Genomic DNA, 55,822 nt, shown 5'->3' on the forward strand with positions numbered 1-55,822 from the left:
CCCACCACTTGCGCCGGGCCCAGCCGGTGAGTGACCGGCGCGGTGTCGGCCCGACCCCTGTACGGGTCGACACCGCGCCGGGGCGGGAGACGAGGATGTCCTCGAGGGTGTAGCGGGCCCGGTCGGAGAGTTCGGCGGGGAGGTCGGGCGCTGGGTCGTTCGGTTGCATCAGCGCGCGGACGTCGTCCGTCAGACGCATCGCTCCTCCAACCCCACTCGCACGGGCACCTTCGGGTCGTCCCGAGGGTCCTCGTTGTCCACGTCCTGCCGGTCAAGCGCGTTGCGGAGGCGGCGTTTAGCGCGGTAGAGGCGCGCGGTGAAGGCGGGTACGGAGCAGCCCATCACCTTGGCCGCCGACGATATGTCGAGGGCCTCCCAGCCGACGAGCGCGAGGACCTCGCGGTCGGTTTCGCCCAGGCTCTGCCAGGCGGTGACGACGGTGTCCCGTTCGGCGGCCTGTTCGGCCAGGTCGCGGCCCGGCTGGTCGCGTTCGACCATGAGCCGGGCCTCGAGCTGCTGCCCCCGGTTCTCCGAGCGCAGGAAGTTCTGCACGACGCCGCGGCCGACTCCGTAGAGCCACGGCAGAGGGTCCAGCCGCGGCACGGTCTCCCAGCGCCGCCACGCAATCAGGAAGACCTCGGCCGCGACGTCGTGTGCGGTGTCGGGACCGACACGGCGCCAGGCGTAACGGAACACGGCGTTGTAATGCTCCCGGTATAGATCCCGGAACGCCTCGTCCCGCCCCACCTGCACCCCCTGCCCCTTCACCGTCGCCTGTCTATGTCCGGGTGCCCCCGGTTCCTTGCAGGGTCGGCGGAACTTTTTTGGAAAGTTCCTCGAGGTGCGGGGACGAAGCGGACAGATGCCCGCCAATTGGTGTGACGGTACGTCAGAAACACGGCCGGGGCGAGCGGAAATCCGCGCGCCCCGCCCGGTGGTGCGGCTCCGCGTCAGGCGAAGACGATCATCGACCCCTGTCCGACGCTCAGCTGCGCAGCCCGGTACAGGACCGCCCACACGTGCCGCTCGCGGGCGTACGGCGAGGCGTCGTACGTCGGCGCGGGGCGCGGCGGGTCGAGCAGGTCCACGCCGATGTACGGCGCCAGGTCCTCCAGTTCACGGAGCATGCCGAGGCTGGACCCGAGCGGCCCGCCGTCCTCCGGCAGCGGCTCGTCGATCAGCGGCCGCGGGAAGTCGACGGGCAGGTAGGCCCCGGCGTGGTCGTAGTGCCACACCAGGTGGGAGTGCTGCGCGGCGGCCTCGAAGGTCTCCAGGAGCTGGTCGTAGTCCGCGCCGAGGCTGTCGACGGGGGTGACGGGGAACCCGGTGCGGTGCAGCAGGTAGGCGCGCCGGAGGTAGTGCAGGGAGTCGTGGTCGAAGGCGCCGACCGCCCACACGCCCTTCTCGAGGCCTTCGGACCAGCTGCGCACCGGGATGACGGGCAGGCCACTGGCCGTCAGGACGGCGTCGTAGGCCGCCAGTTCGTCCTTGAAGGGGTTTTCCGGGCTGTGGCACAGCGCCTCGACGAGCGGTACGAGCCAGACGTCACAGTCCACAGCGGAGCTCCCAGGGCGATACGGGCGGGCGCGGTGGACAAACGCTAGCCGAGGTCGCCGGGTCCGTCTCCGACGAGGCGGCGTGCGAAGTCGCGCTGTCCGGCCAGGCAGTCGCGCATGATCGCCTGCGCGGCGTCGGGGTCGTGCGCGGCGAGCCGGTCGACCAGCTCGCGGTGCCGCCGCCACGCGCCGGCAGGGCCGGTCGCGGCACGCAGGTGCGGGCCGAGGTACATCCAGGCCTGGACACGCAGCAGGCGCAGCATGCCGACCAGCCGTTCGTTGCCGCACAGCCGGCCGATCTCGGCGAAGAAGCGCCGGTCGACGAGGGCGGTCTCGTTGGTGTCGCCGTACCAGCGCGCGGCGTCGAGCCGGTCGGCGAGCAGCGCGAGGCCGGGCACGGCCTCGTCGGGCACGGTGCGCGCGACGCGGCCGATGAGCGGGACGGCGATGAGCTTGCGGGCCTCGACTATCTCGGTGAAGTCGACCCAGGTGTAGCGCGGCACCTGGAAGCCTCGGTGGTGGCCGCCGGTGAAGAGGCCGTGGGCGGCCAGGTGGATGAGCGCTTCGCGGACGGGGGTGGCGGACACCCCGAAGCGGCGCGCGGCGTCGTTGACGGTCAGCGAGGCGCCCGCTGGGAGGCGTCCGCTGACCAGGTCGTCGCTGAGCGCCTCGGCGATCTCTTCGCGCAGGCTGATGCGGCGTACCGCGCCCGCGAACGAGATGCCGGTGAACACGTCGGTCTCGGCCGGCTGCACGTAGGTCTCTTCTCACCCCGGCCGTCGGCGCCCCCGCGCCGACGGATATCCCCCATCGAGATCCGCTCGATCATATGGAATGAATGTCCGGATTGGGCAAGTAATGTTCTGGCAAAGCCGCGAGGGCCGCACCCACTCGGTCGAGCGGGCACGGCCCTCGGCACTGCTTCTGACGCGTCGTCAGCGGTGCGGCCTACGCCGGAATCACTCGCAGAACGCGTCCGCGACGGTGAGCGCCTCGTCGAGGATCGCCAGGCCCTCCTTGGCGTCCGCCTCGGTCGTCGTGCACGGCGGCACCACGTGCGTGCGGTTCATGTTGACGAACGGCCACAGGCCGCGCGCCTTGCACGCCGCCGCGAAGTCGTTCATCGCCTTCGCGTCCGCGCCCGCCGCGTTGTACGGCACCAGCGGCTCGCGGGTCTCCTTGTTCTTGACCAGCTCGACGGCCCAGAACACGCCCAGGCCGCGCACCTCGCCGACCGACGGGTGGCGCTCGGCCATCGCGCGCAGCTCGGGGCCGATCACCGACTCGCCGAGCCACTTGGCGTTCTCGACGATCTTCTCCTCGCGCATCGCGGTGATCGTCGCGACGGCGGCGGCGCACGCCAGCGGGTGGCCCGAGTAGGTCAGACCGCCCGGGAAGGGGCGCTCGCGGAACGTCTCGTAGATGGCGTCGGAGATGACCACGCCGCCCAGCGGCACGTAGCCGGAGTTCACGCCCTTGGCGAAGGTGATCAGGTCCGGGGTGACGCCCCAGTTGTCCACCGCGAACCAGGCGCCGGTGCGACCGAAGCCGGCCATGACCTCGTCGGCGATGAAGACGATGCCGTACTTGTCGCACAGCGCGCGCACGCCGGCCAGGTAGCCGGGCGGCGGGACCAGGATGCCGGCGGTGCCGACCACGGTCTCGAGCACGATCGCGGCGACCGTCGACGCGCCCTCGAACACGATGGTGTTCTCCAGGTGCGCGAGCGCGCGCTCGGTCTCCTGCGCCTCGTCCGCCGAGTAGAACGGCGAGCGGTAGGCGTACGGGCCGAAGAAGTGCACGATGCCGGACACACCGGTCTCGTTCGGCCAGCGGCGTGGGTCGCCGGTCAGGGCGATCGCGTTGGCGGTGGCGCCGTGGTACGAGCGGTAGGTCGACAGCACCTTCTGGCGGCCGGTGTGCAGGCGCGCCATGCGGATGGCGTTCTCGTTCGCCTCTGCGCCGCCGTTGGTGAAGAAGATCCGGTTCAGGTCGCCCGGCGCCAGCTCGGCGATGAGGCGGGCGGCCTCGCTGCGCGCGTCGTTGGCGAACGCGGGCTGGATCATGCAGAGCTTGTCGGCCTGCTCCTTGATCGCCGCGACGACCTTGGGGTGCTGGTGGCCGATGTTGGTGTTCACCAGCTGCGACGCGAAGTCGAGGTAGCGGTTGCCCTCGTAGTCCCAGAAGTAGGAACCTTCCGCTCCGGCGACCGGCAGGGGCGCGATGAGTCCCTGCGCGGACCAGGAATGGAAGACGTGCGCACGGTCTGCTTCGTACACGGCCTTTCCGGCCGCCGGGTCCACGATGGTCATGGGGCACAGCCTAAGCACCGCAAAACGTCCCGGACACCGGCACAGTGACAGCCGTTGCCCCCCGGGGCCGACATGGTGTCAGCCCCGGGGGTTCCGCTATGCGGAACAGCTCCGGACTAGTCCAGGAAGGACCGGATCGCGATCGTCTGGTCGCGGCCCGGGCCGACACCGATCGCCGAGATCGGCGCGCCCGACATCTCCTCCAGCGCCTTGACGTACGCCTGCGCGTTCTTCGGCAGGTCGTCGAACGTCTTGGCCTCGGTCAGGTCCTCCTGCCAGCCCGGCAGCATCTCGTAGACCGGCTTGGCGTGGTGGAAGTCCGACTGCGACATCGGCATCTCGTCGTGCCGCACGCCGTCGATCTCGTACGCGACGCAGACCGGGATCTGCTCCCAGCCGGTGAGCACGTCCAGCTTGGTGAGGAAGAAGTCGGTCAGGCCGTTCACCCGGGTCGCGTAACGCGCGATCACCGCGTCGAACCAGCCGCAGCGCCGGTCGCGCCCGGTGGTGACGCCGCGCTCGTGGCCGATGGTGCGCAGCTTGTCGCCGTCCTCGTCGAGCAGCTCGGTCGGGAACGGGCCCGATCCGACGCGTGTCGTGTACGCCTTGAGGATGCCGATGACCCGGCTGATCTTCGTGGGACCGATGCCGGAGCCCGCGCACGCACCGCCCGAGGTCGGGTTCGACGACGTCACGAACGGATAGGTGCCGTGGTCGACGTCGAGCAGCGTGCCCTGGCCGCCTTCGAGCAGCACGACCTTGCCGTCGTCGAGCGCCTTGTTGAGGATGTACGTCGTGTCGGCGACGTAGTCCTTGATCGCGTCGGCGTACTCCAGGTACTCCTCGACCACGGCCTGCACCGACAGCTCGCGCCGGTTGAACATCTTGACCAGCATCTGGTTCTTGTCGCGCAGCGCGGACTCGACCTTCTGCTGCAGGATGCCGGGGTCGAACAGGTCCTGGACGCGCAGCCCGACGCGGTTGATCTTGTCGGCGTACGCGGGACCGATGCCACGTCCGGTGGTACCGATCTTCCGGTTGCCGAGGAACCGTTCCGTCACCTTGTCGAGGGTGCGGTGGTAGGGCGTGATGAGATGCGCGTTGCCGGAGATCAGCAGCTTGGACGTGTCCACGTCCCGCTCCTGGAGCGTGCGGATCTCCTGGAGCAGCACACCGGGGTCGACGACGACTCCGTTGCCGATGACCGGGGTGCACCCCGGCGTGAGGATGCCGGAGGGCAGAAGGTGCAGCGCGTACTTCTGGTCCCCGATGACAACCGTGTGGCCGGCGTTGTTGCCGCCCTGGTATCGGACCACGTAGTCGACGGAACCGCCGAGCAGGTCGGTGGCCTTCCCCTTGCCCTCGTCTCCCCATTGGGCACCGACGAGCACGAGTGCGGGCATGAGGCGTACACCCCTTCCAGGCGGGGCATGTTTGTTCACGGGAGCCCCGGAAAGTCCAAGCCCCTTGACGCCTGCGCGCAAGGGGCTCTTGCGGGGAGAGGTTACCTGAGGAAGGACGACCGGTGTCGGCCGAGCGCGCGCTGCTCGTGATCACAGACCCCGCGGCACGCTCGGCGGACGGCGAGTCGGTACGGGTCGCGCTCGACGTTTTGCGGGCCGCGGCCCCCGCGAAGATCGTCGTTCCCACCGATTCGGCCGATCTCGAACGGGCGCTCGCGCGTCGCGGCCGTCGGCGTGTCGTGGTCGTCGCCGGCGACGGCGGACTGCACACCGTCGTGCGCCTCCTCGACCGCGCCGGCGAGCTAGCCGGGACGCCGCTCGGCGTCGTCCCGGTCGACACCCGCGCACTCCCGGCCGCCGCCGACGACGCGCACGCGATGGCCCACGCGCTGGGCCTGCCAAGCGAACCCGCGAAGGCGGCGCGCGTCGCGCTCGGCGAGCACGAGCGCCCGCACGACCTGTTGTGCGACGACCTCGGCGGGGTCGCGCTGCGCTCGGTGCGGATCGGGAACGGGGTGCGCGCGGCGCGTCCGGCGGCCGCGGCGGGGCTGGTCGGGCGGCGTGGCTGGCGGTCGATCTGGGACCGCGCGGCGCACACCGTGACGGCGGCGGTCGGGCCCGCGGGGCACCGGCTGCGCGTCGAGGCGGACGGCCGCGTCATCGCCGACGTCGACCAGCCGGTGCTCTCGGTGCATGTGGGATGTGACGATCGTGACATCTGCCCGGCAGTGTCCGTGAACGGGTCCGGCTCGCCGTCCGTAATCATGCAGGAACGGTCCGCCAACATCGCGGAGCCCGCTGTCGGCACCGCGACGGTGCTGGTGACGGCCTATCCCTCGGCGGGCCGCTTCGGTCTGCCGGCCCAGACGCGCGGGACCGCCGCCCGTCCCGCTCCGGGCGACGACGGCGACCCCGACGCCGGGCCGCCGCCCGCCGCGCACCTCGAGGTGCGGGCGCGCGAGATCACGGTGTGCGGACCGGACTTCACGTACGAGGCCGACAACCAGGCCACCGGGCCGGTACGGCTGCGGACGTGGACGCTGCGGCCGGGGGCGTGGCGGCTGTACGTGCCCGCGTCGAGCTGACGCCGGGCGGCGGAAGCCGGAAGCCGGGAGCGGCACGCAACAGGACGGCCCGCGGCGGCCGCGAGGCCGAACCGCGGGCCGTGCCCGACGGGTTGGCGTCAGCCCTCGAAGACGTCCGCGGCCGTCTTGCTGCTGTCGCGCAGGAACAGCGTGCAGCGCACCTGCTCCTCCTCCTCGCCGATCGCGCCGGCCGCGCGCGCGAGCGCGTGCAGGGCGGTCAGGAACCCGCGGTTCGGCTCGTGCTCCCACGGCACCGGGCCGTGGCCGCGCCAGCCCGCACGGCGCAGCGCGTCGAGGCCGCGGTGGTAGCCGGTACGGGCGTACGCGTAGGACTCCACGACGCTGTCCGCGGCGAACGCGCGGTCGGCCAGCGCCGCCCACGCCGCCGACGAGGTCGGGTACTTCGCGGCCACCTCGGCCGGGTCGGCGCCGGAGGCGAGCAGCGCGCGGCCGGGCTCGTCGGGCAGCAGGGTCGGGTCGGGCCCGCCGAACAGGTTCTGGTCCATCGTCGTCATGTGCCCATCCTGCACCGCCGCGCGAGCGTCGCCCCGCAGGAGGCCACCGGTGCCGCTATCGTCACAGGGCGAACGGTCGACCGGCCGTTCGAGGGGGCGTCGCAGGGATTCAGGATCATGGACACGCGGCAGCGCCGCACCCGGGTCGCGGCCGCGCTCGTCGCACTGGCCGCGGCGGTCACGCTTTCCGCGTGCGCGGAGAGCGGCGGCGCGGACCACGGCAAGGACAAGCGGCACCCTGGCGCGGGTCGGCCGGCGGACCGGGACGGGGCGGCCACCGCCTCGCCGGCGTCCGCGGCCAAGAAGGACCGGCACGGGCTGACCAGCTACCTGCCGGGCGCACCGCAGCACCTGCCGCTGCCGCCCTGGCACCGCTGAGCACGGCTGAGCCCGGCTGACCACGGCTGACCACGGCCGAACGCTGCTGGGCGCCCCCTGCCGAAAACGCGTACGGCCGCGGTCCGGCACCCCCCGAGGGTGTCGGACCGCGGCCGTTCCGTGCGCCGCGCCGAGGCGGCGCGTACGCGCCTTACTTGAGGCGGGTGCCCGCGGAACGCAGGTCCTGGCACGCCACGACGACGCGCTCGGCCATCGAGGTCTCGGCGGCCTTGCCGTACGAACGCGGGTCGTAGTGCTTCTTGTTGCCGACCTCGCCGTCGATCTTCAGCACGCCGTCGTAGTTGCGGAGCATGTGGTCCGCGATCGGGCGGGTGAAGGCGTACTGGGTGTCGGTGTCGACGTTCATCTTCACGACGCCGTAGTCGACGGCCTCGCGGATCTCCTCGAGCAGCGAGCCGGAGCCGCCGTGGAAGACCAGGTCGAACGCGCGCTCCTTGCCGTACTTGGCCTCGACCGCGTCCTGCAGCTCCTTGAGGATGCCGGGGCGCAGCTGGACGTTGCCGGGCTTGTAGACGCCGTGCACGTTGCCGAAGGTCGCAGCGAGCATGTAGCGGCCCTTGTCGCCCAGGCCGATCGCCTCGACGGTCTTCAGCGCGTCCTCGGCGGTCGTGTAGAGCTTGTCGTTGATCTCGTTGTCGACGCCGTCCTCCTCGCCGCCGACGACGCCGATCTCGAGCTCCATGATGATGCGCGCGGCGGCGCACTTGGCGAGGAGCTCCTGGGCGATGACCAGGTTCTCGTCCAGCGGCACGGCCGAGCCGTCCCACATGTGCGACTGGAAGAGCGGGTCGAGGCCCTTCTTGACGCGCTCGATCGAGATGTCGATCAGCGGACGCATGAAGCCGTCCAGCTTGTCCTTCGGGCAGTGGTCGGTGTGCAGGGCGACGTTGACCGAGTACTTCTCGGCGACGACCTTGGCGAACTCGGCGAACGCGACCGACCCGGTCACCATGTCCTTGACGGTGGTGCCGGACAGGAACTCCGCGCCACCGGTCGACACCTGGACGATGCCGTCGCTCTCCGCCTCGGCGAAGCCGCGGAGCGCGGCGTGCAGGGTCTGGGACGAGGTCACGTTGATCGCCGGGTAGGCGAAGCGACCGGCCTTCGCCCGGTCGAGCATCTCGGCGTAGACCTCGGGAGTTGCGATGGGCATGCGTATAGCTCCTCGTCAGACGAGACTGCGGCGATATGAGGGTTCGGCGCTCTGCGGCCGTATCCCCGCGTACCGGCCATCTTTCCAGACGGGGTATAGCGGCACAGCATCCCGGATGTCGCCCGTCGCGGAGCGCTCCGCACCTTCCGGGGATCAGCCGCGTTCGACGAGCTGCGCGGCCTTCCGCGCGGCGACCAGGATCGGGTCCCACACCGGGGAGAACGGCGGCGCGTAGCCGAGGTCGAGGGCCGTGAGGTCCTCGACGGTCATGTGCGCGGTCAGGGCCACGGCCGCCGTGTCGATCCGCTTCGCGGCGCCGTCGCGGCCGACGATCTGCACGCCGAGGAGGCGGCCGCTCTTGCGTTCGGCGAGCATCTTGACGGTCATCTTGTCGGCGCCCGGGTAGTAGCCGGCGCGGCCGGTCGACTCGATGACGGCGGTCACGTAGTGGAAGCCGGCGTGGTCGGCGTCCTTCTCGCGCAGGCCGGTGCGGGCGATCTCCAGGTCGCACACCTTGCTGACCGCGGTGCCGACGACGCCGGGGAACGTCGCGTAGTCGCCGCCGATGTTCATGCCGACCACCCGGCCCTGCTTGTTCGCGTGCGTCCCCAGTGCGATGTGCTGGAAGCGCCCGGAGACCAGGTTCAGCACCTCGACGCAGTCGCCGGCCGCCCAGACGCCCTCGTGCCGCGGGTCGCCGCCCCATACGTGCATGCGCAGGTCGGTGCGCAGCCCGCCGCTGTCGCCGAGCGGCAGGCCGGCGTCCCGGGCGAGGTCGGTGTTGGGGCGGACGCCCATGCCGAGCACGACGATGTCGGCCGGGTGCCGGCCGTTCGCGGTGCGGACCGCGGCGACCCGGCCGTCGGCGCCGGTCTCGACGGCCTGCACGTCGGCCTCGGTGACGACGTCGATCCCCATGGCCTCCATCTGCTCGTGCACCAGCACCCCCATGTCGGGGTCGAGCGTGGACATCGGCTGGCCGGCGCGGTCGAGCACGGTGACCTCGAGGCCGTGCCGCTTCATGGCCTCGGCCATCTCGACGCCGATGTAGCCGCCGCCGATGACGACCGCGCGGGCGCATTCCGGACCGAGGTCGGCGATCAGCGCGGCGCCGTCGTCGAGGGTCTGCACGCCGTGCACCCCCGGCGCGTCGATCCCGGGGATGCGCGGACGCAGCGGCGTCGCGCCGGTCGCCACGACGAGCTGGTCGAACCCGATGCGGTCGGCTTTCCCGGTCTCGACGTCGCGCACCGCCACCTCGCGCCGGTCGAGGTCGATCCCCTCGGCCTCGGTGCCTACGCGCACGTCGAGGCCGCGCTTGCGGTGCTCCTCCGGCGAGCGGACGATCAGCGCGTCCGGCCCGGCGACCGCGCCGCCGACCCAGTACGGGATGCCGCACGCCGAGTACGACGTGTAGCGGCCGCGCTCCAGGACGACGATGTCCAGGTCGTCGGGGCCGCGCCGCCTGCGGGCCTGTGCCGCCGCGCTGCCGCCCGCCGCGTCGCCGCCGATGACCACGAGTCGTTCCACGTTCCGCTCCTTACGTCCCCGGTGTCCCGGCCGTCCCGGATACCCCTCGGGTGCCCCCGTTGCACTGGGGCTGTCCCGACAACCAAGGCTGGGGTGCACCGGCTTCCCCGGAGACCGCGCAACGCGGATACCCTTCCGGAGTGGAAACCCTTGCTGTGAACCTGCTCGACGCCTCCTCGCTCATCACGACGTTCGGCCTCATCGGCATCTTCGTGATCATCTTCGCCGAGACGGGCCTGCTCGTCGGGTTCTTCTTCCCCGGCGACTCCATGCTGTTCCTGGCCGGCGTCGCCGCGTCCAGCTCCGCCGAAAAGGTGGTCGGCGCCAGCCTGTCGCTGCCGGGACTGCTGATCGGCGCACCGCTGTGCGCGATCGCGGGCGCGCAGCTGGGCCACCTGATCGGCGCCAAGGCCGGGCCGAAGATGTTCAGCAAGCCGAACTCCAAGCTGTTCAAGCAGGAGTACGTCGACAAGGCCGAGCACTACTTCGAGAAGTTCGGCCCGGCGAAGGCCGTGGTGCTGGCGCGGTTCATCCCGATCGTCCGCACGTTCCTGAACCCGGTCGCCGGCGTGCTCGAGATGCCCGCGCGGAAGTTCTTCGTCTGGAACGTCGTCGGCGGCGTGATCTGGACGATCGGCATCATCATGGCCGGCTACTGGCTCGGTGACGCGATCGGCGAGAGCATCGACAAGTACCTGCTGCCGGGCATCGCGGTGATCGTCCTGGTGTCGCTGCTGCCGATCTTCATCGAGGTGTTCCGCGAGCGCCGCGCGAAGAAGAACGCGCCGAGCACGGACGGCACCGCCGAGCAGGCCCGCCCGGTGAGCCACCGCCGCTGAGCCCGCCCGGCTTCTCCCCCTGTTCTCCCCCTGACGTGCGAAGCGCCCCCGGCCGATCCGGCCGGGGGCGCTTCGTCTGTCGGGGTCGCGGCGCGCGGGCTCAGCCGAGTCCGAGGTCGTCCAGCGTGTAGGCGGTGACGTAAGGCAGCCCGGCCTCGGCGATCGCGGGGGCGGCGCCGCGCTCGACGATCACCGCGACGCCGACCACGTCGGCCCCGGCCTCGCGCAGCGCCTCGACGGCTGCGAGCACCGACCCGCCGGTGGTGGAGGTGTCCTCGACGGCCAGCACGCGGCGGCCCGCGACGTCCGGGCCCTCGATGCGGCGCTGCAGGCCGTGCGCCTTGCCGGTCTTGCGGACGACGAACGCGTCGAGCTTGCGTCCCGCGGCGGCCGCGGCGTGCAGCATCGCGGCGGCGACCGGGTCGGCACCGAGCGTCAGGCCGCCGACCGCCTCGTAGTCCAGGTCCGCCGTCGCGTCGAGCATGACGCGGCCGACCAGCGGCGCGGCCTCCGCGTCGAGCGTGACGCGGCGCAGGTCGACGTAGTAGTCGGCCTCCTTGCCGGAGGACAGCGTGACCCGGCCGTGCACGACGGCCTTGTCCTTGATCTGGGCGAGCAGGGCATCGCGGTCGGCACTCATGGCGGAAAGCCTAGGGCCTGGTCGGGAGGCCTCCGGACAGGCCCTGACCCGCGGTGTGTGGCGCCGTCCCCCGCGGACGGGCGCGGGCTCCCGTCAGGAGTCCTTCTTCTCCGCGCGCTTGCGGCGGCGCCGGCTGCGGAGTGCGCGGCCGGTCAGCAGCGCGCCGACCAGCATCGCGGCCGGGGGGCCGAGGCGTCGGAGGACGCCGCGGTCGCGGGCCGGCTCCGGCTCGGCGGCGGGGACGACGACCACGGCCCGCGGGCGGGGCTCGGGGGCGGAGACGCGCGGTGTGGACGTGGTGGCCGGGCGTACCGGAACGACGTCGGGGACCTCCTGGTCGCGGACCGGGGCGAGTTCCTCGGTGAGCGCGGAGGCGAAGCGCTCGGCGAGCCGGTGCCAGGCGGCGGCCAGCTGCTCGGCCGGGAGGTCGGCGGTGCGGCCCTGGGCGGTGAGCGAGCCGTCGAACACCAGCTTGGTGTCGGTGCCCTCGTCGTCGAGCCGGATGGTCAGGACGGCCTTGACCGGCGCCTCGCCGCGGGCCTCGACGCCGTCGGCGGTGACGACGACCGCGAGCGGCAGGTCGTCGGCCTCGGCCACGGACGCGGTACCGCGGTAGGTGACGGTCGTGCCGCCGGCGCGCAGCCGCAGCCGCCCGGTGAGCAGGACGCCGTCGCCGCCGGTGCGCGGCGGTTCGTCGTTGGACAGCCCGGGCACGCACTCGGCGAGCCGCGCCGGATCGTGGAGGACGCCCCACACCAGCCGGACCGGAATCGGCACCACGACCTCGTACGCCATGGGTTCGTCCTCCTCCGCGCGGGCCCGGCGGCACGATTGCGCGCCTGTGCGACACCAAGGGGAAGCCTACGCACCGGTACTACATGTGTACGAGCACTTCGATCCGTCGTGTTCGCGCGTCGCCGCCGGAGGAGTAGGGCCGAACGCCGCAACTCCGGCCAGCAGCACGAGCGCCGCGGCGACGAGCGCGCAGACCCGCACGCGGCCGCGCCGGTCGAGGTCCGCGCGGAACAGCCACAGCACGACGCAGGTGCCGACGAGCGCGTTGACGGCGCCGACGAGGGCGACGGTGCCGGCCTGTCCGAGCGCGGGCAGCAGGAGGAACGGGAACAGGAGTCCGCCGGCGAGCGCGCCCACGTAGTCGGCGGCGAACAGGTCGGCGACGGCGTGCCCGGCGTCCTGGCGGCGGATGCGCTGGACGAGGGTCATCAGCAGCGGGATCTCCGCGCCGACGAGGATGCCGGTCGCGACGCACACGGCGAGCATGGTCGGCCGGTACAGGCCGAGCGAGTGCGCGCCGACGTAGACGACGGTGACGGAGGTGCCGCCGACGGCCGCGAGCGCACTCTCGACGACGGCGAACGCCTCGGCGGGCCGGTCGCCGAACGGCTTGGCGGCGAGCGCCCCCAGGCCCATCGCGAACACCATGACGGACAGCACGACCGAGGTCTCGGTGACCGGGTCGGGCCCGAGCAGGCCGCCGAGCGCGACCAGCGCGAGCTCGTACACGAGCCCGCACGCTGAGCACACCAGCACCGCGGCGAGCACGACCCCGCGCGCGACGCCCACGCCGAGCGGGAGGCCGCGGCGGGCGGCGCGGGGCGGGGCACCCGGCGCCGGCACCGCGAGCAGCCGGCCGGGCGTCGGACCCGGGCCGTACACCCTGCGGTGCCGGCCCTGTCCGCGGCGGCCGGCGACGGCGAACCCGCCGACCCCGCCGCTGTGGAAGAGGCCGGGGCAGGGCACCTGGTCCTCGGGGGTCACGCGGCCCGGCTGCGGGTGCTGACGATGCGCCGCTCCTGCGGGTAGGTGTGCCAGGTCGACCAGCTCAGGACGCCGTCGCGGTACTCGGCCGCTATCGCGGTGACCGCGTCGGGATGGCCCGGGTAGGCGCCGATGATGCCGCCGGGGTGCGCCTCGACGTCGGCGACCATCGCACGGACGCGCGAGGCGAACAGGTCGCGGGGCAGGTACTCGACGAGCGAGGTGAACTCGTAGTCCCAGCCGTCGACGCGCTGCGCGGCGCGCGCGGGCAGGGGCGTGCGCTGGGCGCCGAGGCACGCGACGGTCTCGGAGCAGACCCCGTGCGGGGCGTGCACGAGCACTTGGTGGGAGGCGCCGAGCAGGCGCAGTTCGAGCCGCAGGCCGCCGAGCGTCAGCGAGCGCGACGCGAGGGGCGCGAGCGGGCGCAGCCCGAGGTACCACCCGAGGGCGTCGGCACGGGTGTCGGAGTACGCGGTCCTCAGTTCGGCATGCATCACGTAGGCAGGAGGGGGTGGAGGAAGGAGGCGGTGGAGGGGCCGCAAACGGGGGTGCGCGGCCGGATTCACGGTAGGGGTTGGCCCGTTTCCCGTCGTCACCCTTGACGGTGAAAGATGTTCACTCATATGGGTGAATGTCGCTGTGGATGCGGCAGGCTGGTCGAGGATCGCCGGAGATCCCGGCATACGCCGAACAGCGTCAATCAACGCCGACCACACACGATCACAACAGGAAGTGGGACCACCGTGGGCCGACCGCTGCTCAACCGTCGCCTGGACGGCCTCGGGACGACGATCTTCGCCGAGATGTCCGCGCTCGCGACGCGCACCGGCGCGATCAACCTCGGCCAGGGCTTCCCCGACACCGACGGTCCGGACGAGATCCGCGAGGCGGTCGTCGACGCGCTGCGCGGCGGCTTCAACCAGTACCCGCCCGGCCCCGGCCACGCCGACCTGCGCGAGGCGATCGCCGAGCACCGGCAGCGCTTCTACGGCCACCTCGGCGGGCAGACGTACGACCCCGACACCGAGGTGCTGGTGACCACCGGCGCCACCGAGGCGATCGCGTCCGCGCTGCTCGCGCTCGTCGAACCGGGCGACGAGGTCATCGCGCTGGAGCCCTACTACGACTCGTACGCGGCGTGCATCGCGATGGCCGGCGGCGTCCGCGTCGGCGTGCCGCTGCGCCCGCCGACGTTCGGCCTCGACGTCGCGGCGCTGCGCGCGGCGATCACCCCGCGCACCCGGCTGATCATGCTGAACACCCCGCACAACCCGACCGGTTCGGTGCTCGGCCGGGACGAACTCGCCGAGGTCGCACGGCTCGCGGTCGAACACGATCTGCTGGTCGTCACCGACGAGGTGTACGAGCACCTGGTGTTCGAGGGATCGCACATCCCGCTCGCCTCGTTCCCGGGGATGCGCGAGCGGACGGTGACGATCAGCTCGTCCGGCAAGACGTTCTCGTTCACCGGCTGGAAGATCGGCTGGGTGTGCGCGAGCCCGGAGCTGGTCGCGGCGGTGCGCACCACCAAGCAGTTCCTCACCTACGTCTCCGGCGGCCCGTTCCAGCCCGCGATCGCCCGCGCGCTGCGGCTGCCGGACGAGTACTACGCCGGCTTCCTCGCCGACATGCGCCGCAAGCGGGACATCCTGGCCGACGGCCTGGAGGCGGCCGGGCTGACCGTGTACCGGCCGAGCGGCACGTACTTCATCACCACCGACATCACGCCGCTGGGCTTCACCGACGGCCTCGACTTCTGCCGCCGGCTGCCCGAGCTGTGCGGCGTGGTCGCGGTCCCGGAGAAGGTCTTCTTCGACGACACCCCCGAGGCCCAGGAGATCGGCCGGCCGCTGGTGCGGTTCGCGTTCTGCAAGAAGGAGAGCGTGCTCACCGAGGCCGCCGAGCGGCTGGCGACGCTGCGCGTCTGACCACCGGGGGCGGGAACGGCGACGGCCCCGGCGCGGGATGCGTCGGGGCCGTGCGCTGTGTGTGCTGTGTCTGCGGTGCCGCAGGACCGGTCAGTCCTCGGACGGCTTCTCCTCGGCCGGCGGCAGCTGCTCGGTCAGCCAGTTGGAGAACGAGATGCAGGTGCTGATCCACGCGCGGGTGGTGAACACGAACAGCTCGCGGTTGATGCCCGGCTCCAGGTCGAGCTGGGCCTCGGCGATGATCCGCAGCCGGCCGTCGTCGTGCACGTGGGTGTAGGCCTTGGGCCAGAAGTACTGGCGGTGCCAGTCGTCCAGCAGCTCCAGGACGTGGGGCTTGTCCGTGACGTCGAACTCACGGTCGAGGAACATCCTGACCGTGTAGATCTCGGAGGCGTCGCCCTTCAGCATGAAGTAGATGCGGAAGCCCTCCCACGGAGCGCCGATGTCACCCTCGTCGTCGACGAAGTGGTTGACCTGGAGCTCGGTGAGGACCTGCTGGATCAGCTCCTGCGTCGGCTTGATGACCGGCGAGGCGGGAACGAAGTTCGGCCTCGGGATCGAGGACGGGTCGATGCTCATGGGATTCCTCTCCTGACGTCTCGTGGCCATCCTCCCCCATGTCCGGACCGTGCGGTGACTCCTGTCACAGCTCGTCACCGGGCGTTTCCCGGACGTAAGGGAAATGTCACCGGGGGCTCTCTACGGGGGCTCACTCATACTCCGTACCGCCCTTCCTGGTGAGGTACGCGTCCGAGACGAGCTTGCCGACCGCGCGGCCGCGGGTGACCTCGCTGCGCCGCTCGCGGGCGGTCCGGACGACCACGCCCTCGCGCAGGTGCGCCCCCGTGCCGGAGACCGTTTCGCGGCCCTCGGCGAGCGCCACGAGCGCGGCCTCGTCGTACGGGCCCTCGTACAGCGTCGGGACGACGGGCAGGCGTACGGACAGCCCGGCGAGGACGCCGGCCAGCTCGGCGGCGTCGACCCAGCGGACGGCTCCCGACGCGTCCGAGAAGGACACGTCGAAGACGGCGTAGCCGGGCAGCTCGGCGGTCGCCTTGGCGCCGTACCCGAGGTCCTGGACGCCCTGCCCGTAGACCTCGCCGAAGACGCCCACCCGCTCGGCGCCGAAGATGGCGGCGAGCTTGGCGGCGGCCTCGGGGACGCGGTGTCCGAGGACCGCACGCCAGTACAGGTTCTTCTCGTCGCGGGCCAGCCCGAGGCCCTTGCCGCCGAAGCCCTTGGACGAGACGTACTCGCCGTCGGGGGTGAGCGTGTAGAGGCACGCCGTGCCGTGGATCTTCTCGGTGGCGACGACGGGCTCGCCGGGGGTGAACAGGTCGGGGTAGCGCTTGATGTTCTCGATGTCGATCCAGGGCAGCAGGTCGCCGGCCGCCACGACGTCGCCGCTCATGTGGACGGGGATCGGCGGCACCCATTTGACGATGCCGAGGTCGGGGGCGAAGTCGCGGCCTTCCGCGTGCGCGGCGGCCAGGTCGACGCCGGCGAGCGCGTTCGGCACGCACACGATGCCCTGGGAGAGTTCGCCGCGCAGCCGGATGGCCTTGACGCGGTTGTGGTCGGCGCCGGCGAGCCGGCCGGTGAGGCCGAGTTCGTCGACGAGGTCCGGTGGCAGGACCGCTTGTTCAGGTATGTAGACCGCCCAGTCGCCGTCCTTGTACCGCCCCTTGGCGACGACGGCCCGGTACAGCCCGACCTGGGCGAGTTCGAGCGCGTCCGCGTTGGGGTGGGTGTGGACGGCGAGTTGTTCTGCGGTGACCCGAAGTGTGGACATTCCCGCAGGGTGACACCCCGCCGGAGCGGCCATCCAACGGTTTTCGGCGGCCTGCGTGATGATGATCGCCATGCCGAACTTCATCGAGAGGCCGACCGTCGTCGAGGCGGCCGGGAACATCCCCAAGATCATTCGCGAGTACGTCGGCCGGGTGAACACCGGCGAGTCGGGACTCAGCATCGCCCACATGAGCTCGCCCGGCGGCTGGGAGGAGCCCGGCCAGACACCGGAGTTCGACGAGTACACCGTGGTGCTGCGCGGCGTGCTGACGGTCGAGTACCAGGGCGGCGTGCAGGAGGTCGCGGCCGGGCAGGGCATCCACACCAGGGCCGGCGAGTGGGTGCGGTACAGCACGCGCGGCGCGGACGGCGCGGACTATGTGGCCGTGTGCCTGCCGGGGTTCGCGCCGGAGACGGTGCACCGGGACGGCGACGGCTGAGGTCGCACGGATCCCGCCGGGCCGGGTGTCCCGGCCCGGCGGACCGGTACTAGAGCGTCGCCCAGCGGGGGTCGAGCGCGATCGTCTTGAGCTGGTCGAGCGAGAGCAGCGGCTCGGGGCGGGAGACCGGCGCGGCCTGGCCGGGCGCGTTGACGGCCGAGACCACGACGCGGAACCCGGCGGTCGTCACCATGTCGGCCGTCCAGACCACCGCCTTGCCGCCCTTCTCGTTCAGCTGCTTGATCAGCACCAGCGTGCTGCCGTCCGGCAGCGTGGTGACCGTGCAGGCCTTGGCGTCCAGGCCGCGCGTCGCGCAGCTCGTGAGGTCGCCTGCCACGTTCCCCATGCCGTTCTGGACATTGATCTCGACGTCCGACTCGCCGCGGCCGTCGTCCGCGATGAACGACCCGAAGCCCGGCTGGCTGACCGGGCTGGTGATGCGGGTGTTCGGGGGCAGCATCGACTTCAGCAGTTCGAGGATCTTCACACCGTCGACCTGCTTGTGAGACGGCGTCCTGGGCGTGGCCGTGACGCGCGGCACCGCGTCGATGACGGGCTGCCACGTCGGGCTCTGCGCGATCGCGGTGAGCTGGTCGAGCGTGAGTCCGGGATCGACGGACTTCGTGGTGGCCTTCTCGCCCCCGCCGCCGTAGGCGTCCACGCTGATCTGGGTGTCGTCCGGGCGCATGATGCTGACGGTCCACTCCTTCTGCCCGGTGTTCGCGTTCGGGTACGTGTACCCCTTGGTGCGCGCGATCTTCGTGCCGTCGCTGAGCGTGGTCGCCGTGCAGTCGCTGTAGGGCGAGTACTGCTTGGGCGCGCAGGTGCCGTAGTTCGTGCGGTTCTGCGGGTCGACGAATCCGATCTCGATGTTGACGCCTGTACGTGTGCCCTTGGCGTCGGTGTAGACGACGCCGGCGAACGCCGGGACGGTGAGCTTGGTACCGGGCGGCACCTTGCCGCTGGGTGGCTGCACGTCGGTCCCGCCGCTGTGCGGTTCCGCGACGCTGCCGCCGGCCGGGAGCAACGCCGTGAAGATCCGCAGGACTTCGTCGGCGCTGACGTCAGGTGCCTTGGGCGCCGCGGGTGCGGTGGTCGCGGCCGCCGGCGACGCCGAGGTGCCGACCGGGGTGTTCGCGGCGTGGCTGGTGTCCGAGTCGCCGCCGAGGCGTGCGACGGCGAACGAACCGCCGATGACGGCGGCGGTCAGCGCGCCGGCCGCGACGCCGACCACGCGGTTGCGGGTACGTCGCATCCGCCGTCCACGGGTGTGTCCGCGGTGCGTGAGGTCCGGGCTCGGGCCGGGGAACCGGTCGGCGGTCGAGCGCAGGGCGCCGGGCAGTTCGCGCGCGAACGCGGATTCGTCGGTGCTGTCGTGCCGTTCATCGCGGGGCATGGGTGGCCACCATTCTGGGCGCAGGGGTCGACGGGGACCCGGGCGGAGAATTCATGGGACGGGCCTGCGGAGCCCGCACGCGGAGGCGGGTCAGCGTTGCGCGAGCTCGGGGAGCTGGTCGCCCAGTTGCGCGCGCAGCCTGCGCAGGGCGCGCAGCGACTGGATGCGCACCGCGCTCTCGGTGAGGCCGAGCGCCTGGGCCGCTTCACTGACGGAGCGGTCCTCCCAGTAGCGCAGGACCAGCACGGCGCGATCCCGTTGGGACAGCCGGGCGAGCCCGTCCAGGAGAGTGAGGCGCAGTGCCGGGTCGTCGGCTTCGTACACCTGCTCCGGCAGTGTGCCGGTGGGCGTTTCGCCGGCACTGCGCTTGCGGCGCTGGGACAGGAAGACCCGGAACAGGATGCGCTCGGCGTACGCGGCGGGTGAGTCCGCGGCGCGGACCCGGCGCCAGGAGACGTAGACCTTGCCGAGCGTCTCCTGGACCAGGTCCTCCGCCGTGTGCCAGTCGCCGGTGAGCAGACAGGCCACGCGGAGCATCGGCGCGCTGCGGGCCGCCGCGAACTCCAGGTAGTCCGTGTCGTCCGTGGACCGGATTGCCATGAGCCTCCCCCGTTGCCGTCACACACCGGGGATGCGCCGACCGCATGGTTGCGTTACACCCCGCCGGACGGAATTTCCGGCGGCCGGCCTTCGTCCCGGCCGCCGGATCCGTCGCCGCCCGTTATCCGGCGGCCGGGACCGGCTGAGGCGGCGGCGGGCCGACGTACCGCGCGGACGGCCGGATGATCTTGGTGTCGGCGGCCTGTTCGAGCGCGTGCGTCGTCCACCCGACGACCCGGCTCGCGGCGAACGTCGGCGTGAACATCCCGCGCGGGAGGCCGCACAGCTCCATCACGACGCCGGCCCAGAACTCGACGTTGGTGTGCAGTTCGCGCCCCGGCTTGAGGTCGGCGAGCACCGCGACCACCTCGCGTTCCACCTGGGCCGCGAACTCCACCAGGTCGCCGCCGAGTTCGTACGCGATGCCGCGCAGCATGCGGGCCCGCGGGTCCTCGGTCCGGTACACCGGGTGCCCGAAGCCCATGATGCGGTCGCCGGCCAGCACCCGGTCGGTGATCCAGGCCCGCGCCCGGTCGGGGCTGCCGATCGCGTCGAGCGTGTCGAGCGCGCGGCTGGGCGCGCCGCCGTGCAGCGGGCCGGTGAGCGCGCCGAGCGCCCCCGCGGCGCACGACGCGAGGTCGGCGCCGGTCGACGCGATGACCCGGCCGGTGAACGTCGAGGCGTTGAAGCCGTGGTCGATCGTCGAGATCAGGTACGCCTCGACGGCGCGCGCCCGTTCGGGAGCCGCCACCTCGCCGGTGACCAGGTACAGGTAGTTCGCCGCGTAGCCGAGGTCGTCGCGCGGCTCGACGGGCTGTTCCCCGTGCTGGAGGCGGTGCAGGGCGGCGATCAGCGTCGGCACGACGGCGGCGAGCGCGAGGGCGTCCTGGGCGCGGCGGCGCGGCGTCGAGTCGTACAGCGGGCGCATGCCGTAGGCGCTGCCGACGAGCGGGAGCAGCGCCTTGACGCCGGCGAGCGGGCCGTCGGCGCGGGTGGCCTCGGCGACCGGCGCGAGCAGCGGGCGCACCGCGTCCGGGACGCGGCGCAGCGGCGCGATCTCGTGGACGAACCGGTCGCGGGCGGCGCGGTCGGGGAGTTCGCCGTGCAGCATCAGGTGCCACACGTCCTCGAAGCCGCGCCGCTCGGCGAGTTCGACGGCCGAGTACTGGCGGTAGTGGTAGAAGCCTTCGCGGCCGCGGACGTCGCCGATCTCTGTGTCGGTGACGATGACGCCCGCGAGTCCGCGCGGCACCTCGACGGTCGTGTCGCGGCGTGGCCCGGAGTGCGGTGCGGCGGCCAGTCCTGGGGTGGTGGACATGGCGGTCCCCCTTTGTTCGCTCACTGTCGTGTTCCACATGGGTCGTGTCTTGACTGTCGCCCTCCTACTTGAAATCGTCAATATTGATCGAGTCAATGTGGGCGATGTGAGCGAGCGTTCGGTGAGAGGACGAAGCGGTGGCGGTTGAGGAGCGGGACCGGCACCGGCTGACCGCGGACGAGGTCGCGCGGCTGCTCGGGGTCAAGGTCGAGACGGTATACGCGTATGTCAGCCGTGGACTCCTGACCAGCGTGCGGGCGGCCGACGGGCGCACCAGCCTGTTCGCCGCCGACGAGGTCGAGGCGGTCGCGCGGCGGGCCGGGCGGGGCCGCGGTACGGCCGCGGGCGGCGGCGGGCTCGAGGAGGTCAGGACCGGGCTCACGCTGATCCGCGACGACGAGCTGTTCTACCGCGGGATCGCCGTGTCGGGCCTGGTCCGCGGACACGGGTTCGAGGCGGTCGCGGGCCTGCTGTGGAGCGGCGGCCTCGACGCGGGCGGGGAGTTCACGGCCGATCCGGGCGCACTCGCCGTCGCGCGCGCGGCGGTCGGGGCGCTGCCCGCGTCGGCGCGCACCATCGACCGGCTGCGGGTCGCCGTCGCGGCGGCGGCCGCCGCGGACCCGTTGCGGTACGGCGCCGACGCCGAGTCGGTCGCGGCGACCGCGGGCGGGCTGCTGGCGACGATGGTGGAGGCGCTGCCGCTGCTCGGGAAGCCGATCACGGGCGACGGGTCGCTGGCCGCGCGCCTGTGGCCGCGCCTGACCGTGCGGCCGCCGAGTCCGGCGACGCTCGCCGCGCTGGACGCCGCCCTGGTGCTGACCGCCGACCACGGGTTGGCGGCGTCGACGGTGGTGGCCCGGATCGCGGCGTCCGTGCGGGCCGACCCGTACTCGGTGGTGCAGGCGGGGCTCGGCGCGGTGGACGGGCCGTACCACGGGCTGGCGAGCGCGCTCGCGTACCGGCTGCTCGCCGAGGCGCACGCGTCGGGCGACCCCGTCTCGGTGCTGTCCGACCGGCTGCGCTCCCGCGCGCCGCTGCCGGGCTTCGGGCACGAGGCGGGCGTCTACCGCAACGGCGACGTGCGGGCGCGCGAACTGCTGGAGTTCCTCCGAGACATCCCCGAAGCGGCCGCCGTGACCACGACCGTCGACCGCCTCACGGACGCCCTGGCCCGCCGCCCCGCGCTGCGCCCGAACATCGACCTGGCGCTGGCCGCGCTGGCCCTCTCGTGCGCGATGCCGGCCGACGCCGGCGAGGGTGTCTTCGCCGTCGGCCGCACCGCCGGCTGGCTCGCCCACGCGGTCGAGGAGTACGACGCCCGCCCGCAGCGCTTCCGCCCCACGGGGGTGTACGTCGGCCCGCGGCCGGACTGACCGCGGGCCGACGACCGGCTATCGGCTCAGAGCGTCTTCGCCGCCGCGCGGCGGGGGCTGACCTCCAGCGCGTCCTGGGCCGCGTCGAGGTCGACCACGACCGTGTCGCCGTCGGCGATGTCCCCGGCCAGCAGTTCGCGGGCCAGGCGGTCGCCGATCGAGGTCTGGACGAGGCGGCGGAGCGGGCGGGCGCCGTAGGCCGGGTCGTAGCCGGTCAGGGCGAGCCACTCGCGGGCCGCGTCGGTGACCGTCAGCGTGATCCGGCGGTCGGCGAGCCGCTTGCCGAGGCGCGCGACGGACAGGTCGACGATGTGCGCGAGTTCGTCGGTGCCGAGGGCGTCGAACACCACGATGTCGTCGAGCCGGTTGAGGAACTCCGGCTTGAACGACCCGCGCACGACCTCCATGACCCGGGCCTTCTGCGCCTCGGGCTCCAGGCTCTGGTCGACGAGGAACTGCGAGCCGAGGTTGGAGGTCAGGATCAGCACCGTGTTGCGGAAGTCCACGGTGCGGCCCTGCCCGTCGGTAAGGCGGCCGTCGTCGAGGACCTGCAGGAGGATGTCGAAGACCTCGGGGTGCGCCTTCTCGACCTCGTCGAGCAGGACGATCGTGTACGGCCTGCGCCGCACCGCCTCGGTCAGCTGGCCGCCCTCCTCGTAGCCGACGTAGCCGGGGGGCGCGCCGACGAGCCGGGCCACCGAGTGCTTCTCGGCGTACTCGCTCATGTCGATGCGGACCATGGCGCGTTCGTCGTCGAAGAGGAAGTCCGCGAGCGACTTGGCCAGTTCGGTCTTGCCGACGCCGGTGGGGCCGAGGAACAGGAACGAACCGGTGGGCCGGTCGGGGTCCGCGATGCCGGAGCGGGCGCGCCGGACGGCGTCGGACACCGCGCCGACGGCCGCGTGCTGGCCGATCAGGCGCTTGCCGATCTCCTCCTCCATGCGCAGCAGCTTGCCGCGCTCGCCCTCGAGGAGCCGCCCGGCGGGGATGCCCGTCCAGGACGACACGACGTCGGCGACGTCGTCGGGCCCGACCTCCTCCTTGACCATGGACGCGCTGGCGGCCGCAGTCTCGGCGGTGTGGGAGGCCTCGACCAGTTCGCGTTCGAGCGTCGGGATCTGCCCGTACATGAGCTTGGACGCGCTCTCGAAGTCACCGTCGCGCTGCGCGCGTTCGGCGGCACCGCGCAGGTCGTCGAGCTGCTTCTTGAGCTCGCCGACCTTGTTGAGGCCGGCCTTCTCCTGCTGCCAGCGCGCGGTGAGCCCGCTGAGCTGCTCCTGCCGGTCGGCGAGGTCGCGGCGGATCTTCTCGAGGCGCTCCTTGCTCGCCGCGTCGGACTCCTTGGCGAGCGCGAGCTCCTCCATGTGCAGCCGGTCGACGGAGCGCTGGAGTTCGTCGATCTCGACGGGCGAGGAGTCGATCTCCATGCGCAGCCGGGACGCGGCCTCGTCGACGAGGTCGATGGCCTTGTCGGGCAGGAACCGCGCGGTGATGTACCGGTCGGACAGCGTGGCGGCGGCGACCAGCGCGGCGTCGGCGATCTGCACCTGGTGGTGCGCCTCGTAACGGGACTTGAGGCCGCGCAGGATCGCGATGGTGTCCTCGACGCTCGGCTCGCCGACCAGCACCTGCTGGAAGCGCCGCTCCAGCGCCGGGTCCTTCTCGATGTGCTTGCGGTACTCGTCGAGCGTGGTGGCGCCGACGAGGCGCAGTTCGCCGCGCGCGAGCATGGGCTTGAGCATGTTGCCGGCGTCCATGGCGCTGTCGCCGGTGGCGCCCGCGCCGACGACGGTGTGGAGTTCGTCGATGAAGGTGACGACCTCGCCGTCGCTGTCCTTGATCTCGGTCAGCACGGCCTTGAGGCGCTCCTCGAACTCGCCGCGGTACTTCGCGCCGGCGACCATCGCGCCCAGGTCGAGGGCGATCAGCCGCTTGCCGCGCAGCGACTCGGGGACGTCGCCGGCCACGATGCGCCGCGCGAGCCCCTCGACGACGGCGGTCTTGCCGACGCCGGGCTCGCCGATGAGCACCGGGTTGTTCTTGGTGCGGCGGGACAGCACCTGGACGACGCGGCGGATCTCGGCGTCGCGCCCGATGACCGGGTCGAGCTTGCCGTCGCGGGCCTCCTCGGTGAGGTCGCGGCCGTACTTCTCGAGCGCCTGGTAGGTGCTCTCGGGGTCCTGCGAGGTGACGCGGGCACTGCCGCGGACCTTGGTGAACGCGTCGAGCAGCGCCTGCGGGGTGGCGCCTTCGTGCTTGAGTACGTCGCCGACCGCACCGGACGTGCCGGCCACGCCGACCAGCAGGTGCTCGGTGGACACGTACGCGTCGCCCAGCGCCTGGGCGCGTTCCTCGGCGTCGTTGAGGACGGTGAGCGTGTCGCGCGCGAGCTGTGGCGCGGACACCGTCGAGCCCTGCGCGCGCGGCAGCCGGTCGAGGGCCTGCTCGGCCGCGGCCTTCACGCGGGACGGCTCGACGCCGAGCGCGGCGAGCAGCGGCACCGCGGTGCCCTCGGGCTGTTCGAGCAGAGCAAGCAGCAGATGCGCGGGCTCCACCTGGGGGTGCCCGGAGGCCGCCGCCTTGCGGACGGCGGTGGAAAGGCTTTCCGCGGCCTTCGTGGTGAGCTTGTTGGCATCCATGTTCGCTGCGCGACTCCTTCTGCGTGGGGACCGTGTTCGGGGGTTTCCCGCTCTACCGAAGCCAACGAGGGCAAAGTTGAGTCTATTCCACTCAAGTTTCTGGAGGGCGGGTTCCCTGCGTCTACCGTCGTGCGATGACCACCGCACCGACAGGGCCGAACGACCTCGCACCCGCACCGGCGCCCGCACCCGCCGCGGCGCCCACCCCGCCCGCGCACGCCGCCGGCCCGCTCGCCGCCCTCGACGACGAGGCCTACCTGGCCTTCTGGCGCGAGTACCACCTGTGCACGCTCACCACACTCCGCGCCGACGGCACGCCGCACGTCGTCCCGGTCGGCGTCACGTTCGACCCCGAGACCCGCACCGCCCGCGTCATCACGCGCGGCGACAGCCGCAAGGCCCGCAACGTCCGCGCGGCCGGCCCCGCCGGCGCCCGCGTCGCGGTGTGCCAGATCGACCGGCGCCGCTGGGCCACCCTGGAGGGCGTCGCCGTGGTCCGCGACAACCCGGCGTCCGTCGCCGACGCCGAGCGCCGCTACGCCGAGCGCTACCGCCCCCCGACCCCCAACCCCGAGCGCTGCGTCATCGAGATCCACGTCGACCGCGCCCTCGGCCGGGGCTGACCGCGCGGGCGCGCGACGCCATAGAGTCGCTTTCCGACCGAACGGGGTGGTGCGCATGCCGTGGTGGAACCGCGGGAGCGAGGGGTCGCGGCCCGATGTGGCGCGCGGAACGGCAGCACCAGCCGAAGGACCGGCCGCCGACGGCGGGTTCGACATCGTGCGCCGCGGCTACGACCGCGGCCAGGTCGACGCCGTGGTGGCCGCCGTCCGGGCCGCCTCCGCCGGCGGGCCGCCCGTCGACGCCGAACGCCTGCGTGCCGGCGGGCTCATGATCGTGCGGCGCGGCTACGCCCGCGACCAGGTCGAGGCGTGGCTGGACGCCGCCTCCGCACGTCTCCACCCGCCGTCCCCCTGACGCGGTCGAGTCCTCGGCGTACCGGAACGCCGTCGGGCGGGCGGCCCGACGGCGTCGGCGCTACTGGTCCGCGCGGCCGCGCTTGGGCCGCCACACCACCAGCGCCGTGCCGGTCTGCGGCTGAACGCGCACCAGGTCGCGGCGGTACGACGCGTGGACCGCCGCCTCCCGCTGCGCCTGGGCCGCGCCCGCTTCCGCGGCCGCGGCCTCGAGTTCGGCCACCCGGTGCCGCAACGCCTCGACGTGGTTCTCCAGTTCGAGGATGCGCTTGATGCCCGCGAGGTTGATGCCCTCCTCCTGGGAGAGCCGCTGCACCTCGCGGAGCAGCACGATGTCGCGTGCCGAGTACCGGCGCCCCCGGCCCGCGGTGCGGTCCGGGGACACCAGTCCGAGGCGGTCGTACTGGCGCAGCGTCTGCGGATGGAGCCCGGAGAGCTGCGCCGCGACCGAGATGACGTACACGGGCGTGAGGTCGCTCAGTTCGTACGGCCCCGCACCGGGTCCCCGGCCCGGGATGCCGCCGTCCGCTCGCATGTCACGCTCCCTTCGCCGCTTGCATCAACGTCGCGCGCGGGTCCTCCGCCGCGGTGGCTTCGCGGTACGCCTCGAGCGCCTCGAGCGCTTTCGGCTGCAGCTCGGTCGGGACGAGCACGTCGACGGTGACCAGCAGGTCGCCGCGGGTGCCGTCCTTGCGGGCCGCGCCGCGCCCCCGTACGCGCAGTGTCGCGCCGTTCTTCGTGCCCGCCGGCAGCTTCAGGGTCACCGGCTGGCCGCCCAGCGTCGGCACGGTGACCTCCGCGCCGAGGACCGCCTCGGGGAACGTGACCGGCGCGGTGACGGTCAGGTTGTCCCCCTTGCGCCCGAACACCGGGTGCGGACGCACGTGGACGACGACGTACAAGTCGCCCGCGGGGCCGCCGCGTTCGCCCGGCGCGCCCTTGCCCTTGAGCCGGATGCGCTGGCCGTCCTGGACGCCCGCCGGCACCCGCACCTGCATGGTGCGTGCGCTCTTGGCCCGCCCGCTGCCGTGGCAGACGATGCAGGGCTCGTCGACGAGGAGCCCGCGCCCCTTGCAGTCGCGGCACGGTTCGGAGAACGCGAAACCGCCCTGGTTGCGGCTGGTCTGGCCGGTGCCGCTGCAGGTGGGGCAGGTCCGCGGCATGGTGCCCGCCGCGGCGCCCGTGCCGTTGCAGTGCCGGCACGGCTCGGAGCTGGTCAGCCTGATCGGCACGGTCGCCCCGTCGACCGCGTCGGTGAAGTTCAGGGTCACTTCGGACTCGACGTCCTGTCCGCGGCGCGGCGGCTGCTGCCGCCCGCCCTGCCGGCCCCCGAAGAGGCCGCCGAACAGGTCCCCGATGCCCCCCGCGCCCCCGGCCTGCTGCCCCGCGGCGCCACCGCCGCCGAACAGGTCGCCGAGGTCGAACGGGAAGCCGCCGGCACCGCCCGCGCCCGGCGGGCGGAACCCGCCGTTGCCGAACAGCGCGCGCGCCTCGTCGTACTCCTTGCGCCGCTTCTCGTCGGCGAGTACGTCGTAGGCCTCCGAGATCTCCTTGAACCGCTCCTCCGCGCGCGTGTCACCCTTGTTGGCGTCGGGGTGGAACTCGCGGGCGAGCTTGCGGTACGCCTTCTTGATCTCGGCCGTGCCGGCGTCCTTCGGGACGCCGAGCACCTTGTAGAAATCCTTCTCCAGGTAGTCCTTGGTACTCACGGCGTCCCGCCTCCCTTCCTTCCGGGCTGTGTCGTGTTCAGCCGTTGTCCGATTCGGCGCCGGGGCTCGCGGCCTCGCTCGCCTCGGCGGGCTCGGCCACCGCGACACGCGCGGGCCGGATGACCCGCTCGCGGAACTGGTAGCCCGGCTGCAGGATTTCGACGCACGTCGGCTCGGTGACGTCCGGGGCGTAGCTGTGCAGCAGCGCCTCGTGGACCACCGGGTCGAACGGCTCGCCCTTCTTGCCGAAGCTCTGCAGGCCCATCTTCGCCACGATGGACTCGAGCGACTCGGCGACCGACTTGAACCCGCCGGCGAGCTCGCCGTGGTCGCGGGCGCGGCCGATGTCGTCGAGCACGGGCAGCAGTTCGGTCAGCACCTTGACGAGGGCCTGCTCGCCGACCGCCTGCCGGTCGCGCTCGACGCGCTTGCGGTAGTTGGCGTACTCGGCCTGCAGGCGCTGCAGGTCCAGGGTGCGCTCGGTGGCCTGGGCGCGCGCCTCCGCGAGCTCCGCGGCGGAAGCCGACGGCTCCGCGGCGGGGGCGGAGCCGCCCTCGCGGGCGGCTCCTTCCTGCTCGGCGGGAGTACGGACCTCACCGGTCTCGGGGTCGATGCGTCGCTTGTCGCGGATCACCGGCTCCTCGGGGAAGCCGTGCGAACCCTCCGTCACGCAGCACCACCCTCACGCTTGTCCTCGTCGACGATCTCGGCGTCGACGACATCATCGTCGGCCGCACCCGGGGTGTTACCCGCGGAAGCGCCCGCCGCACCTGCGGCGTCACCCGGCTGCGCGCCGGCGTACATCGCCGAGCCGAGCTTCTGGCTGGTGGTCGCGACCTTCTCGGCGGCGTCGCGGATGGCCGCGATGTCCTCGCCCTTGAGCGCGTCCTTCAGCTCCGCGACGGTGGCCTCGACCTCGGACTTGACGTCGCCCGGGACCTTGTCGCCGTTGTCCTTGAGGAACTTCTCGGTGGTGTAGACGAGCTGCTCCGCCTGGTTGCGGGTCTCCGCGTCCTCACGGCGGCGCTTGTCCTCCTCCGCGTGCTCCTCGGCCTCGCGCATCATGCGGGAGATGTCGTCCTTGGGCAGGCCCGAGCCGCCGGTGATGGTCATCGACTGCTCCTTGCCCGTCCCGAGGTCCTTGGCGGACACGTGGACGATGCCGTTCGCGTCGATGTCGAAGGTGACCTCGATCTGCGGGACGCCGCGCGGCGCCGGCGGCAGGCCGGTCAGCTCGAACATGCCGAGCTTCTTGTTGTACGCGGCGATGTCGCGCTCACCCTGGAACACCTGGATCTGCACGGACGGCTGGTTGTCGTCGGCCGTCGTGAAGATCTCCGAGCGCTTCGTCGGGATCGTGGTGTTGCGCTCGATGAGCTTGGTCATGATGCCGCCCTTGGTCTCGATGCCAAGCGACAGCGGGGTGACGTCGAGCAGCAGGACGTCCTTGACCTCGCCCTTGAGCACACCGGCCTGGAGCGCGGCGCCGATGGCCACGACCTCGTCCGGGTTGACGCCCTTGTTGGGCTCCTTGCCACCGGTCAGCTCGCGCACGACGTCGGCCACGGCCGGCATGCGGGTCGAGCCGCCGACGAGGACGACGTGGTGGATCTCGGACAGCTGGATGCCGGCGTCCTTGATGACGTTGTGGAACGGCACCTTGACGCGGTCGAGCAGGTCCTGCGTGAGCTGCTGGAACTGCGCGCGGGTCAGCTTCTCGTCCAGGTGCAGCGGGCCCTCGGCCGACGCGGTGATGTACGGCAGGTTGATGCTGGTCTCGCTCGAGCTGGACAGCTCGATCTTGGCCTTCTCCGCCGACTCGCGCAGGCGCTGCAGCGCCATCTTGTCCTTGGACAGGTCGACACCGTGCGCGTTCTGGAACTGGCGCACCAGGTGGTCGACGATCCGCTGGTCCCAGTCGTCGCCGCCGAGGTGGTTGTCACCATTGGTGGCCTTCACCTCGACCACGCCGTCGCCGATCTCCAGGAGCGACACGTCGAAGGTGCCGCCGCCGAGGTCGAAGACGAGGATGGTCTGCTCGTCGCCCTTGTCGAGGCCGTACGCCAGCGCGGCGGCGGTCGGCTCGTTGACGATGCGCAGGACGTTGAGGCCCGCGATCTCGCCGGCCTCCTTCGTGGCCTGGCGCTCGGCGTCGTTGAAGTACGCCGGGACGGTGATCACCGCGTCGGTGACCTTCTCGCCCAGGTACGCCTCGGCGTCGCGCTTGAGCTTCTGCAGGATGCGGGCGCTGATCTCCTGCGGGGTGTACTTCTTGTCGTCGATCGCCACGGACCAGTCGGTGCCCATGTGGCGCTTCACCGAACGGATGGTCCGGTCGACGTTGGTGACGGCCTGGCGCTTGGCGACCTCGCCGACGAGCACCTCACCGTTCTTCGCGAAGGCCACCACGGACGGTGTGGTCCGGGACCCCTCCGCGTTGGTGATGACGGTCGACTCGCCGCCTTCGAGAACGCTGACGACAGAGTTCGTCGTACCGAGGTCGATTCCGACCGCACGTGCCATGTTGGGGACCTCCAGGGGGAAGGTTGAGCGATACGCGCTCAAGGATGAACGACCATTTCAACGGCGTCAAACCGCTTGAGTATTCCTGACTCAACTTTACTGCCTGTAGCGGTCGCATAGCGGGGCTGTTTGGCGATTCCGCCGCCACGCCGACACTGGAAGTCGCCATCGGCGATCACCGCAAAGCCCTGGGCCGGGCCCACCCCAAGGGGCCCCCTGGGTCGGGGTTCCGGGGTGGTCTGTGTCAGCATGCGGTAAGGAAAACTGACGGGTCGTCACATCTCGCGAGTGTTGCAATGCACCCGCAGTGATGGAGATCATCCGTTCAGCGGATAAGTTACCAGTCGGTAAGATGCACGCACGGCCGTACGCTGACGGCCGATACACGCCCCGGAAGGGACGTCCCACCGGAGGAGCAGAACCGCGATGCAGCTCGCAGCCATCGTCATAGCGCTGGTCATCAGCGTGGTCGGCTTTGCCCTGCTCGGGCGCGCCGCCGTGTACATCTATCAGTACGTCAGACTCGGCCAACCCGTCCTCGGCCGCTCCGGCCCGGTCGGCAAGCGCCTCGCGAACATGCTCACCGAGATCCTGGGCCACACCCGGATGCTCAAGTGGGGCGTCGTCGGCGCGGCGCACTGGTTCGTGATGGTCGGCTTCGGCGGGCTGGTCCTCACCCTGGTCAACGCGTACGGCCAGCTCTTCGACGCCGAGTTCCACCTGCCGATCATCGGCCACTGGATCGTCTGGAACGTCATCGAGGAGGTCCTCGGCTTCACGACGATCCTCGGCATCCTGACGCTGATCACGATCCGGCAGTTCAACCACCCGCGCCTGGCCGGCCGCAAGTCGCGCTTCGCCGGCTCGACGTTCTGGCAGGCGTACTTCGTCGAAGGCGTGGTCCTCGGCGTCGGCCTGTGCATCATGACGCTGCGGGGACTGGAAGGCGCGATCAACGGCGAGACGTCGTACAACGCGCACTACCTGTTCTCGTACCCCCTGGTGAAGGCGTTCTCGGGCCTGTCGGTCGACACCCTGTCGAACCTGATCTACCTGGTCGCGGCCCTCAAGATCGTGATCTCGACGGCCTGGGCGGCGACGATCGGCCTGAACCCGTCGATGGGTGTCGCGTGGCACCGCTTCACGGCGTTCTTCAACATCTACTTCAAGCGCGAGTCCTCCGGCGCGGTCGCGCTCGGCGCGCTGCAGCCGATGACCTCCGGCGGCCAGCCGATCGACTTCGAGGACCCGAAGGACGACGACATCTTCGGCGTCGGCCAGGTCGAGCACTTCAGCTGGAAGGGCCTGCTCGACTTCGCGACCTGCACCGAGTGCGGCCGCTGCCAGTCGCAGTGCCCCGCCTGGAACACCGGCAAGCCGCTGTCCCCGAAGCTGCTCATCATGTCGCTGCGCGAGCACGCGTTCGCCAAGGCGCCGTACCTCCTCGCCGGCGGCGGCAAGGACCTCGGCGGCGACGAGAAGGGCAGCGCCGAGCAGCTCGCCAAGGTCCCCGCGGCGGCGCTCGCGGAGGCCGAGCGGCCGCTCATCGGCGACGCCGCGGCCGGCGGCATCATCGACCCGGACGTCCTGTGGTCCTGCACCACCTGCGGCGCCTGCGTCGAGCAGTGCCCCGTCGACATCGAGCACGTCGACCACATCGTCGACATGCGCCGCTACCAGGTGCTCATCGAGTCGGCGTTCCCGTCCGAGGCCGCCACGATGCTCAAGGGCCTGGAGAACAAGGGCAACCCGTGGGGCCTCGCCCCCAAGGCGCGCCTCGACTGGGTCAAGGAGCTCAAGAAGGCCACCGGCATCGAGGTGCCGGTCATGGGCCAGGACATCGACCCGACCGAGGTCGAGTACCTGTACTGGGTCGGCTGCGCCGGCGCCCTCGAGGACCGCGCGAAGAAGACCACCAAGGCGTTCGCCGAGCTGCTGCACATCGCGGGCGTCAAGTACGCGATCCTCGGCAAGGACGAGTCCTGCACCGGTGACTCGGCGCGCCGCCTCGGCAACGAGTTCCTCTTCCAGATGCTCGGCGCGCAGAACGTCGCGACGCTGAACATGGCCTTCGGCGAGGACGACGAGGACGAGTCGACCAAGCTGCCGGCGGCGAAGAAGCGCATCGTCACCACCTGCCCGCACTGCTTCAACACGATCGCCAACGAGTACCCGCAGCTCGGCGGGCACTTCGAGGTCGTCCACCACACGCAGCTGCTGCAGCACCTGGTCGACGAGGGCAAGCTCGTGCCGGTCGGCCCCGTCGAGGGCCTCATCACCTACCACGACCCGTGCTACCTCGGCCGGCACAACAAGATCTACACGCCGCCGCGCGAGATCATCGCCAAGGTGCCGGGCCTGCGCAACGAGGAGATGCACCGCCACAAGGAGCGCGGCTTCTGCTGCGGCGCCGGCGGCGCGCGCATGTGGATGGAAGAGCGCATCGGCAAGCGCATCAACAACGAGCGCGTCGACGAGGCGCTGTCCCTCAACCCGGACATCGTCTCCACCGCGTGCCCGTTCTGCCTGGTCATGCTGTCCGACTCGGTCACCGGCAAGAAGCAGTCCGGGCAGGCGAAGGAGTCGACGCAGGTCGTCGACGTCTCGCAGCTGCTCCTGCAGTCGGTGAAGATCCCCGAGCCGGTCGGCGCGCCCGCCGGTCCCGCGGCCGGTCCGGCGGCCGGTCCCGCGGTCGGCACCGAGCCCGCCGCGGCGGCCGAGGGCGCCGACGCGTAACCGCACCGCTCCACGCGCGATCCGATGCCGGCGGTCCCCCACGGGACCGCCGGCATCGGCGTATCTCCACATCTACCAACGCCCGAAAGGCAATTCCGGCAGGACTACGCCAACGCCACCCCGCACACACCCGGTACCGTCAAGGGTGTGACCGGCAACGACCCCTACGGCCAGCACCAGCAGCGGTACGACCAGTACGGCAGGCCGCTGCCGCAGCAACCCCCACAACCACAGCAGCCTGCGCCGCAGTATCCCGAGCAGTACGCGCAGTACTACCCGCAGCAGTACGCCCAGCAGCAGGCGGAGCAGGCCGAACGCGAACGCGCCGAGCAGGCCGAACGCGAGCGCGCGGAACGGGCCCGGGCCGAGCAGGCGCGGCACCGGCAGCAGAGCGAGCCGCCCGCGTACCCCGGCGGCCCGCTGGCGCTGCCCGACGAGACCAGCATCTACGTGTACGGGCAGACTCCCGACGGCTACACGCGCGTCACGCCCGCCGTGCCGCCGCCGACGCCGCGGTCGGCCGGCACCGTGTACCGCGCGGGCCAGCCGTACGGCGCCACCGCCCCGGAGCGCCCGCTGGTCTGGCAGGAGCTGTTCAGCGGCCTGATAGCCCGGCCGCTGGCGACCCTGGAGCGGGCCCGCGACCAGGCGTTCTGGTGGCCCGCCCTGATCGTCTCGGCGCTGTGCGGCGTGCTCGCGCTGGTCGCCAACGACAGCGCCCGCAAGGACGTCGTGACGTCCACCCTGAGCACCAGCGTGCCCGCGCTGCTCATCACCGCGGTGCTCGTACCGGCGTTCCTCGTGGTGCTCGGCTGGGTCACGAACATGCTGGCCGCCACCTTCGGCGGCAACGGCGAGGCCGGGCCGCTCATCACGCTCTCCATGCTCGTGGTGTGGCTCGCCGACCTGCCGCGGCTCGCCATCGCGCTGTTCACCGCCGACGGCAACAAGGCCGTGGTCGCGCTCGGCGTCGCGACGTGGGCGGTGACCGTGTGGCTGCTGACGGCGCTCGTGGAACGCGTCCACGAACTGCCGTGGCCCAAGGCGCTGGGCGCCGTGTCGGTACAGGCGATCGGCGTGCTGCTGGTGCTGAAGCTGCCGCTGACCGGCTGACGCGCGTGCCGGCCGGCCGGCCTGCCTCGCATCGCGGGTGGGCCGGCCCCGGCGCCCTCCCGCGGCCGCTGTCCGGCCTCGGACGACCTGGCCGCACAAAGCGGACCACAACCGGACCACCCGGACCACAAGCGGCCCCAGATGCGCCTCGGATGGATCTTCCCGTCCCGCCCGGCACGCGGTTTCCTCGACAACAGGAACAGCGCATCCAGCGCTCGCGACCACGCGGCGGTCCCGGCCCCGGCCGAGGACGTCGGATCGCACGCTACGGCCCGGCCGTACGACCGCCGCGGTGAGGACCGGACATGCTCGTGCGGCGACGCTCCCTCGGCCCCGGCCCAGGCGGAGCCCCCCTGGCGGCCCAGCTCGCGGCCGCACTGTTCTACGCGACGGACCGGGGCTGGCCGGTGCTCCCCGGCGCGTACCTCGACCACGGACGCTGCTCGTGCCGCTCGCCGCGCTGCCCGGAACCCGGCGCGCACCCCGGCGACGAGGTCGCGCACACCGCGGCGAGCCGCTCGGCGGACGTGCTGCGGGCCTGGTGGAGCCGACGGCCGTACACGGTGTTACTCGCCACCGGCTTCGAGTTCGACGTCCTCGACGCGCCCGCCCCGGCCGGCTACGCGGCGCTCCGCGAACTCGCCCATGTCGGCTTCGCCTCCGGGCCGGTCGTGCACCTGCCGTCCGACCGCCTGCTGTTCCTCGTCCGCCCCGGCGCCCGCGACGTGTACTGGTACACCATCGACCACAACGACGCCGCGCACCTGGACGTCCGCCACCACGGCCTGGGCCACGTGGTCCCGGCCCCCGCGGGACCCCGTCCCGGCGGCCCCGAGCCCCGCTGGGCCGTCGCGCCCGACCCGTCCGACCGCCGCCTGCCCGAAGCCGTCGACCTGCTGGGCACCCTAGTGCGCTCATGCCAGCACGCCGCCGCCCGGGCCACGCACGTACGCGAGGAGGTGAGTGGTTGACAGCTCCCGCTCCGCCCCACCGGGCACACCGCCCCGCGGCCGCCCACCCGGCCCCACGGCAGCGGGCCACCCGGAGGGACCGAGTCCCACACAGTGCCGCATGACAACGGCCCCGCCGCGCGCCCGGAAACCATTCCCGTCGGGCGCCCCTCGGCGGGGCCGTTCACTGTCTCTGTGCGCGGCGCTGTCTCTGTGCGCGGCGGTCCCGGATCGCGGAAGACCGACCACGGCGCGGGCATGTACGCCCTCGCCCCCTACGCGTCGAGGATCTGGCCCTCGCGCGACACCACCGGCGGAAGGACCGACCACGGGAAGTTGATCCAGTCCTCGGTGTGCTTCCAGACGTACTCGCACTTCACCGACGACTGCGGCTTCTCGTAGATCACCGCGCAGCGCACGTCCGCGACCGCGTCCTGGCAGAAGTCGCGCACCAGCTTCAGCGTCTTGCCGGTGTCCGCGACGTCGTCGGCGACCAGCACCTTCTTGTCGGTGAAGTCGATGATGTTCGGCACCGGAGCGAGCATGATCGGCATCTCCAGCGTGGTGCCGACGCCGGTGTAGAACTCGACGTTCACCAGGTGGAGGTTCTTGCAGTCGAGCGCGTACGCCAGCGCGCCGGCGGCGAAGACCCCGCCGCGGGCGATCGACAGGATTATGTCCGGCTCGTAGCCGTCCGCCGCGACCTGCTCGGCGAGCTCGCGGGTCGCGGTGCCGAGCAGCTCCCAGGTGAGGTTCTCGCGCACGTCGGTCATGTCGGGGACGCCTAACTGGTGATTCGGGGGCGGGGTATCCGATTCTCGCCGATCGCGCGGGGCGATCGGACCACTCAGATCTTCGAGCGGTGGAAGTTCTGGAACGAACGCGAGGCCGTCGGGCCGCGCTGGCCCTGGTACCGCGAGCCGTACACCGAGGACCCGTACGGGAATTCGGCGGGCGAGGACAGCCGGAACAGGCACAGCTGCCCGATCTTCATACCGGGCCACAGCTTGATCGGCAGCGTCGCGACGTTCGACAACTCCAGCGTGACATGCCCCGAGAACCCGGGGTCGATGAAGCCGGCCGTCGAATGCGTCAGCAGCCCCAGCCGCCCCAGCGAGCTCTTCCCCTCGAGCCGGCTCGCGACGTCGTCCGGCAGCGTGATGACCTCGTACGTCGACGCCAGCACGAACTCGCCCGGGTGCAGGATGAACGGTTCATCCCCCTCCGGCTCGATCAGCCGCGTCAGATCCGGCTGCTCGACCGCGGGGTCGATGTGCGGGTACCGGTGGTTCTCGAACACCCGGAAATACCTGTCGAGCCGGACGTCAACACTGGACGGCTGGACCATGTCCGCCTCAAAGGGGTCGATCCCGACCCGACCGGCGTCGATCTCCGCGCGAATGTCCTTGTCCGAAAGCAGCACACAGCGAGGGTAGCCGCCACACCCGCAATCCCCCCAAACGGCCCCGCCAACCCACCCCCACCCCCGCGCCCCTCAGCAAACGCTGTGCGCCCCTCGGCCGCGATCGGGTACAGTGTGAGCCGCGAATCCCTGATCGGGGTTGGCGGTCGCGGGTGTAGTTTAATGGTAGAACATGAGCTTCCCAAGCTCAGAGCGCGAGTTCGATTCTCGTCACCCGCTCCAGTATGAAGGCCCAGGTCACAGACCCGGGCCTTGTTTGTTGTCTGGACCAATTACGAGCCGCGTGCCAGATCCGTGCCAGATGTGCCGGTCGGAGCGGGTCCCTCACCCGAGCCCGAACCCTGGCCGGCCCCCTTCGGCTTGGACCTCCTCCCCGTTGTCCCGGCGCGGTTCGCCCTCGGCTTCTCCGCCCCCCGCCGATCCGCCCGCACCCGCTTGTCGAGCTGCTGTGCCACGCGCCGCTGCTGGTCCTCCGTCGAGTGCTGATAGATCATCGCGGCCTTCTCCGTCGACTGGCCGGCCCGCACCATCACGTCCTTCAGCGTCGCCCCGGACTGCGTGGCGAGCGTGTTCCCGGTGTGCCGCAGGTCGTAGAACCGGAAGCCCCGCCGCATCCCGACCTTCGCGCACGCCTTCCGCCACTTCCGCCCGAACGACGACCGCCGAAACGGCGCCCCACGCTCTCCGACGAACAGCAGCCCGTCATCGCCCTTGGCCGCATACAGCTCCATATGCAGCGCCACGTCGGCATCGAGCAGCGCCGGATAGAACACGGTCCGGCTGCCGGCCGCCGACTTGGGAGCACCGGTCACGCGCCGCCCCGTCGTCAGCTCCGGCGATGCCTCCGTGATGGACAGCGCCCGCCGCGTCTGGTCGACGTCTTCGCGCCGCAGCTCCGCTTGCTCCTCAGGACGCAGCGAGCAGTACGCGGCCAGTTGGACCATCAGCCGCCACCGCGGCCCCATCGCATCCGCCAGCGCATCGACTTGGGCGACCGTGGCCACCGGCCGTTCCTTGGGTGACTCCTGCCCGGCGCCCTTGATCCGGCATGGGTTGCGGTCGATCAGTTCGTCTTCCTCAAAGGCCGTCTGGAAGACCGCCTTCAGCAGGCGGTACGACTTCGCCACCGTCGTCGCCCCAGTAGCCCGGAGCCGTTCCGCCCGCCATGCCCGCACATCCGGCGCGGCGATCTCGTCCAGGTCGTACTCGCCGAACTTGGGGAGTAGATGCAGCCGGAGCAGCCTGCGGTACAGCTCCTCCGTCGTAGCACCCAAGGGACGCTCCTCGATCCACTTCAGCGCGTACTTCTCGAAGTTCACCGCACCTGTATCCGGGTCCCGCCAGTGGCCGCCCCTGATCTCCGCCTTCTTCAGCGCGACCCAGTCATCGGCGTCGTCCCACGTCTCGAAGGTGTCCGGCGCCGGCCGCATGAGACCGTCCGGGCCCAGGTAACGCGCCTGATACCGCCCTGACGGCAACTTCCTGACGTTCCCGAACCGGCGCCGCTCGCCCTTGTTGTTGCCGCTCATCGGAAGCTCCTGCGGTACCCCGCCCGACGCCGACGCGGCGGAGCGGGCTCGACGGTATTCGCCGCCAAGTAGCTGTCCACCACGCTCTGCCGGATGCGAACGTGGCTGCCGACTTTCACGTACGCGATACGCCGTTCCGCGATCAGCCGGCGCGGGAACCGCTCCGTCGTGCCCAGCAGTTCCGCCACCTCGACGACCGACAGCAGCCGGTCTTGCGCCTCGTTCATGCGGCCCTCCCCCGAGTTGCCGAATTGCTGGGCTGTCCGTCTGCCTGCGCCGTCGCTGCGTCGAGCGCGGCGCGCCAGCGCTGGCGTTCGGCGATCGCTGTTAAGAGGCGGTGCGAGATCGAGGGCACGTCCGGATCGCTCGGCCGGGCATGCTCCCAGATGTACCGATCGACGTCCGTGCCCCTGTTCGTCTCGCCGAGCCGTTCGAGCACCCAGGCCCGCCGTTCGTGCTTGTGGTCGGCGAGCGACTTGCCCGACCACTTCCGCGACACCAGCACCCGCCGGCCGCCGTAGCCCAGGTGTGTACGGCGATGCGCTTTCGCCTTGCAATGACCCGGCTGCATCCCGTCCCGCGCGTGCTTGGGCTGGACGCCGTACCGGAGCCAGTTCGCGCAGGCAGGCGAACACGGCTCGAATCGCAGCTCCTCTGCCAGCCGGTCGACGTGGTCCCGCTGCGCGTCCGAGTCCGGCTCGTGGCACTCGTGCACGGACTTGTTGAGGTACTTCGCGAGATAGCCGATGCACCGCCGCGCGTCCCTCGACCGGACGAGCACGCCCTTCGCGTTCACCTGAACCCCGAATCGTGCGACGTGCACCGCCTCCGCGGTCTCTTCGGCATCCAGTTCGTCGAGCGCTTCGTCCCACGTCGCCAACGCGACGCCGGTATCCGGGTCGACGTAGCCGCCCAGCTCGTCATCCCAGACCGGCACGGCATCGCCGTCGAATACCGGTTCGTCGCAGTCCGGCCACCACACCTGGTGATACGTCGCCGCCGCAACCTGCCGCAGCTCCGCCCGCGACACCGTCCCGCGAATCGCGAGGTGGACGTGAGGCGCAAGCCGCCGTTGCGGCTCCACCACGGCGAAGTACTGCACGTCGAAGCCGACCAGCCGCCGCAGGTTCTGGATGAACCGATCAACGAGCTTGGAGAAGTGCAGCGCGTCCCGCGCGGCCCGCCGGTAGTCGTACGAGATCGCGTCGACGGGCGTCCCGTCCTTCCGCACCCGCCCGTACGAGGGCAGGGTGAGCGTGACGAACAGCGAGGGCCGGAACGTCTTCCCGTGCGGCGCCGTGTACGCCTTGCCGACGGTGCGGGCGTCGATCTTGCGTCGAGGCAGGTCGACGACGTCATTCCGCCGCCGCGTGGAGCGGGCCCTCCGCTTCGCCTTGTCCGGGTCGACGTTGCCGCGCACCCCGGACCGGGTGATCTCGTCATCGAGCGCGGCCAGGTCGCCGGCGAGTTGTTCGCGTTCCTCGCCCGCCGCCTGGTCGTGATCCCGGGTGACGTCCGCCCTCACCTCGACCAACCACCGCTGCGTCTGGTTCGGCTCATCCGCCGACAGGTCCGGTTCCTCGGTCAGGTGCCGGCCCTCCCGGCAATGCGCCATCCGCAGCTGACGCTTCCGCTCCGCACACGACGCGCACACGCTCGCCAGCGCCGCCCCGCAGGGCACGTCCACGACCTCGACTTCGCCGGTCGTGATGTCGGTACGCCGCAGCGCCACCGGCCGGATGCACACCCCGTGTTCGAGGGCAGCGGCCCGCACGACCTCCTTCGCGAAGGGCATGCGGGCCCGCTCCACCCGCGTCGTTCGGCCGGTCATGACCCGCTCCGTCGCGCATGGGCCCAGACCGTCAGCCGGTAGCCACTTAGCCGACCGGACACCTTGTGCAGCGTGTACGGGCCGATGTACCCGTCTTCGTGGTCCTGCACGGTCATCACGGCACGGCGCGCATAACGTCGGCCCACGCGACGAGTTCAGCCGGGTCGTCAGCAAGCTGCCCGCTGATCTCCCACTCGGTTTCCACGTGGTTCCAGCTCATCTGCACCGACACCAGCACGGGCAGGCCCGGGTGTGCGGCCAGGTAGTCCCCGAACCCGCCGAGGGCATCCGCCCCCGACGCCATGTCGATCCCGTTCATGCCGCACCACCCGCAGCAACGTCGCGCACCATCGTGTCGATGTCCGCGTCCGAGACGAACGCCGCCCGTACCCGCACCGGTTCCGGGTGCGCCTCCCGCTTCACATATCCGACGCCCGCGCCGGTCTTCGGGTCGGCCGAGATCAGGTCCGCGGTCGCACCGCGGTCCCGGGCCCCGGAGGCGAGCACCATGTCCACCTGACCCGGCTCGCCCAACCGCAGCGCGATCCGGTCCGGGAACAGGTTGCGGAGGTTCATGACCTCCTTACGCGGATCCTGAAGCGCCCCAATCACGCAGAACCCGACCGACCGGCCTTGACTGGTCAGCGTCCGGCGTGAGCACGACGGCCGCTACGTCGAGGCCGACGCCATCCGCTGGACCGTCCAAGGCGAACCGACTGCCACCCGCACAGACGCCCCGCTCGCCCTCGCCGACCTGTTGCGAGTCGCGCCGGGCGAGCCGATGTTCACGTACGACGAGGTCCACACTGCCGAGCACGGCAGGCTGCGCCAGACGCACCGCACCTACGTCCCGTTCTCCGTGATGGTCGGCACCCCATACGAGGAGACGGCCCCGCCGCCCGCGCCCGCGCTCTTCGGCGCACTCGAAGCCGCCGGCTACCAGCTGCACTGGGTCGAGCACCTCCGCACGCGGATGCCCATGCCCGACGAGGCCACCACACTCCGACTGGCCGAAGGCGTCCCGTTGTTCCAGGTACTCCGCGTGACGCTCAATCAAGACGAACGTCCGCCTGCACTAGAAGAGTTCAAGATTCCGGGGGACGACTTGGAGATGACGTATCGAACCTCGCCGCAGCAGGTTCCGCACACGTGACGTGTGCGGTATCCGCCCTAACTGTCTCTGCAGACAGATACAGTGTCGGGAGCAGAACGTAGTAGAACGTGCCAGATTTCCTGGCCCTTGTTCCACATTGTTCCAACAAAGACCGAGTCCCCTCGCGCCCGGGAAGACGATGAGGGGACCCGGCCAATCAGGTACGGCTAGAAGGGTCCGGGTTGCCCGGGCCCTTCTCCGTGCGTCCATCGCCACACCGCATCCGCGACGTACACACAGCGCCAGATGGCTCGTCCTACACGAGGCGCGTACCGGCGGAAGTGATCTCTGCCAGTCCGTAACCTCCTGCGCAGCCGAGGCGCCACCGTAGGCGCACGCATCAGGTTCTCCACGTTCACTCCATTCACCGCCACCTAACTCACCGAATGTCGGCGAGCGAGACGGCGGCGAACGGACTGGGCCTGAAGTCCAGTTGCGGTCCGCCACGACCGACCTTACTCGGCGTCGGTCCAGGCTCTCCGGCGAACGCACAGACTTTGGGCCCGACAACGAAACGCAAAGTGAGCTCACTCTCGCACCGTTGGTGCTTCGTTGCCGCGAGTAGGTAGTCAATGGCTAGTGGATGGTTAGTGGATAGCTAGTCATTGACTAGATCCCAGGCAACACGGCCAATCGATATGTGATTTGCCTCACACGGCATCTTGCTGATACCCCAACTCACTTGTGCGGCCTGTCTATAGGTTCGCAGCAATCTCCGTGCACAACCCACGCGCCAGAAGGTGCGCCAGCTGCGCCACTACATCCGTCGGCACCGCGCCGAGGTTCACGAGTCCATCCCCGTGAACGTTCACGTCGGCCTTCAGCGCGCCGAAGCCGACCGCGATCCCGGCCAGGGTCAGCATGTCCGCCAGCTCCCGCGTCGCGCGGTCAGCCTCGCTCCACCCGCGGACATACGGGGTCCCGTCGTGGAACACCTCCGCCCGCGGCGCGCAGGTGCTCGTTGTCGGCAGCGGTAAACAGCAACCGCGGTGGCCGGCATTGGCTTTATGTGCTGTGGGGCGGCCCGGCGGAGACCAGGACGACCGTGGATATCCGGTCTGACGCGAGCTACGGATCAAAAGCGTTCGTCGTGGCGAGGCCTCGGTCCTAGGGTCCTGACCATGGACTCACAGCCGCCTCGATCCGAGCAGCACCAGCAGCGGCGAATGGACGGCGGACCGTATCCATGTCCTTGCTGCCGGCTCATGACGTTGGAGTCGTTCGCCTGCTTCGAGATCTGCCCGGAGTGCGGGTGGGAAGACGACGGGCAGGACGACTCCAACGCGGATCAAGTCTTGGGCGGTCCGAACGGGTCGATGAGTCTGACTCAGGCGCGCGAGGAGTACGAGGCCTTCATCGCTGATGGCGTGGGCCCGGACTCGGTGAGCCGTGGTGGCGTGGGAAGTTGGTGGGCTGCGGCGAAGCGTTTCATGGACGAGCAGCCGCAATGAGCAGTCGCCCGCGGGGCGGGCCCCAGCAGGAGTTGTCAGCATGACCAACATTGAAATTCCGGAGCACCTGATCAGCCTGAAGCTCGCGGCGGGCAGGGCCGCCGTGGCGCTGAGCGAGCATGTTCGGGCGCATGGGCCTACGCGGGGCTGGGCCGCCGAGACGATGGCCGAGGGCATCGCGCTGCAACGAGAGTGCGAACGGGCGGACTTCGCCTTCAAGCAGGCCCTTGAAGGCACAGTCTTCGCCTATCCGGAAGGTGACCGCACTGCGCGCCTGGCTCTGGCGAAAGCTGCCGCCCTGCGGGCCGAGATGGAGCGTGCCCGATGGGGGGATCCGGCGCGGTGAAAGAGGGTCAGGGTTAGGTAGGCGTCTTGGCAGGCGGTGCGCTGGCGCAGGTCAAGAGGCCTGTTGGGGTGATCGTGCAGCTCATTGCCAAGCTCAGCGTCTGGTCTGTACGAACTCGCGGTAGGCGCCCGCACTCCGGATCCGTGTCTTGTCTCGCCGAACCGCAGCGGGGCCCGTCTCTTCAGACAAGATGATGCGCACGGGATGCGGGACATGGCGCCGAGTGGTGCCGCAGCTCTCGCGGCGATATGCGTGGGACATCGGGGGATCTTGAACTCGCGACGGGGCAAAGAGTCTACGGCCGCCAGCGTGGCCACCGTGCAGGCTGAGGCAGCGATCAACCGTCTCGTCTCGAAGGCGCCGACTGAGCAGCGGAGGCTTGCCGACGGGCGTGAAACCAGCGTTGTCCTGGGCGGAATGATCTCCGAGTGGGAGCAAATCCGAGGTGGAAGCGTCGAGGTCGGCAGCGTTCGGAACCGGTGCGTCCGCGTATCGGACGATGCATTGGTGATTGGTGGCACGCGCCCCATGGGGGTGAGTGTCGACCTGTGCGCGATCAGCGATCACGCGCACGCTCGAACCTTCGCGTCCGGCTACCGGGAGATGGTGATCGGCAATGAGCCTCCCGTGGCGTACTGGTGCGCCACCGTGATCGTCGAGGACGTCCTACCCGTCATGCTCGCGGTGCTGGACCGCCAGCTCACCGGGGCTGTGGGGTTGTTGGACTGGTACCTCGATACCCCATGCACGTCCAGGTTGTGCCTACACCATCCAGACGCAGACGACATGCCCTTCTGTAGTTCACCGAGCTGTGCCGCGGCTTCACCGGACTCCCCTTGTGACTGTCTGTGCGGCGGCATCAATCACGGAATGGGCGAGGACGCGATTCGGCGCGCGCAGCCGCAGGCCCCCGATTGGTCCACAGCTCCCGCGCCCGTCTGGCAGCCGAATCCTGGCAGCGTTGAAGTCGACCGCGGAGATCGGCGTGTTGCCAGGCGGAGCCCGTTCGGAAAGCACGGTGGACGCGTTCGCCCGCCATCGTTGCCGTGGGCGTCCAGGCCGGGAGAGGCCACCGCGCCGCAATAGTCCCGGACGGGGTCAGGTGGGCCACCCGCAGCGGTTCAGGCTTGGCGGGGGCCGTAGAGGTGGGCGGAGACCGTGGGCTCGTTTTCGAGCAGGTAGTCGACGGCGGTCCAGAAGTCGGCGAGGCGGGGATGGGCGCGGGCCGAGTCGCGGTCGAGTTTGAGGCCGAAGAGGGCGTCGTCCGGGTAGGTGGAGGCGGCCGGGACGAGGCTGGCGGCCGGCGCGGCTTCGCCGGGGATGGGGCCTACGCGGCAGCCGAAGGTGATGTGGTCGGTGTGGGTGTCGGTGCCCCAGGTGCCGAAGATGACGTCGATCCACACATCGTGGTCGCCGTGGTGGTAGCAGTTCGCGTAGAAGACCGCGTACGGCTCGCCGTCGTTGCGGATGAACCCCCAGACCTTGTCGATCGGGACGTTGCAGCACTCGCAGTCGTACGTGTTCGAGCCGCGGTCGGGGTCAAGGCTGAGGTTCATGCACCCCATGATCGCTTTGAGGGGAAATAGCCGTACAGGCACCCCCTACGGCCCAGGCCCATGATCGATCCTGGGCCGTCTGTGGGCCGTGGAGGGTCAACCAACGGCGACCGAGGCTGACAAGCGGTGGCAGAGAATACGCAGGTCAGGGGCAGGGTAGAAGGTGGCAGCCCAGGTCGGAGGTGATCTCCGTTAACTCTCAGTCAACTAGAGTCGCTGGGCCCATCAACGCGCGTCATGAGCAGGCACTCAGCCCGGTTCAACTCCGCGAGGCTTCCGGGAGCGTGCGACGCGAGCCAGGTGTCTATGCGGGCCCAAGACTCGGTGACGCTGCCGAAGACCACGTCCATGCCTCGGCGAGGCCCGTCGATAATCATGCGCAGATCATCGGGGTCAGGTGCGACACGAGCCAGCGCAGGCCGGTCATGACTCCGGCGGACGTGCCAGATGCGTGCCAGACGGGGCGGTGAACCGCGGTCAACCGGGGGTTCGAACGGCGCGGGCGGACCCGGGTGCTGCGGCCTCCGGTGCAGGTCAGACGCCATACCAGCTTGATCACGCACGTGATTCCCAAGCTCAGAGCGCGAGTTCGATTCTCGTCACCCGCTCCATGACGAAGGCCCAGGTCGTAGACCTGGGCCTTGTTTGCTGTCTGGGGTTCTACTTGCAGCGGGTGCCGGTGGGGGGCAGGGTGCCGTCGGTGAGGTAGGTGTTGACGGCGTCGTCTATGCAGGTGCTCTTTTTGCCGTAGGCGGTGTGGCCTTCGCCTTCGAGGGTCAGCAGGGTTGCGTCGCCGAGTTCGGTGGTGAGGCGTTCCGAGGAGGCGTACGGGGTCGCGGGGTCGCCGGTGGTGCCTACCACGAGGATCGGGGTGTCCTGCGGGCCCTTGATCGGGTGGGGCTTCTCGGGGGTCTGGTAGGGCCAGAACTGGCAGGACCAGCCTTGGAAGTCCTCGGCGGCGGTGTCGCGGGAGAAGAGCGGGGCCTCCTTGTGGAGGCGGTCGAGGACCTGCTGGATGCGGTCCGGCGAGGGCTGGTCGCCGTGGCGGTCGGCGCAGCGGATGGCCGAGATGGCGTCCATGCTGCCGTCGTAGTGGCCCTTGTCGTCGCGTCCGTTGTAGTTGTCGGCGTAGAAGAGCAGCGCGGAGCCGTCCTTCTTGTCCATCGCGAGGCTGAAGGCCTCACGCAGCCACTTCCACCGTTCCTCGTTGCCGTAGAGCAGGCTGGTCATGCCCGTCCAGCCGAGGCCGGAGGTCAGCTTGCGGCCGTCGAAGCGGGTCGAGAGCGGCTTGGTCCGCAGGCCGTCGAGGAAGTCGACGCCGATCTCGGCGGCCTTGTCGGGGTCGCTGCCGAGCGGGCAGCCGGAGTGCGTGGTGCAGTCCTTGGCGAAGTGCTGGAAAGACTGCTCGAAGCCGACCTGCTGGTCGACGCTGTGGGCGAGCGGGTCGTCGCTCGGGTTGACGGCGCCGTCGAGGACGAGGCGGCCGATGCGGCCCGGGAACTCCTCGGTGTAGAGCGAGCCGAGGTACGTGCCGTACGAGTAGCCGAGGTAGTTGAGCTTCTGGTCGCCCAGGACCGCGCGCAGCACGTCCATGTCCCGCGCGACGTTGCGCGTTCCGACGAACGCGAGCAGGTCGCCGGACTTCGCCTTGCACGCCTCGGCGAACTCCTTGCTGCGCGCCTCGGAGAACGCCTTGCCGGCCGCGTGGTCCTTGGGGTCGGGGCCGTCGTCGGCGTTCCGGCGGTCGCGGGTGGCGTCGGCGAGGCACTGCACGGGGGCGCTGTCGCCGGTGCCGCGCGGGTCGAACCCGATGACGTCGAAACGGTCGTGGATCACGCCGTCGAAGTCCTGGTACGCGTACTTGAGGTAGTCGACGCCGGACTGGCCGGGGCCGCCGGGGTTGGTGAGCAGTGAACCGATCCGGCTGTCCGGCTTGGCGGCGGGCTCGCGCATCACCGCGATGTCGACGGCCCGCGCCGCCGGGTTCTCATAGTCGAGCGGGACGTGGAGCTTGGCGCACTGGAAGTCGCTCTCGTCCTTCTTCTTGGTCTTCGGGTCGTCCGGGCAGGGCTGCCAGGCGAGTTGCTGGCCGTAGAAGTCCTTGAGCGCCGGGTCGTCCTGGCCCTTGGGCTTGGGCGGCGGCGGAGGAGGGGGCGGCGCCGGGGACTCCGGCGCGGGCGAAGCGGCGGCGTTCTGCACGTCGTTCGCCTTGTGTTGCTTGGAGCCGCTGGTCGTGCAGCCGGCGAGCAACGCCGACGCGACGACCGCCGCGGGTATCGCGCGGCGAACTAGCGTGCGCCGGCGCGCTGCTGGGGAGACGGGGATTCTCACGCCGCATGACTACCACACGACCCCAACATCGGGTTGGCTGTTTTTCGCGCGCGCATTCGAGCGGGTGCCGGGCAGGGGTCAGGCGACGGCCTTCTTGATGATGGTGGCGAGGACGGCCTCGTCGGCGGGGGTGAGCTTCGTCAGGGCGAACGCGGCGGGCCACATGGTGCCTTCGTCGAGGGTGGCCTGGTCGCTGAAGCCGAAGGTGGCGTAGCGGGCGTTGAACTTCTCGGCGCTCTGGAAGAAGCAGACGACCTTGCCGTCCTTGGCGTAGGCGGGCATGCCGTACCAGGTCTTCGGGGCGAGTTCGGGGGCGTTGTCCTTGACGAGGGCGTGGATGCGCTCGGCCATGATGCGGTCGGAGTCCTGCATCTCGGCGATCTTGGCGAGCACTTCGCGCTCGGCCTCGGCCGCCTTGTCGGCCTTCGAGGCGCGGCGCGAGGCGGCCTTGAGCTCCCGGGCGTGCTCCTTCATCGCGGCGCGTTCCTCGGGGGTGAACCCGTCGAACGCGGGGCCGGTCTTCTTCTCGGCGGCGGTCTTCTTGGCGGCCTTCGGCGCGTCGCTCATGGTGTTTCCTCTCGGGGCGTTCGGTGGCTTGACCTCGCACAATCAATGTTAGGGAGGGTCCCTCGGGGAGGGCTTCTCCAAAACTGACGAGGCCCGGCCGGCGGACGGATCCGCTCGGCCGGGCCTGTGCCGGGTCGGTCAGGCGACCGGGTGCAGGACGCGGGTGTCGCTGTCGGCGGCGGTGTCCTCGAGGCCGCGGGGCATCTTCGACGGCCACCAGTTGCGGTGCCCGAGCAGCACCATCAGCGAGGGCAGGACGACGATGCGGACCACGATCGCGTCGATGAGCACCGCGGCGGCGAGGCCGACGCCCATCTGCTTCATGTCCATCATGCTCAGCGTCGCGAAGACCGCGAAGACGGAGACCATGACGATCGCCGCGCTGGTGATGACGCCCGCGGAGCTGGTGATGCCGCGTTCCACGGCCTGCTTGGTGGACATGCCGCTCAGCGCCGCCTCACGGATCCGGCTGACGACGAACACGTGGTAGTCCATCGACAGTCCGAACAGGACCACGAAGAGGAACAGCGGCAGCCAGGCGATCACGGCGCCGTTGGACGTGAAGTCGAGGATGCCCTCGGCCCAGTTGCCCTGGAAGACCAGGACGAGCAGGCCGAACGCGGCCATCGCGGAGAGCAGGTTGATCGCGATCGCGGTGAGCGCGACGACCACCGAGCGGAACGTGAACGCCATCATCACGAAGGTCAGCAGCAGCACGAACCCGATGACCAGCGGCAGCTTTTCCATCACGTGGTCGGCGTAGTCGACGTTGTCCGCCGTGTCGCCGGCCACCGCGAACTCGGCGCCGGAGACCTTGCCGACGGTGTTCGGCAGGATGTCGTCGCGCAGCGCGTTCAGGGCGTCCTTGGCCTGCTTGCTGGTGCTGCCGTACGGCGAGGTCACGTCGACGGTGAAAGCGCGGCCGTCGGCGGAGGCCTTCACCTCGGGGGCCTCGTGCGTGAACAGCCGGTGCGTGCCGACCTCGGCGAGCGCCTGGTCGAGGGCGGCGCGGGTCTCGTTCGACCTGCCGGGCGCGGACAGGACGACGATCTCGTCGGCGGCGTGCTTGCCCGGGAAGGCCGCGGTCATGCGGTCGTACGACTGGATGACGGACATGTCGCGCGGGAAGTCCTCGAGGGACGAGTTCTGCAGCTTCATCCCGACGGTCGGCACGGCCAGCACCGCGAGCGCCGCGACGGAGATGCCCAGGGTGGCCTTCGGGTGGTCGAGCGCCGGGCGCAGCATGGCCTTCCACAGCCGCGGCTCGCGGTCCTGGCGGGCGGTCAGGCGCCACAGCAGCGGGACGCGCGGGCGGTCGATCTTGTTGCCGAGCTTGGCGAGCAGCGCGGGGAGGACGGTGAGCGAGCCCGCCATGGCGACCAGGACCACGATGATGCCGGCGGTGGCCAGCCCGGAGAAGATCGCGTCGCCCGCGACGTACATGCCGGCCATGGAGACGGCGACCGCGAAGCCGGACACCACGACCGCGTGCCCGGAGGTCTGCGCGGCGACCTCGATCGCGTCGATCTTGCCGAGGCCCTTGGCGCGCTCCTCGCGCTCACGCCGCACGTAGAACAGCGAGTAGTCGACGCCGACCGCCATGCCGATCATCATGATCACGTTCATGGCGCTGCCGGGGTCGGGGACCAGCGCGCTGACGAGCCCGTACAGCCCGAACGACCCGAGCACCGCGGTGAGCGCGAGCAGCACCGGCACCGCCGCGGCGATGAGCGCGCCGAACGCGACCATCAGGATCACCAGGGTCACCGGCAGGCTGAACATCTCGGCGGTACCCAGGTCCTTGCCGACCTGGTCCTCGATCCCCTTGTGCAGCGAGCCGTCGCCGACGAGTTCGACGCGCAGCCCCGGGTTGTCCTCGGCGACCTGCCGCCCGGCCTTCTCCAGCGGCCCGACGCGCTCGGCGGCCTTCTCCGGGTCGCCCTTGTACTCGACCGGGACGAGGTAGGCGGACTTGTCGGCGGAGACCATCGCCGCGCCGACGCCGGCGACCTCCTTGAGGCCCTTCATCCGCGCGGTGACCGCGGCGGCGGCCCGCTCGGCGGCGGCCCGGTCGAGGGTGCCGGACTTCGCGGTGATCAGCACGTTCTCGGACGCCGGCGGCACCAGCCCGTACTGCCGGGTGATCTCCCCGGCCCGCCCCGACTGCCCGACGCCCATGTCGGACGCCTTGGCCTTGTGCGTCCCGGCCATCCCGCCCGCGACCATGCACACGGCCACGAGCGCGACCCAGATCCCGATCGCCCGCCAGGGGTTCGTGGCACTCCACCGCGCGAGGCGCACGGTCGCGGTGGTCTTCCGTCCCCTGCCCGCCCGTGGCGTGCCTTGTGGCGTGGTGCTCGTCGGCTGCCCCATGGCGAACCCGCCCTCTCGATTCGGCGTCCGTGTCTCGGTCACGTCATCGAGTCTTCTGTGCCGCGCCGCCGCGGACATTGCCCTCAGCCGCCGACCTGGGGTGGGTCCAGACCCACCCCGGACGCACGGGAGTTCGCGCGCGAAAGGCCCGAGGCGGCAGCCTCGGGCCTTTGCCGTCAGGGGAATCAGGAAGCCGCGGAGAGCAGGACCTTCAGCAGCGCGTCCGGCGCGTCGCGCATGACGTTGTGGCCGGAGTCGAGGGCGTGGGTCTGCCAGGCGGGGTCCGCGGTCAGGCGGTCGTAGGTCGGGGTGAAGGGCGACTCGGTGGGCCAACCGGTCGCGTAGACGTAGTGCTTGGTCGCGAAGCGGTCCAGGCTGCCGTCCAGCCGGATCGCCTGGAGCAGGCTGGCGAGCGGGTGCGGGGTGGCGCGCGGGTCGAAGAACGGCAGCGGGGCGCTGGTGAGGCCGGTGGCGTCGGTGCCGTTGAGGTACCACTCGCGCTCGTTGTCCGTGACGAGGCTCCAGATGGACTGGCCGTTCTCGGGGACCGCCGCGTCGATGTACACCAGGCCGGAGACGCGCTCGGGGACGCGGTCGGCGGCGCCGGTGACGACCATGCCGCCGTAGCTGTGGCCGACGAGGACGGCGTCGGTGATCTGCTCGTCCTCGAGGTGGTTCACCACGTCGGTGATGTGGGTGTCGAGGTTGACGGACGCGTTGAGCAGGTGCCTGCGGCTGCCGACGCCGGTCATGGTGAGCGGGTACGCCTCGTGGCCCTCGCGGCGCAGGGCGCGCGCGACGGGCTCGAAGGTCCAGGCGCCGTGCCAGGCACCGGGGACGAGGACGAAGGTGGTCATTGCGCTGCTCCGTTGCGGGAAAGGCCGTCGGGCGGTGCCTCAGGCGTCGACAGTGAGAACGATCTTCCCGGTGGTGCGCCCGGTCTCCGCGAGCCGGTGCGCGTCGGCGGCGTCGGCGAGCGGCAGCGTGGTGTGGACGCGCGGCTGGAGGCGGCCGACCTCGGCGAGGGCGGCGATCTCGCGGAGCCCGGTGGGGTCGGCCTCGACGATCATGAACGCGGCGCGCAGGCCCAGGGGTTCGGCGATGGCGGCGAGCGCGGCCTCGGCGGGTGAGGCGAGGGAGACGACGATGCCGCCGGGGCGGAGGGTGCGCAGCGAGCGCGGGCCGTAATCGCCGCCGATGGTGTCGAGGACGGCGTCGACGTCGGAGACCGCCTCGGCGAAGTCGACGGTGCGGTAGTCGACGAGTTCATCGGCGCCGAGGGCGCGCAGGAACGCGTGCTTGGCGGCGCTCGCGGTGCCGATGACGTACGCCCCGCGCGCTTTGGCGATCTGCACGGCGAGGTGCCCGACGCCGCCGGCGGCCGCGTGGACGAGCACGCGCTGGCACGGCCGGACGTCGGCTGTGTCGACCAGCGCCTGCCAGGCGGTCAGGGCCGCCATCGGCAGCGCCGCGGCCTCGGTGTGCGTGAGCCCGAGGGGCTTGGGCGCGAGGTGGCGGGTCGGGGACGTCACGTACTCGGCGTAGGCGCCGGCCGGCGCCGGATGCCGCGGCAGCCCGAACACCTCGTCGCCGGGCCGGAACACGGTGACGCCGGGGCCGACCTCCTCGACGACGCCCGAGACGTCCCACCCGAGCCGTACGGGCGCGTCGCCGCCCGCGAGCCCGCCGGTGGCACGGTGCCACGCGTCGGTCGGGTTGAACGCCGCGGCCCGCACTTTGACGAGGACTTCGGCTGGTCCGGGCACGGGCCGGTCGACCTCGACGACCTTCAGGGTCTCGGGCCCGCCGAACGCGTCCTGGCCGATCGCGCGCATCTTCATCACAGTCCTCCGGAGATTCGGTTGGGTCGCGGATGCGGCCGAACTGAACCTTCCGTCGGCGGCCGGGATTCCCGAGCGGGTCGGATCACGCCCGGGAGGCGGTCCGCCTTTGTGCGGCACCTCACCTGACGGTCCGTCAGATTTGTGCGGCGAACCCGTTGATGATCCGCCGAGCGCCCTCTAGGTTCAGTTCATCGCTTGATGACATTGCTGCGGCGCCGACCCGGCGCGGCCGACGGACGGGAGTGCCGCATGACCGTGACGCCCCCGCCCACCCGGAGCCTGCGGCAGCGGCTGATCGTGCCGGTCCTCGCCTACGCGGGCATCCTGATGGCGCTCATGCAGACCGTCGTCGTGCCGCTGCTGCCCGACCTGCCCGCCGAGACCGGCGCGTCCCCCGCGACGATCAGCTGGATGCTCACCGCGACGCTGGTCACCGGCGCCGTCCTCAACCCGGTGCTCGGCCGCGCCGGCGACATGTACGGCAAGCGCCGCGTCCTGCTCGCCTCGCTCGCCACCATGACCGCCGGCTCGGTGCTGTGCGCGGTCACCTCCGACATCCGCCTGCTCATCGCCGCCCGCGCGCTCCAGGGCACCGCGGCCGTCGTCGTGTCGCTGGCGACCAGCATCATGCGCGACGAACTGCCGCCCGAGCGGGTCGGGTCCGCGGCGGCGCTGATGAGCTCGACGGTCGGGCTGGGCGCCGCGTTCGGCCTGCCGCTCGCCTCGATCGTCGTCGAACACGCCGACTGGCACACGATGTTCTGGGTCACCACGGGCCTCGGCGTGCTCGGCCTGGTCGCGTCGTGGTTCGTCGTCCCCGAGTCGCCGGTGCGCACGCCGGGCCGCTTCGACCTCGTCGGCACCGTGATGCTGGCCGCCGGGCTCGTCGCTCTGCTGCTCGCGGTGTCCAAGGGCGGCGAGTGGGGCTGGACGTCGCCCACCGTCCCCGCGCTGGCCGGCGGCGGCGTGGCCGTCCTGCTGCTGTGGGGGCGCCACCAGCTGCACGCCCGCGAACCCGTCGTCGACCTGCGCCTCGCGGCCCGCCGCACGGTGTTCCTGCCGCACGCCGCCGCACTGCTCACCGGCTTCGCGTTCTACGCCAACTGGCTCGCGACCGCGCAGCTCGTCCAGGCGCCGACCACCACCGGCTACGGGCTCGGCGAGTCGGCCGTCACCGCGAGCCTGTGCCTGCTGCCCGGCGGCGTGATCATGGTGGTGCTGTCACCGGTGTCCGCGCGCATGTCCGACGCGTACGGCGCCCGCGTCACGCTCGCACTCGGCACCGCCGTCATCTCGGCCGCGTACCTGGTCCGCGTGTTCACCAGCGAGCACCTGCTCACGATCGCCCTGGGCGCCTCCCTGTGCTCGGTCGGGACGACGCTGGCCTACTCGGCGCTGCCGACGCTCGTCATCCAGGCCGTGCCGCAGGAGCAGACCGCGGCGGCGACCGGCCTCAACGTCCTGATGCGCACCATCGGGCAGGCCACCTGCAGCACCGTCGTCGCCGTCGTGCTGACCCGCATGACGACGGACGCGGGCGGCGTACGCGTCGCCAGCCTCGGCGCCTACCAGCTGGTCTTCGCCCTGGCGAGCGTGGTCGCCGCGGCCGCGTCGGTCACGGCGCTCGGACTGCCGCGCCGCGTTCAGCGGGAGAGCCGCAGCCGCGCGAAGCGCAGCCCGGGCTCCGGCTCGAAGGTGTCGACGAGCACGAACCCGAGGCGCTTGTAGAGCGTCATCGCGGGCGTGTTCGCGGCGCCGGTGCCGACCTCCGCGTCGCAGCCGGGCGCGAGCTCCTCCAGCAGGTGGACGAGCAGCCGGGTCGCCAGGCCGCGCCGGAACCAGGCGGGGTCGACGCAGACCCGGTCGATGTCGATCGTCCGGTCGCGCGCCGGCCGGTCCCCGTCGCGTGCCGACCGTGCCCCGTCGCCCGCCGGACGCTCCCCGCCGACCGCCTCCGCGCCGCACTCCCGCCACGCCACGAACGCCGCGACCTGGCCGCGCGCCGTCGTCGCGGCCAGCCAGCGCAGCGGCAGCGCGCGCAGATCGGCCAGCGTCTCCGACAGCGGCGGGATCTCGTAGAAGCCGATCAGCTCCGCCTCGACGGCGTACGCCGCCCGCCCGACCCGGTACAGCGCGGACGCGACCCGCGCGTCGTCGGCCGGGAAGACCTCGCGCAGCGTCAGCTCGGGCGCGGCGGGGCCGCCGCGCCGTCCGGGCTGGTCGGAACCGGTCATGCCCCCAGGCTAATTCGCGGGTCGGACGGATCCGCGGGCGGCTCGCGGGCACGTTCCCGACCCGTAGTCCGCCGACGGCAGCTCCGCGGTGCCGCCGCCGGTTCGACCCCGACCCGATCACCCGCCGATAGAATCCGGCGCGACCCCCCGGCCCGGAGCGAGGACCCGATGCGGCAGAACCCGGCACGACGCGCGGCGCTGCTCGACGCGGCGATCGCCGTGCTCGCCGAGGAGGGCGCCCGGGGCCTGACACTGCGCGCGGTCGACAAGCGCGCGGGCGTCCCGACCGGCACCGCGACCAACTACTTCCCGAACCGCGACGAGCTGCTCAACCAGGTCGGCATGCGCGTCTTCGAGCGCATGGCGCCCGGGCCCGAGGTGTTCGCCGCGATCCGCTCCGGGCGGCACGACCGCGAGCACCTGGTGGCGACCGCGCGGGAGATCTTCGACCGGGTCACGGCGAACCGCGAGGGCTGGCTGGCGCTCCTGGAGCTGCGGCTCGAGGCGACCCGGCGGCCCGAGCTGCGGACGATGCTGACCGGCACCATCAGCGCGGACCTCACCGGGAACGTCGAGCGCCACCCGGAGCTCGGCATGCCGGGCGACGCGGACACCGTGGTGCTGCTCTACCTGGCGCTGAACTGGCTGGTGCTGGAGCGGCTGACGCTGCCCGACGTCATCCCCGAGGAGCGCGTCGACGAGCTGATCCGCGTGATCGCCGAGCGCGCCCTCCCCCGCTGAGTCAGCGCGCCGCGAACCAGTCGCCGTGGAAGCCGAACGGCACACGGACCGGCAGGTGCACCGCCGCCACGGCCTCGAGCGTCTCGGCGTCCCGCACCACCAGGTCGCTGGTGTCGGTCATGGCGTCGTACACGTACCCGAGCAGCCAGCCGGCGCCGCCCGCGCGGTCGTCGGCGGCCGCGAACGCGAACTCGTTCGGCGTCCGCCCCGGTCCGAACTCGTGGGCGATCGACGTGCCGCGCGCCAGGTCGTAGCGCACCAGGGCGCGGTCGGTGACGGTGTACCCCACGGTCGCGGGGAGGCCCGCCAGCCGGTCGTCGATGCGCGGGAACTCGGCGACGCGGTCGTCGAGTTGCTCCTCGCGCACGGTGCCCGAGGCGAGGTCGACGGTCCACCGCCACAGCGACGACGAGATCCCGACGGCCTTCGACTCGTCCGCGCTCGGCATCCGCATCACGTGCAGGACGATGCGGTCGCCCTCCTCGTGCGCGTTGAGCGCGTGGAAGACGTAGCACGGCTCGATCTCGAACCACCGCACGGCGCCGTGCGGGTCGTCGCGGCGCAGCACGCCGAGCCGCGCGCCGTACGACGGGTCCCACTTGTACGGCAGGCCCTTGTCGACCAGGTCCAGCGAGAACACGATCGGCAGGTCCATGAACACCACGTGCCGGTCGGTCAGATGGAAGTCGTGCATCATTGTCGCCCCCGGCACCTCCACGTCGCGGCTGACGACGAGCTCCCCGGCCGCGTCGGCGCGGTGGTAGGTGAGGTAAGGCGGGCGCCCCCACCCGTACCCGAAGAAGTGCAGCTCACCGGTGGTGGGGCAGATCTTCGGGTGCGCGGTCATCGCGGTCGTGAGCCGGCCGTCGAAGTCGTAGGGGCCGACGGTGTCGAGGTCGGCGGTGACCTCGTACGGGAACGAGCTCTCGACGAGGGCGAACGTGCGCCCGGCGTGCCGCACGACGTGTGTGTTGGCGGCGCCCGCGGTGAGGTCCCTACTGCCGTCCGGGCGGAAGAACTCGCGGTGCGTGTCGACGTAGCGGTTGCGGTACCACGCGGCGCGCCCGCCCTCGAGGCGGACGCCGTGCAGCATGCCGTCGCCGACGAACCAGTGCGGTGACTCGCCCGACCTCGGATTGGGCCCGTTGCGCACGTACGTGCCGGTGAGTTCGGCCGGCAGCGTGCCGGTGACCTTGAGCTCGGTCTCGGTGCGCTCCTCGGACACGGGGGCGTAGTTGCCGGAAAGGTGCGCGGGGACGGTCATCGGGACTCCTTGGTCTGAGAGGCGGGAGCGGCGTAGAAGGTGCGGACGGCGCGAACGGCCGTGGCGGGAACCGAAGATCTGGAAGAGCGGCCTCACGCGGCGGCGCGCTGCGACCGGTTGCGCACGTACTCCGGGTACTTGGCGGTGAACACCACCGGGATGACGAACCCGACGACCTGGACCGCGGTCGACACAACCCCAGAGTGCACGTCGGAGGCGCGCAGCGCGACGAGGATTCCGGCGGTCACGGTGAACGACGCGGCCCACACCGCGGTGATGACGACGTTGGCCTTGTGGAAGCCGGGCAGGCCCCACACCTCGCGCGGCACCGAGCGCTTGGCGATGACCAGCGTGAACGGCTTGCCGGCGGCGAGCGACGCCCACGCGGTGACGCCCAGCCAGCCGAGTGACGCGG

Annotated in this window: 56 protein-coding genes and 1 tRNA gene (2 of these 57 cut by a window edge); 17 read left to right on the top strand and 40 right to left on the bottom strand. The window is 71.3% G+C overall.

The features are described from left to right. From QI554_RS32090 to QI554_RS32115, 6 genes are all read right to left on the bottom strand, one after another. Window positions 1-199: the beginning of a hypothetical protein gene (locus QI554_RS32090; RefSeq protein WP_281475142.1), read on the bottom strand. Its footprint begins 407 nt before the window's first position; 199 of the gene's 606 nt are visible here — the first part of the coding sequence; its start codon is at window positions 197-199; its stop codon lies beyond the left edge, outside the window. Beyond that, entirely contained in the window at window positions 190-768 is a 579-nt protein-coding gene (locus QI554_RS32095; protein ID WP_281475144.1) for an RNA polymerase sigma factor, read from the bottom strand. The genes QI554_RS32090 and QI554_RS32095 overlap by 10 nt, the downstream gene beginning before the upstream one ends. A 182-nt stretch (window positions 769-950) precedes the next feature. After that, on the bottom strand, window positions 951-1,556 hold the full coding sequence (locus QI554_RS32100) for a hypothetical protein (RefSeq protein ID WP_281475146.1): 606 nt from the start codon (window positions 1,554-1,556) through the stop codon (window positions 951-953). Between the two features lie 44 nt (window positions 1,557-1,600). After that, on the bottom strand, window positions 1,601-2,311 hold the full coding sequence (locus QI554_RS32105; RefSeq protein WP_281475148.1) for a GntR family transcriptional regulator: 711 nt from the start codon (window positions 2,309-2,311) through the stop codon (window positions 1,601-1,603). 204 nt (window positions 2,312-2,515) lie between these two features. Beyond that, window positions 2,516-3,868, bottom strand: a complete 1,353-nt coding sequence (locus QI554_RS32110) for an aspartate aminotransferase family protein (RefSeq protein ID WP_281475150.1) — start codon at window positions 3,866-3,868, stop codon at window positions 2,516-2,518. A gap of 116 nt (window positions 3,869-3,984) precedes the next feature. Continuing rightward, a complete protein-coding gene (locus QI554_RS32115) occupies window positions 3,985-5,271 on the bottom strand; it encodes an adenylosuccinate synthase (protein ID WP_281475152.1) in 1,287 nt (428 codons plus the stop codon). 122 nt (window positions 5,272-5,393) lie between these two features. Here QI554_RS32115 and QI554_RS32120 point away from each other — a divergent pair, with 122 nt between their 5' ends. Further along, window positions 5,394-6,416 carry a diacylglycerol kinase family protein gene (locus tag QI554_RS32120; RefSeq protein WP_281475154.1) on the top strand — a complete coding sequence of 341 codons (1,023 nt, stop codon included), beginning with the start codon at window positions 5,394-5,396 and terminating at the stop codon, window positions 6,414-6,416. Window positions 6,417-6,514: 98 nt separating this feature from the next. Here the strand turns inward: QI554_RS32120 and QI554_RS32125 are convergent, their stop codons facing one another. Continuing rightward, window positions 6,515-6,931: a DUF3151 domain-containing protein gene (locus QI554_RS32125; RefSeq protein ID WP_281475156.1), complete on the bottom strand. Its 417-nt coding sequence runs from the start codon at window positions 6,929-6,931 to the stop codon at window positions 6,515-6,517. Window positions 6,932-7,048: 117 nt separating this feature from the next. Between QI554_RS32125 and QI554_RS32130 the strand changes: the two genes are divergently transcribed. Next, window positions 7,049-7,309 carry a hypothetical protein gene (locus QI554_RS32130; RefSeq protein WP_281475158.1) on the top strand — a complete coding sequence of 87 codons (261 nt, stop codon included), beginning with the start codon at window positions 7,049-7,051 and terminating at the stop codon, window positions 7,307-7,309. A gap of 151 nt (window positions 7,310-7,460) precedes the next feature. Here QI554_RS32130 and fbaA read toward each other — a convergent pair whose 3' ends face one another. Continuing rightward, window positions 7,461-8,483 carry a class II fructose-bisphosphate aldolase gene (fbaA, locus tag QI554_RS32135; RefSeq protein WP_281475160.1) on the bottom strand — a complete coding sequence of 341 codons (1,023 nt, stop codon included), beginning with the start codon at window positions 8,481-8,483 and terminating at the stop codon, window positions 7,461-7,463. A gap of 153 nt (window positions 8,484-8,636) precedes the next feature. Then, complete coding sequence (locus QI554_RS32140; protein WP_281475162.1) at window positions 8,637-10,013, bottom strand: FAD-dependent oxidoreductase; 1,377 nt, start codon at window positions 10,011-10,013, stop codon at window positions 8,637-8,639. Window positions 10,014-10,153: 140 nt separating this feature from the next. Here QI554_RS32140 and QI554_RS32145 point away from each other — a divergent pair, with 140 nt between their 5' ends. Continuing rightward, a complete protein-coding gene (locus tag QI554_RS32145; RefSeq protein ID WP_281475164.1) occupies window positions 10,154-10,852 on the top strand; it encodes a DedA family protein in 699 nt (232 codons plus the stop codon). A 100-nt stretch (window positions 10,853-10,952) separates the two neighbouring features. On the opposite strand, the gene pyrE is transcribed toward QI554_RS32145, so the two are convergent. The 4 genes from pyrE to QI554_RS32165 form a co-directional block, all read right to left on the bottom strand. Then, complete coding sequence (pyrE, locus tag QI554_RS32150; RefSeq protein WP_281475166.1) at window positions 10,953-11,492, bottom strand: orotate phosphoribosyltransferase; 540 nt, start codon at window positions 11,490-11,492, stop codon at window positions 10,953-10,955. A gap of 93 nt (window positions 11,493-11,585) precedes the next feature. Further along, on the bottom strand, window positions 11,586-12,287 hold the full coding sequence (locus tag QI554_RS32155; RefSeq protein ID WP_281475168.1) for an SRPBCC family protein: 702 nt from the start codon (window positions 12,285-12,287) through the stop codon (window positions 11,586-11,588). A gap of 66 nt (window positions 12,288-12,353) precedes the next feature. Continuing rightward, window positions 12,354-13,271 (bottom strand): hypothetical protein, encoded by a 918-nt coding sequence (locus tag QI554_RS43435; RefSeq protein WP_343230830.1) that lies wholly within the window; start codon window positions 13,269-13,271, stop codon window positions 12,354-12,356. Further along, window positions 13,268-13,765 (bottom strand): DUF2617 family protein, encoded by a 498-nt coding sequence (locus QI554_RS32165; RefSeq protein ID WP_281475171.1) that lies wholly within the window; start codon window positions 13,763-13,765, stop codon window positions 13,268-13,270. The genes QI554_RS43435 and QI554_RS32165 overlap by 4 nt, the downstream gene beginning before the upstream one ends. 249 nt (window positions 13,766-14,014) lie before the next feature. On the opposite strand from QI554_RS32165, the gene QI554_RS32170 reads away from it, so the two are divergent. Further along, complete coding sequence (locus QI554_RS32170) at window positions 14,015-15,199, top strand: pyridoxal phosphate-dependent aminotransferase (RefSeq protein WP_281475173.1); 1,185 nt, start codon at window positions 14,015-14,017, stop codon at window positions 15,197-15,199. Between the two features lie 90 nt (window positions 15,200-15,289). On the opposite strand, the gene QI554_RS32175 is transcribed toward QI554_RS32170, so the two are convergent. Next, window positions 15,290-15,778 carry a type III secretion system chaperone family protein gene (locus QI554_RS32175; protein WP_281475175.1) on the bottom strand — a complete coding sequence of 163 codons (489 nt, stop codon included), beginning with the start codon at window positions 15,776-15,778 and terminating at the stop codon, window positions 15,290-15,292. Between the two features lie 130 nt (window positions 15,779-15,908). Continuing rightward, the gene (locus QI554_RS32180) at window positions 15,909-16,991 is read right to left on the bottom strand and encodes an RNA ligase (ATP) (RefSeq protein ID WP_281475177.1); all 1,083 of its coding nucleotides are present in this window, start codon (window positions 16,989-16,991) and stop codon (window positions 15,909-15,911) included. A 70-nt stretch (window positions 16,992-17,061) separates the two neighbouring features. On the opposite strand from QI554_RS32180, the gene QI554_RS32185 reads away from it, so the two are divergent. After that, complete coding sequence (locus QI554_RS32185; protein WP_281475179.1) at window positions 17,062-17,430, top strand: cupin domain-containing protein; 369 nt, start codon at window positions 17,062-17,064, stop codon at window positions 17,428-17,430. A gap of 49 nt (window positions 17,431-17,479) precedes the next feature. On the opposite strand, the gene QI554_RS32190 is transcribed toward QI554_RS32185, so the two are convergent. The 3 genes from QI554_RS32190 to QI554_RS32200 form a co-directional block, all read right to left on the bottom strand. Next, a complete protein-coding gene (locus QI554_RS32190; RefSeq protein WP_281475181.1) occupies window positions 17,480-18,826 on the bottom strand; it encodes a hypothetical protein in 1,347 nt (448 codons plus the stop codon). A 90-nt stretch (window positions 18,827-18,916) separates the two neighbouring features. Beyond that, window positions 18,917-19,426, bottom strand: coding sequence for a SigE family RNA polymerase sigma factor (locus QI554_RS32195; RefSeq protein WP_281475183.1), 510 nt, complete (start codon window positions 19,424-19,426; stop codon window positions 18,917-18,919). 121 nt (window positions 19,427-19,547) lie between these two features. Then, window positions 19,548-20,744: a citrate synthase gene (locus QI554_RS32200; protein WP_281475184.1), complete on the bottom strand. Its 1,197-nt coding sequence runs from the start codon at window positions 20,742-20,744 to the stop codon at window positions 19,548-19,550. Window positions 20,745-20,881: 137 nt separating this feature from the next. Between QI554_RS32200 and QI554_RS32205 the strand changes: the two genes are divergently transcribed. Next, the gene (locus tag QI554_RS32205) at window positions 20,882-22,117 is read left to right on the top strand and encodes a citrate synthase (RefSeq protein ID WP_281475185.1); all 1,236 of its coding nucleotides are present in this window, start codon (window positions 20,882-20,884) and stop codon (window positions 22,115-22,117) included. 26 nt (window positions 22,118-22,143) lie between these two features. Here the strand turns inward: QI554_RS32205 and clpB are convergent, their stop codons facing one another. Further along, window positions 22,144-24,756, bottom strand: coding sequence for an ATP-dependent chaperone ClpB (clpB, locus tag QI554_RS32210; protein WP_281475186.1), 2,613 nt, complete (start codon window positions 24,754-24,756; stop codon window positions 22,144-22,146). A 134-nt stretch (window positions 24,757-24,890) separates the two neighbouring features. On the opposite strand from clpB, the gene QI554_RS32215 reads away from it, so the two are divergent. Both QI554_RS32215 and QI554_RS32220 read left to right on the top strand, forming a co-directional pair. Then, complete coding sequence (locus QI554_RS32215; protein ID WP_281475188.1) at window positions 24,891-25,379, top strand: pyridoxamine 5'-phosphate oxidase family protein; 489 nt, start codon at window positions 24,891-24,893, stop codon at window positions 25,377-25,379. Between the two features lie 55 nt (window positions 25,380-25,434). Further along, window positions 25,435-25,734 (top strand): hypothetical protein, encoded by a 300-nt coding sequence (locus QI554_RS32220; protein WP_281475189.1) that lies wholly within the window; start codon window positions 25,435-25,437, stop codon window positions 25,732-25,734. A 60-nt stretch (window positions 25,735-25,794) separates the two neighbouring features. On the opposite strand, the gene QI554_RS32225 is transcribed toward QI554_RS32220, so the two are convergent. The 4 genes from QI554_RS32225 to dnaK are packed head-to-tail and all read right to left on the bottom strand — an operon-like array spanning window position 25,795 to window position 29,965. Then, a complete protein-coding gene (locus tag QI554_RS32225) occupies window positions 25,795-26,268 on the bottom strand; it encodes a heat shock protein transcriptional repressor HspR (RefSeq protein ID WP_281475190.1) in 474 nt (157 codons plus the stop codon). 1 nt (window position 26,269) lies between these two features. Continuing rightward, window positions 26,270-27,442 (bottom strand): molecular chaperone DnaJ, encoded by a 1,173-nt coding sequence (gene dnaJ / locus QI554_RS32230; RefSeq protein WP_281475191.1) that lies wholly within the window; start codon window positions 27,440-27,442, stop codon window positions 26,270-26,272. Between the two features lie 37 nt (window positions 27,443-27,479). Continuing rightward, window positions 27,480-28,112, bottom strand: a complete 633-nt coding sequence (gene grpE / locus QI554_RS32235) for a nucleotide exchange factor GrpE (RefSeq protein ID WP_281475192.1) — start codon at window positions 28,110-28,112, stop codon at window positions 27,480-27,482. Further along, window positions 28,109-29,965, bottom strand: a complete 1,857-nt coding sequence (dnaK, locus tag QI554_RS32240; protein ID WP_281475193.1) for a molecular chaperone DnaK — start codon at window positions 29,963-29,965, stop codon at window positions 28,109-28,111. Before dnaK ends, grpE begins: the two co-directional genes overlap by 4 nt. Window positions 29,966-30,391: 426 nt before the next feature. Between dnaK and QI554_RS32245 the strand changes: the two genes are divergently transcribed. From QI554_RS32245 to QI554_RS32255, 3 genes are all read left to right on the top strand, one after another. Continuing rightward, a complete protein-coding gene (locus QI554_RS32245) occupies window positions 30,392-32,701 on the top strand; it encodes a (Fe-S)-binding protein (RefSeq protein ID WP_281475194.1) in 2,310 nt (769 codons plus the stop codon). A gap of 147 nt (window positions 32,702-32,848) precedes the next feature. Beyond that, entirely contained in the window at window positions 32,849-33,814 is a 966-nt protein-coding gene (locus QI554_RS32250) for a Yip1 family protein (RefSeq protein ID WP_281475195.1), read from the top strand. 305 nt (window positions 33,815-34,119) lie between these two features. Next, window positions 34,120-34,785 carry a bifunctional DNA primase/polymerase gene (locus tag QI554_RS32255; protein ID WP_281475197.1) on the top strand — a complete coding sequence of 222 codons (666 nt, stop codon included), beginning with the start codon at window positions 34,120-34,122 and terminating at the stop codon, window positions 34,783-34,785. Between the two features lie 254 nt (window positions 34,786-35,039). Here QI554_RS32255 and QI554_RS32260 read toward each other — a convergent pair whose 3' ends face one another. Continuing rightward, window positions 35,040-35,537, bottom strand: coding sequence for a phosphoribosyltransferase (locus tag QI554_RS32260; protein WP_281475198.1), 498 nt, complete (start codon window positions 35,535-35,537; stop codon window positions 35,040-35,042). Between the two features lie 74 nt (window positions 35,538-35,611). Further along, complete coding sequence (gene dcd / locus QI554_RS32265; protein WP_281475200.1) at window positions 35,612-36,187, bottom strand: dCTP deaminase; 576 nt, start codon at window positions 36,185-36,187, stop codon at window positions 35,612-35,614. A 148-nt stretch (window positions 36,188-36,335) separates the two neighbouring features. Between dcd and QI554_RS32270 the strand changes: the two genes are divergently transcribed. Beyond that, window positions 36,336-36,409 (top strand) — tRNA-Gly (locus QI554_RS32270). Window positions 36,410-36,459: 50 nt separating this feature from the next. Here QI554_RS32270 and QI554_RS32275 read toward each other — a convergent pair. The 5 genes from QI554_RS32275 to QI554_RS32295 form a co-directional block, all read right to left on the bottom strand. Further along, window positions 36,460-37,716, bottom strand: coding sequence for a tyrosine-type recombinase/integrase (locus tag QI554_RS32275; protein WP_281475202.1), 1,257 nt, complete (start codon window positions 37,714-37,716; stop codon window positions 36,460-36,462). Continuing rightward, window positions 37,713-37,943, bottom strand: coding sequence for an excisionase family DNA-binding protein (locus tag QI554_RS32280; protein WP_281475203.1), 231 nt, complete (start codon window positions 37,941-37,943; stop codon window positions 37,713-37,715). The genes QI554_RS32275 and QI554_RS32280 overlap by 4 nt, the downstream gene beginning before the upstream one ends. Continuing rightward, a complete protein-coding gene (locus QI554_RS32285) occupies window positions 37,940-39,547 on the bottom strand; it encodes a replication initiator (protein ID WP_281475204.1) in 1,608 nt (535 codons plus the stop codon). The genes QI554_RS32280 and QI554_RS32285 overlap by 4 nt, the downstream gene beginning before the upstream one ends. A 115-nt stretch (window positions 39,548-39,662) precedes the next feature. Further along, window positions 39,663-39,866, bottom strand: coding sequence for a hypothetical protein (locus QI554_RS32290; protein ID WP_281475205.1), 204 nt, complete (start codon window positions 39,864-39,866; stop codon window positions 39,663-39,665). Next, a complete protein-coding gene (locus QI554_RS32295) occupies window positions 39,863-40,123 on the bottom strand; it encodes a hypothetical protein (RefSeq protein WP_281475206.1) in 261 nt (86 codons plus the stop codon). Before QI554_RS32295 ends, QI554_RS32290 begins: the two co-directional genes overlap by 4 nt. Before the next feature lie 112 nt (window positions 40,124-40,235). On the opposite strand from QI554_RS32295, the gene QI554_RS32300 reads away from it, so the two are divergent. After that, on the top strand, window positions 40,236-40,700 hold the full coding sequence (locus QI554_RS32300; RefSeq protein ID WP_281475235.1) for a UTRA domain-containing protein: 465 nt from the start codon (window positions 40,236-40,238) through the stop codon (window positions 40,698-40,700). 695 nt (window positions 40,701-41,395) lie between these two features. On the opposite strand, the gene QI554_RS32305 is transcribed toward QI554_RS32300, so the two are convergent. Beyond that, entirely contained in the window at window positions 41,396-41,563 is a 168-nt protein-coding gene (locus QI554_RS32305) for a hypothetical protein (protein ID WP_281475207.1), read from the bottom strand. 303 nt (window positions 41,564-41,866) lie between these two features. Here QI554_RS32305 and QI554_RS32310 point away from each other — a divergent pair, with 303 nt between their 5' ends. Further along, the gene (locus tag QI554_RS32310; RefSeq protein ID WP_281475236.1) at window positions 41,867-42,151 is read left to right on the top strand and encodes a CPCC family cysteine-rich protein; all 285 of its coding nucleotides are present in this window, start codon (window positions 41,867-41,869) and stop codon (window positions 42,149-42,151) included. 40 nt (window positions 42,152-42,191) lie between these two features. Beyond that, entirely contained in the window at window positions 42,192-42,497 is a 306-nt protein-coding gene (locus QI554_RS32315; protein ID WP_281475208.1) for a hypothetical protein, read from the top strand. A 1,121-nt stretch (window positions 42,498-43,618) separates the two neighbouring features. Here QI554_RS32315 and QI554_RS32320 read toward each other — a convergent pair. From QI554_RS32320 to QI554_RS32345, 6 genes are all read right to left on the bottom strand, one after another. Further along, on the bottom strand, window positions 43,619-44,053 hold the full coding sequence (locus QI554_RS32320; RefSeq protein WP_281475209.1) for a hypothetical protein: 435 nt from the start codon (window positions 44,051-44,053) through the stop codon (window positions 43,619-43,621). Window positions 44,054-44,713: 660 nt separating this feature from the next. Further along, window positions 44,714-46,252, bottom strand: a complete 1,539-nt coding sequence (locus QI554_RS32325; protein WP_281475210.1) for an alpha/beta hydrolase — start codon at window positions 46,250-46,252, stop codon at window positions 44,714-44,716. A gap of 210 nt (window positions 46,253-46,462) precedes the next feature. Next, a complete protein-coding gene (locus QI554_RS32330) occupies window positions 46,463-46,951 on the bottom strand; it encodes an iron chaperone (RefSeq protein WP_281475211.1) in 489 nt (162 codons plus the stop codon). Between the two features lie 138 nt (window positions 46,952-47,089). Beyond that, the gene (locus tag QI554_RS32335) at window positions 47,090-49,366 is read right to left on the bottom strand and encodes an MMPL family transporter (protein ID WP_281475212.1); all 2,277 of its coding nucleotides are present in this window, start codon (window positions 49,364-49,366) and stop codon (window positions 47,090-47,092) included. A 143-nt stretch (window positions 49,367-49,509) separates the two neighbouring features. Then, window positions 49,510-50,181, bottom strand: a complete 672-nt coding sequence (locus QI554_RS32340) for an alpha/beta fold hydrolase (protein ID WP_281475214.1) — start codon at window positions 50,179-50,181, stop codon at window positions 49,510-49,512. A gap of 39 nt (window positions 50,182-50,220) precedes the next feature. Then, the gene (locus QI554_RS32345; RefSeq protein WP_281475237.1) at window positions 50,221-51,159 is read right to left on the bottom strand and encodes an NADP-dependent oxidoreductase; all 939 of its coding nucleotides are present in this window, start codon (window positions 51,157-51,159) and stop codon (window positions 50,221-50,223) included. Window positions 51,160-51,417: 258 nt separating this feature from the next. On the opposite strand from QI554_RS32345, the gene QI554_RS32350 reads away from it, so the two are divergent. Beyond that, the gene (locus QI554_RS32350; RefSeq protein WP_281475215.1) at window positions 51,418-52,896 is read left to right on the top strand and encodes an MFS transporter; all 1,479 of its coding nucleotides are present in this window, start codon (window positions 51,418-51,420) and stop codon (window positions 52,894-52,896) included. Here QI554_RS32350 and QI554_RS32355 read toward each other — a convergent pair. Then, the gene (locus QI554_RS32355) at window positions 52,812-53,402 is read right to left on the bottom strand and encodes a GNAT family N-acetyltransferase (RefSeq protein ID WP_281475216.1); all 591 of its coding nucleotides are present in this window, start codon (window positions 53,400-53,402) and stop codon (window positions 52,812-52,814) included. The two genes, QI554_RS32350 and QI554_RS32355, sit on opposite strands and share 85 nt — an antisense overlap. Window positions 53,403-53,570: 168 nt before the next feature. Here QI554_RS32355 and QI554_RS32360 point away from each other — a divergent pair, with 168 nt between their 5' ends. After that, window positions 53,571-54,143 carry a TetR/AcrR family transcriptional regulator gene (locus tag QI554_RS32360; protein WP_281475217.1) on the top strand — a complete coding sequence of 191 codons (573 nt, stop codon included), beginning with the start codon at window positions 53,571-53,573 and terminating at the stop codon, window positions 54,141-54,143. A gap of 1 nt (window position 54,144) precedes the next feature. Here QI554_RS32360 and QI554_RS32365 read toward each other — a convergent pair whose 3' ends face one another. After that, window positions 54,145-55,407, bottom strand: coding sequence for a carotenoid oxygenase family protein (locus tag QI554_RS32365; protein WP_281475218.1), 1,263 nt, complete (start codon window positions 55,405-55,407; stop codon window positions 54,145-54,147). A 92-nt stretch (window positions 55,408-55,499) separates the two neighbouring features. Further along, a protein-coding gene (locus QI554_RS32370) for a hypothetical protein (RefSeq protein WP_281475219.1) crosses the window boundary here: on the bottom strand, window positions 55,500-55,822 show its 3' portion. Its footprint extends 232 nt past the window's final position; the window shows 323 of its 555 coding nt (coding positions 233-555); the start codon falls outside the window, past its right edge — the gene reads right to left on this strand; its stop codon occupies window positions 55,500-55,502.

Source organism: Yinghuangia seranimata (assembly GCF_029953285.1).
GTDB lineage: Bacteria > Actinomycetota > Actinomycetes > Streptomycetales > Streptomycetaceae > Yinghuangia > Yinghuangia seranimata.

Bases quoted from the DNA above. Each gene is read 5' to 3' on its own strand.
- QI554_RS32130 (WP_281475158.1), top strand. From the start codon at position 7,049: ATGGACACGCGGCAGCGCCGCACCCGGGTCGCGGCCGCGCTCGTCGCA.
- clpB (WP_281475186.1), bottom strand. From the start codon at position 24,756: ATGGATGCCAACAAGCTCACCACGAAGGCCGCGGAAAGCCTTTCCACC.
- QI554_RS32215 (WP_281475188.1), top strand. From the start codon at position 24,891: ATGACCACCGCACCGACAGGGCCGAACGACCTCGCACCCGCACCGGCG.
- QI554_RS32110 (WP_281475150.1), bottom strand. From the start codon at position 3,868: ATGACCATCGTGGACCCGGCGGCCGGAAAGGCCGTGTACGAAGCAGAC.
- QI554_RS32225 (WP_281475190.1), bottom strand. From the start codon at position 26,268: ATGCGAGCGGACGGCGGCATCCCGGGCCGGGGACCCGGTGCGGGGCCG.
- QI554_RS32255 (WP_281475197.1), top strand. From the start codon at position 34,120: ATGCTCGTGCGGCGACGCTCCCTCGGCCCCGGCCCAGGCGGAGCCCCC.
- QI554_RS32190 (WP_281475181.1), bottom strand. From the start codon at position 18,826: ATGCCCCGCGATGAACGGCACGACAGCACCGACGAATCCGCGTTCGCG.
- QI554_RS32285 (WP_281475204.1), bottom strand. From the start codon at position 39,547: ATGACCGGCCGAACGACGCGGGTGGAGCGGGCCCGCATGCCCTTCGCG.
- dnaK (WP_281475193.1), bottom strand. From the start codon at position 29,965: ATGGCACGTGCGGTCGGAATCGACCTCGGTACGACGAACTCTGTCGTC.
- QI554_RS32360 (WP_281475217.1), top strand. From the start codon at position 53,571: ATGCGGCAGAACCCGGCACGACGCGCGGCGCTGCTCGACGCGGCGATC.
- QI554_RS32355 (WP_281475216.1), bottom strand. From the start codon at position 53,402: ATGACCGGTTCCGACCAGCCCGGACGGCGCGGCGGCCCCGCCGCGCCC.
- QI554_RS32165 (WP_281475171.1), bottom strand. From the start codon at position 13,765: ATGCATGCCGAACTGAGGACCGCGTACTCCGACACCCGTGCCGACGCC.
- fbaA (WP_281475160.1), bottom strand. From the start codon at position 8,483: ATGCCCATCGCAACTCCCGAGGTCTACGCCGAGATGCTCGACCGGGCG.
- QI554_RS32275 (WP_281475202.1), bottom strand. From the start codon at position 37,716: ATGAGCGGCAACAACAAGGGCGAGCGGCGCCGGTTCGGGAACGTCAGG.
- QI554_RS32365 (WP_281475218.1), bottom strand. From the start codon at position 55,407: ATGACCGTCCCCGCGCACCTTTCCGGCAACTACGCCCCCGTGTCCGAG.
- QI554_RS32280 (WP_281475203.1), bottom strand. From the start codon at position 37,943: ATGAACGAGGCGCAAGACCGGCTGCTGTCGGTCGTCGAGGTGGCGGAA.
- QI554_RS32350 (WP_281475215.1), top strand. From the start codon at position 51,418: ATGACCGTGACGCCCCCGCCCACCCGGAGCCTGCGGCAGCGGCTGATC.
- QI554_RS32310 (WP_281475236.1), top strand. From the start codon at position 41,867: ATGGACGGCGGACCGTATCCATGTCCTTGCTGCCGGCTCATGACGTTG.
- QI554_RS32180 (WP_281475177.1), bottom strand. From the start codon at position 16,991: ATGTCCACACTTCGGGTCACCGCAGAACAACTCGCCGTCCACACCCAC.
- QI554_RS32340 (WP_281475214.1), bottom strand. From the start codon at position 50,181: ATGACCACCTTCGTCCTCGTCCCCGGTGCCTGGCACGGCGCCTGGACC.
- QI554_RS32195 (WP_281475183.1), bottom strand. From the start codon at position 19,426: ATGGCAATCCGGTCCACGGACGACACGGACTACCTGGAGTTCGCGGCG.
- QI554_RS32330 (WP_281475211.1), bottom strand. From the start codon at position 46,951: ATGAGCGACGCGCCGAAGGCCGCCAAGAAGACCGCCGCCGAGAAGAAG.
- QI554_RS32245 (WP_281475194.1), top strand. From the start codon at position 30,392: ATGCAGCTCGCAGCCATCGTCATAGCGCTGGTCATCAGCGTGGTCGGC.
- QI554_RS32125 (WP_281475156.1), bottom strand. From the start codon at position 6,931: ATGACGACGATGGACCAGAACCTGTTCGGCGGGCCCGACCCGACCCTG.
- pyrE (WP_281475166.1), bottom strand. From the start codon at position 11,492: ATGAGTGCCGACCGCGATGCCCTGCTCGCCCAGATCAAGGACAAGGCC.
- QI554_RS32185 (WP_281475179.1), top strand. From the start codon at position 17,062: ATGCCGAACTTCATCGAGAGGCCGACCGTCGTCGAGGCGGCCGGGAAC.
- QI554_RS32305 (WP_281475207.1), bottom strand. From the start codon at position 41,563: ATGCTGACCCTGGCCGGGATCGCGGTCGGCTTCGGCGCGCTGAAGGCC.
- QI554_RS32200 (WP_281475184.1), bottom strand. From the start codon at position 20,744: ATGTCCACCACCCCAGGACTGGCCGCCGCACCGCACTCCGGGCCACGC.
- QI554_RS32220 (WP_281475189.1), top strand. From the start codon at position 25,435: ATGCCGTGGTGGAACCGCGGGAGCGAGGGGTCGCGGCCCGATGTGGCG.
- QI554_RS32345 (WP_281475237.1), bottom strand. From the start codon at position 51,159: ATGCGCGCGATCGGCCAGGACGCGTTCGGCGGGCCCGAGACCCTGAAG.
- QI554_RS32260 (WP_281475198.1), bottom strand. From the start codon at position 35,537: ATGACCGACGTGCGCGAGAACCTCACCTGGGAGCTGCTCGGCACCGCG.
- QI554_RS32320 (WP_281475209.1), bottom strand. From the start codon at position 44,053: ATGAACCTCAGCCTTGACCCCGACCGCGGCTCGAACACGTACGACTGC.
- QI554_RS32290 (WP_281475205.1), bottom strand. From the start codon at position 39,866: ATGAACGGGATCGACATGGCGTCGGGGGCGGATGCCCTCGGCGGGTTC.
- QI554_RS32295 (WP_281475206.1), bottom strand. From the start codon at position 40,123: ATGAACCTCCGCAACCTGTTCCCGGACCGGATCGCGCTGCGGTTGGGC.
- QI554_RS32155 (WP_281475168.1), bottom strand. From the start codon at position 12,287: ATGGCGTACGAGGTCGTGGTGCCGATTCCGGTCCGGCTGGTGTGGGGC.
- QI554_RS32175 (WP_281475175.1), bottom strand. From the start codon at position 15,778: ATGAGCATCGACCCGTCCTCGATCCCGAGGCCGAACTTCGTTCCCGCC.
- QI554_RS32115 (WP_281475152.1), bottom strand. From the start codon at position 5,271: ATGCCCGCACTCGTGCTCGTCGGTGCCCAATGGGGAGACGAGGGCAAG.
- QI554_RS32315 (WP_281475208.1), top strand. From the start codon at position 42,192: ATGACCAACATTGAAATTCCGGAGCACCTGATCAGCCTGAAGCTCGCG.